Source organism: Desulfofarcimen acetoxidans DSM 771 (assembly GCF_000024205.1).
Classification (GTDB): domain Bacteria; phylum Bacillota; class Desulfotomaculia; order Desulfotomaculales; family Desulfofarciminaceae; genus Desulfofarcimen; species Desulfofarcimen acetoxidans.
Genome location: NC_013216.1, coordinates 3,344,398 through 3,402,068, shown reverse-complemented (window position 1 = coordinate 3,402,068; position 57,671 = coordinate 3,344,398). Strand labels below are relative to the sequence as shown.

The following is a 57,671-nucleotide window of genomic DNA, read 5'->3' as shown; positions in this document are numbered from 1 at the left end:
GGGTTGTTACGGTATCGGTGTGAGCCGCACAATGGCTGCCGCTATCGAGCAGCATAACGACCTAAACGGTATTACCTGGCCGGCAGCCATTGCCCCCTTCCATCTGGTCATAGTGCCGGTAAACGTAAAGGATCAGGCACTGATGGATATATCGGAAGTATTGTACCGCAGCTTCCTTGAGTCCGGTGTGGAGGTCGTTCTGGATGACCGCCCCGAGCGTCCTGGTGTAAAGTTCAAAGACGCCGATTTGGTAGGCTACCCGCTGCGCCTGACTGTAGGCAAAAAGTTTTTAGAAGAAGGTTTGTTGGAGCTTCGGGAGAGAAGGTCAGGCAAAACTCATTTTCTGAAAGAAGAAGAGATTCTGTCTTTCATCAAGGATTTCATTAAAAGTGGAATGGCTTTATAGTGATTGTAATTATAAGTTTTTCTAAGAAATAAAAGCCATTAAATTATTATCACAATTATAGTTTTTATAGAACTTATACTATATCTATCAGAAACGGTATTGGCTCTTTTTATCAAGTGCTATAAAGGTTGTGAGTATCTGAATAGTCTTAGCCGAAGTTTTGCTTTTCTAGCTCAAAAATACAAAAAGACAAAACGATGCCTGTATTTACCATTCTCAAAGGTTTAAAAATAGACTAAAATGCAAAAGTAGTAACCTAAAAAACACGAAGAATCCAGCTATAGCTGGATTCTTCGTGTTTTCAATCAAAACTTGGGTTAGTGAAAATGGTATTGAAAGGATAATTCAATTTGGTGACCTTGTTTTATTAATAAACAGTAAATCTTTTATTGCGCTGGCCTTGGATTTTGTCATCAAAACCGTTTCCGTAGTGTTTCTCATAAATACCTTGAATGTTTTTTTACCACAGGGCTGAATCTCTTTTATCATATTTAAATTTATAATATAACCTCTATGGCAACGGAAAAAGGAATCTCCATTTAATTTGTTATTCAGCAATTCTAATGTTTCTGAGGTTTTAATAATACCGCCTATGAAGTGTATGGTTGTAAAACGTGCATCTCTTGTTATAAATATAATGTCCTTTAAATTTATAAATATATTCTTTCCGTATTCCTTTACCACTATTATTGATTCACGGATTTCAGACCTTGCTTTATCGCTGAATATATCATTAGGCTTATTTTCTGTACCAAACCAAAATTTAATGCGCTCAATGGTTTTGTATATTCGATTAATTCTATAAGGTTTTATTAAGTAATCAAAAGCATATACTTCAAATGCTTCGTGAGTGTAGTTTTCATATGCGGTTGCAAATATGATAATAGTCATGGGCATAATAATACGAATTTCCTGAGCTATCTCCAGGCCATCCTTTTGAGGCATAGCAATATCCAGAAAAACGATCTGGGGTTCCAGTTTTTTTACTAAACGGAGTGTTTCTAGACCGTTATGTGCTTCGCCAACAACTTTTACATCAGGTAATTCTAACAGGATAGATCTAAGAATTTTGCACATAACCGGATCATCATCTGCCAATAAAACCGTAATTTCCATTAACTAGCTTCCTTATATCTACGAGTTTTGGGGTGGTTTTGGCTGATACCAGAATACTGAGCTAGCTGGTTTAATACCAATACCAGCTACAAACAAAGCACTAAAAACGATTGGGGATAAAAGTATATTTTTAAATTTGAGCATCTCTTAGACACCTCCTTTCATAACAGTAATTTTTACTTTTGATAGCATTGCGTCAATTTTTTGAATTGCTTTGTAGCCAAGAGGAGTATAGCTGAAAGTCTGAATTAGTAATCCCAGCAAACCTGCAATTATTATGGATAGTTGTAAGTGCAAGCTATAACAAAATACAATAGCCAACCAGCTAATCAGCAATAAAACGGTAAGTATTTTAAAAATAAGTGATTCGTTAGAATTGATTATTCTGAATGGCACTTTTCCAGGTGCCCATAGAAAAGCACTGGTAAGCATCAGAAAAAAACAGGGCAATAATATTAATATAAATTGAAGTTCGTCTAAAGCCTTATCCAAAAATATAGCTACCTTGCCAGCAGAAAGGTAGATAATTGTACTACAAAACAGGCATCTTAAATAAGTGTTACAGTGTGCACCGCCGCTCACCAGTCGCAACGAAATGCTGCAAATGAGAACTGCAGAAACCTCATGAAGTATACCCCAATAGTAAGCTATCGAAAAAAGGGTTATTCCTTTTATCATTGCGCCCAGAATAATTTCCAAACCATACCGTACGGTATCAGTCTCATTTGGATTACATGCTGTAATTTCGGTTAAATATCTGGCTATTTTATCTGACAGGTTATAGAGACTCAGCAAATATATCACCTCTTTGGTATAAAAATGGATAAGGTTGTATTTTTGTTATTTGAAAACGCTGTTATAGTTCCATTGTATTGTTTTACTATTTCCTCAACGATAGACAACCCTAAACCGGGTCGCCCCTCCTTTGTTGAAAATTGAGGTTTGAATATTTCATTGATAATTTCTGGTTTAATTAATTTACCTTGGTTAGTTACTTCAAAACAGAATCCCTCAGAGTTACGGGTTAGCTCAATAGTTATATTGCGTTTCTCAACATTGATAATATTGGTTGCCTCCATAGCGTTATCGATAAGGTTACCAAGTATGGAGTTAGTTTCCTCGAAACTAAGTGGTAAATCCTTTAAACTATTCTCAATTATTATTTCGAGATTAATGTTATTTTTCTTTGCCAAGCCGATTTTTGTATATAGCATAGCACTTACCTCAGGGGTATCTGTCTTAATAAGTTCTTCATGTGTACTTATATGGGAAAATATTTTTCTGATGTAATCCCTGGCCTCCAGTTGAAAACCAGTTTCGAGGAGACCGTATACCGCCTGAAGATGGTGATTGAAGTCATGGCGTTTTTTGCGGATGGTGTAGACCAATTCTTCTATAAGGGATAGTGTTTTTTTTGTTTTTTTTGCTTTATGCTGTATATCGATCATTCCTGCAATATTTTTCAATATTATTACCAATAAGCATATTAATACAGTAATTCCAAGAACAATGAAAGTTGAGAATATATTTATAAATGAGTCCTTGAGTAAAACTGATCGAAAAAAAACAAAAGTATTACTTAACATCGCTAATAAGCAAATTGATAAAAGAATTAAAGTAATCGGTAAGAAGTATTCCTTATTAAAATTATTATTACCGAAATTATTTTTCTTCATTAATGCAACTGATACCTGTGTCTTTTTTCTCTCCAAGTATGACATAATATTGATGTTAAAGTGTCGACACAATAATATAATCATTAAAAGTAATCCTGTTTCTGGGATAAAAAAATAAATTCTCATAATGGGGTGATTGAGAATTTCTGCAATCGTGTAACCGGTTATCTTTAATAACTGCGGAACATATAATGCCTCTATTAGAGCTATAGTAGTAAACCCTAGTAAGCCTACCAGCGATGAAACAAAAACTTTCAAATGGGTCACTAAATGAATTATTAGAATAAAGACTAAAAGTAGTAATATAGTGTGCAGGCCGAAAGATAATTTAGATGCCCTTACAATATAGGAAGCAAATGTCTGGAATATGCCTATTAGTAATAATTGCCGCAGGTGTGGCTGGAAGTTTATTAAGGTAAAGCCTAACGCCGCCAATAAAACGGCTTCCGGCAGGGAGACAAGTAAGAGTTGCAAAATGCTCATATGATCCAGCATAAATATTATTCTCCTTACGTTTTTTAAATAAAATACCTGCTTATTATGTCCAATAGGGTCATTGGGAGTCTAAAAAGGTCATGTTTGCCATCCTACACTAGTCTAATGAATATAACCTTGTTTATTGCGTAATAAGAATAGTCTCTTTAGGAGAACGGAAACCGCATTTGTATTCATCTACTATTCTTCATACATATTTTCTACAATAATAAAATAAATCCTTCCATATATGGTCGGATTATTGAATTATTTCTTGAAGATGCTTATAAATAATAGACAGTAGGGATTTCCTCCCTGCTCCTCCTAAGGGTTTGTATTTCATTTAGCTTCTTTGCACTGCGAAGCTGATTTTCTGAAAAATGGAATCACGATAACATAGATAATAAAAAAAATAGACGGTAGTATTAAATAAATTCCAAACTTTTGTAAAAAAAATAATATTGAAACAGCAGTAAACAATCCAATAATTTTGGAATATATTGTATCGCTTTCTTTAATATAAGCTACGACTGTTAATAAATACAAAATTAGAAATACGCAGTTTACCTGTTTAATTGATAGGGTTATAAATTCCTGTCCAATAAAAAAAATTAACACAAGTGCAAGAGTATATAAAAATAATAACCCATGAAGTGCATAATAAGGCGTAAAATTATTGTTTAACTTGGCAAAAATACTGGGGAGAATATTTTTTCGTCCCGCATCAAAAACTAATCTTGAAGGTCCCCATACCCAGGCGTTAATATTTATAAGCATTATAAGAACAGCAATAATTGCTACAGCAATACCAGAATAAGAACCCATTGCAACATGAGCTGCTTCAGCCAAAGGCGCGCTAATTGTTGTAGGATTATTTGTATCTAAAGATATAATTACACCTGCGCTCAAACCCAGGTAAAGAAACATCATAATAAGATAACTGAAAATAATTACATAATTAAAATCGCATTTTATATTTTTGTACTCTTCAGTAGTAAAAGATAAATTTTCCCAACCAAGAAAAGCCCAAAATACAAGTGTCATTCCAGACCATATCTTTTTAATATCATCCTCTGAGAAATTTATTATTACTTTTTGAAAAAATTTTTCACTAGAACCAGATAGTGTTGCTAAAATTATTATAAAAAGCAGAAATAATAAAAGTATAGAAGTTACACCTTGAATTTTTAATGATATTTTTGTGTCAAAAGTATTTATTACTGTAAAAATAAAAAGAAGAATCCACGCTATAAAAATATTATAATTAGCATTGAAGTTGCCAATATAACAAACATAATTCGCACCGATTACGGCAACAATAGGTACCAACATAATTAAGGACAAGATTATTGCGTAAGTAATAGCTAAACCAATTTTATCACCTAGTATAAGATAAACTAAATTAACCAGTCCACCCGCAGAAGGATATTTAATCATTATTCTTGAGAATACGAAAAGGAATGGGATTATGAGTAATCCCATTCCCAACCAGCAATAAAATGAATGTACACCTACTTGATAATAAGTAATTCCGGGAAGTATCATAAGTCCTGAACCAAGTACGGAACCAACAACCAGTCCCACGGATTTTCCGACATTTAACGTTTTACGTAAAGTATTAGGGCACTGTTCTTGTAGATTTAACATAGTATGCTTTCCACCACTTCCAAATTTAGTAGTTTAAACATTACCTTTAATGATATCCGTAGCATTCTTGCCTACACGAGTTAGACATTTCTTAACACTGCTATGAAATTTATCTTTATCATGCGGGGTATGAGTACCCATAACCAGTTTGATGTCAGGGTAAACTGCTGATATAACATCAACATATTTATTTATAAACGGACATAAGTTTACCATGCAATAGCTAAAGTGAATAGCGTCAACACGAAAACTTGCAATGGCATCGACTTTTCGTAATATTTTTTCGGGAAAGATTGCAGTTGGGCAACCGGCACAAGAAATAATACCTATCAGTTCCAGGGATTCTTCTTTACTATAGCTATTAAAAAAACCTTTTCTCTTTCTCATGTCTCCCAAGCAAACTACAGCTGCACAATCCAACTCTCCAGCTATATTTGAGCAATTTATAATACCGATACGTGACAAAGATAAAACCTCCTTTGTTATAAGAAACTAATTATAGCCGTGGATTATACTAATCCGCCACCATAGATTAAAGCCCCCCTGTTAAAAGTATCATTTCCGGCCATAATATCAGGTATTAATTCGATTAGTTCCAGTTCCATTGCTTTGGATAAACATTCCTCTATGTGGTTTTTAGCTTGCGCCTGAGAGATATTCTCCAATTTCTGAATAAGGCTTGAAATCTCGTCTACAGTATGGTAGCCATCAAGATGATACAAGATTTGATAATTAACTGGTGTTAATTTTATGCAGTTTAGATACATGTCTGTTTTTCTTTTCTCAGGTGGTAGGTAAGGATTATATAAAATGCCCCCTTCCCCAGTTTTAAAAACTTGTACACCACGACGTCGCCTGTATTTATCTCCTATAGAAAAGGTACCACCTGTTCTGAATATATAATTGCATACTACCATACACTCAATAATTTCTTCTCTTGTTAAATGTTTCGTTTCATGTGTAGGTTCGTCAAGCTGTGACCAGCGACTCAGATTTCTGTCGGTAATATTTAAACCGTATTTTTCTGGATCAAAGTAGTATACTGTTCCGGGATATGGTTTAAAGCTAAAAACACCTATTGCATCAGGTTGTAATCTCGAAAGGAAGTTTATTGTGAGCAATTCATCCCTTAACGTGCTTAAGGGCATTCCAAACATTACAAAAGCAAGTGCCCTTATTCCATGTTTTTTAACTGTAGCAAAAGTATTTTGAATTTTATCGGATAAGTCTGATTTTCCAATTTGCTCTAAGGTATTTTGAGAAACAGTCTCTATTCCAAAGGCGATAATCTCACACCCCGCAAGTTTCATCCAGTAAAGAGTCTCTTCGTCTATATGATCAATTCGAGACATGCAAGGCCAAGTTATATCAAATTTATTATTAACAATTTCCCGACAGACCTCTATAACTAAAGGTTTATTGTTAAGAAAAACATCATCAACAAAATAAAATTTTCTGAAACCTGCTTTATATGCTTGTTCAATCTCACTAATTATCTGAACACAATCACGATAGCGAACATGCTTTTTTATGAAAGAAGAAGTGCAATAAGGACAGGCGTTTGTGCAGCCACGGCTTAGTTCAAGTATATATCTTTCTCTTCTGGCAACATAAAGAGGAGTAGGGATTAAGTCTATAGCTGGTAATGGTACTGTACTTAGGTCTACCGGAATAGGACCCCCAATTTTAATTACATCGTTATTCTTACGGTAAGCTAATCCTTCTATGTTTTCGTACTCTTGATTTAATAAAACGTTACTCACTAATTTTAATAAAGGAACTTCCCCTTCACCCATAACTACTATATCAATATCGTGACAGGTGTTAAGAGCTTCTTCAGGCATATATGATACATATGTGCCTCCAACTGTTACTATAATGTTATTGGAAAACTCCTTTACTATTTTAGCAACTTTACAGACTATGGGAAAACTATAGCTGGATCTGTTTAATATACCAACTATTCTCGGTTCTAGTTTCTGTAAGGTGGGGGCTATTGATTCGAAATCAAGTTCTTCAATAGGCATATCTAGTATTCTAACACTGTAGTTATTTTCTCTGAGAACGGCAGCTAGTAAAGCTAGATTTCGAGGAGGATCAATTAATTTATATTTGAAAGGTGGCAATAGTCTAAAGGGAGGGTTTATCAAAAGAACATCCAAGCTCAAAATAATCACCTCTGTTTGGTAAATTAGTGTACATTCGAAAAGTCTTGAAGCCTTAAAACTAAAGGCTTTATTTTTTGCCTTTTTAGCTTCACCTCAAAAAACCATAAGTTTTGGATTGTGGCTAAATATTATATATTAGCTATTATAGGCGATATTTATCATCCTATTTTAGCCATATAACGGCTTATACGTGTTTTTTGTCACTTGACAAATTCGAAATCGCCCCATAATGGACATTAGAAGATATTTCCTATAAATAGTCCTTTGGGAGTAGTTTTATGTTAGTTGTCAAGTATGTTCATGAGCAGTATCAAGATTTTGTTCAGACTTTCTAACCCGTTATTATATTTCGACCGGTCAGTATATTACTCTCTTAACCAGGTCTTCTCTAATTACTAAACTGTGGACTGCTGATCTTACCGGCATTGTTATGCTTATTAAAAGCCAGTATTCAAGCTCTAATCGGGGAGCTCCCCCCAAAGATCCGGTTGCCATGTTTCGCTCGCTTATCCTTATGACACTTACGGGTGAAACCAGCATTGCCAAGTGGGTGGATACTTTAAAGTCCGATCCCGTTTATGCTATTTTGTCTGGTTTTTTGCCTGCTTGCTTTTCTTCCGGCAAAGTTAGCGATATTCCGGCGGATCCTATTCCGGGTGTTGGTACTTTTTATGATTTTATGGATAGGCTGATCCGTAAAGACCGCATTCTTTACAAATCCAAACTGCGTAAGTCTAAGCGCAAGCCTAAAGAGAAGCAAAAGAAAAATAAGAAAATGGATTCTTCAAAGCCCGGCGTGGTTAATCGCTTGGTGGATAGAGTCTTAAAGTATAAATAACTCCAAACTTCCTGATAATCTGGAAACTACTTTAAATCATATCCTAAAGGAGGTTTTTGTTATGCCCTCCTTGTCTATGGGTATCCTTGGAGACATCAATAAATTTAATACCGCCGGTGATGGCACCTGTATGCCTACTAATGCTTCCCCCTATGGTAAAAAAGTTTGCAACTGCAAGCTAAAACCAGGTGAACATTGCGACTGCCCTCGCTTATTCTCTGACCCCACTGCCTCATGGGGGTGGGACAGCTATAATGAGCAATACTATTATGGCCATACATTCCATGGCTTTACGGCTTGTGACTCGTTCTACAGCTTACCTATCCATATTAAATGTGTTACTGGTGAGCGTCATGATTCTGTAACCGGTGTTTATGCACTTAAAGAGCTTGTTGACTTGTATCCGAAAATAAATTTTTATTCTGCTGCTTTTGATTCTGCTTATGATGCCAACGCGTTTTATCTTTTGAATATGCATTATGGTATCAAACCTGTTATTGACCTTAATTCCCGTTCTTCTAAGCCCGAAGTGGTCAATGAACTTGTGGAACTTGATAAGAACGGGGTCCCCCACTGTAAATGTTTAGGACACCAACTACGCAACTGGGGCCTTATGTCTAAATCCTACAGAAGAAAGTGGCTTTTCCCTGTGCAGTGTGACGCCTGTATCAAGTGTCCTGCACACAGCAATAAAACATTTTATACTAAAACAATGGACAACCCCAGATTCTTTACTCCTATCGTAAGAGGTTCGGATGAGTGGAAACAGATTTACAAAAGGCGCTCTACCACTGAAAGAGTCTGGGACAGAATTAATATTGATTTTAACTCTGAATCTGCTGTCGTCTATTCAAAAGAACGCAGAATAGTTAGGGTGTTTCTTGGTTCATTCTGTTCTTTTATTGATGCATGGGCTAAGGAAAAAGCCTTGTCTATCACTGACATTTTTCCCGCTCTTGCAAGATTTGCCGCATAAATGATATTTTATGGGTTAATTTACATATTCAGTTCCTTTGGACCTTTTTAAAAATGCCGTAATAAAGGTTTCTTTGATATGCACTTTTTGTATCTATCTAATTTTTCTTGATCATTGCACTTACATATTCTTGTAGTCTATCTTGTAACTTGCATATGGCAATTAATGTTTATTGAATATACTCGTAAATATGGTTTTTTATATGGAATCATGTTATGGTTTGTATATCGCAAATTTTGTAGACTTACTAATGAGAGTTCGGAGGAATTCCCCGAACTCTCATACTCTAAGAGAAAATTAGTAACCTACTCCAACGGGCAGAGCATTTTCATTGCGAATCTCTTCCATCAAGATCACCACCTTTCTCAACTATTAAACTTAGTAACAATGACTAAGTTTCTGAAATATTATCATAATAATATGTAAGTGTCTACCTGTTATGTTTAATAGGGCTATAATTGTGTATGAATGGGTATTATTAATTAATTTCTATAAGATTTCAAAGTTATTATGGTAAATAAAAAGTTATTTTAAGGAGATACTACTTATACTAAGAAGATAAGTCTGCAAAATGCAGCTGTTACTTGTCACAGTAAGTTTTGTATGTTATACTATTATTGGTGTGGTTTCAAGGTCAATCTCTGATTCGGTTAGAGGAGAGTGGGTCAATGCCCACTCTTTCGTATTATTTTGCCGGTATTTTTAGTAGTAACAAAGGAGGGCCCGAGTTGGCTAAAAACAAACTGGCTGATATTGTCGAAGGTTTAGTTGCGCCGGTTGTTGAAGAAATGGCTATGGAACTTGTCGATGTTGAATATGTCAAGGAAGGGAGCCAATGGTACCTGCGCATATTTATCGATAAGACGGGTGGTATTTTTGTGGATGATTGCCAGGCAGTGTCTCAGAAAGTTAGCCGGTTGATGGATGAGAAGGACCCGATTCCTCATGCTTATATTTTAGAAGTATCTTCCCCTGGTTTAGACAGACCGTTAAAAAAGGCCGCTGATTATGAGCGTTTTTGTGGGTATGAGGTTGTTGTGACTACCTATGCTCCTTTTAATGGGAAGAAAAGTTTTTCAGGCCGATTGGATGGCCTGTCGGAACAAGGCGTCATTATAAACGTTGACGGTACGGAATACGTAATACCGGTTGATCAGGTAGCTTCGGCCCGGCTGGCGGTGGACATTTGATGTTTTCAGGAGGGAAGTAATAAGCATGAACACGGAGTTTTTGGATGCTTTGAGGGAATTGGAAAGGGAGAAAGGGATTGCTGTTGATGTGCTGATTGATGCTATCGAAGCAGCCCTGTTGTCTGCCTATAAAAGGAATTTCGGTTCCTTACAAAACGCCAGAGTACATATAGACCGGGAAACGGGTGATTTTAAGGTTTATTCCCAGAGAACCGTTACTGAAGAAGTTCAGGATGATCGGCTGGAAATTACTTTAGCGGATGCCCAAAAAATTGATCCCAGATTTGAACTGGGAGATGTGGTGGAGAATGAAGTTACGCCCAGGAATTTTGGCCGTATTGCCGCCCAGACTGCCAAACAGGTAGTGGTGCAGCGTATACGCGAGGCAGAACGAAATATTATTTATGAAACCTTTTCCAGTCGCGAGTCGGATATAATTACCGGTGTTGTGCAGCGTATTGAGCAAAAGAACATATATATTGAACTAGGCAAAACAGAGGCTATATTGACTCCTTCCGAGCAGATGCCGAATGAAACATATAAGCATGGAGACCGTATTAAGGCATATATTGTGGAAGTTCGCAAAACTACCAAGGGACCGCAGATTTATGTGTCCCGAACCCATCCCGGTCTTTTAAAGAGACTTTTTGAATTGGAAGTTCCTGAACTTGAGGAAGGTATTGTGGAACTTAAATCAGTGGCCAGAGAGGCCGGAGCCAGATCCAAAATTGCTGTTTACTCCAAGGATGAAAATGTTGACCCGGTAGGCGCCTGTGTAGGTCCCAAGGGTGCCAGGGTGCAAAATATTGTCAATGAACTTAATGGGGAAAAGATTGATATAATAAAATGGGATCCTGACGCATCCAAATATGTGGCCAGCTCGCTTAGCCCCGCTAAAGTGGTAGCCGTGGAAATCTGGGAGGATGAGAAAGTTGCCAGGGTAGTGGTGCCTGACTACCAGTTGTCTCTGGCTATCGGCAAGGAAGGCCAGAATGCCCGTCTGGCAGCCAAGTTGACTGGATGCAAAATAGATATTAAAAGTGAATCCCAGATGGCGGCTCTTTATCCCGAGGGATACGGAGAGGCTTATGATGAGGAATCCCATGCGCACAATGATTTGGAAGATTCAGGTATGTCAGAACTTGACCTGTATCAGGCAGAAGACTTTTAAGCGAGGTGTTTTATGGTGCCTAAAGTAAGAAAAATACCTCAGCGTATGTGTGTTGGTTGTCAGGAGATGAAGCCGAAAAAGGAAATGATCAGGGTAGTGAAAACTCCCGAAAATTCTATAGAAATAGATCCGACGGGTAAACGTGCCGGCAGGGGTGCTTACGTTTGTCCCAGTCTGGAATGCCTGCAAAAAGCTATTAAAGCAAGGCGTTTGGAAAAAGCCTTGCATCATTCAGTTTCTCCTGAGATAATTGATGTTTTGAAGCAGGGGTTGGTGAAATAATGCTGCAGCCAATGTACCAGTTGCTTGGGCTGGCCTGTCGGGCAGGTAAGCTTGTGTCCGGAGATTTAGCCGTCAAAGATGCTGTTGCCGGTGGGAAAGGCAAGTTATTATTAATAGCCGGTGACTGCTCAGAAAGAACAAGCAACAACTTTAAACAACTTGCCCTAAAATATAAGATACCGCTGCTCGAATGTTCGACAAAAGCAGATTTGGGTGGCTCAATAGGCAAAACACCTCGTTCAGTAGCGGTTGTTATAGGTGATGATTTTGCTCAAGGCGTGCTGAAAGCGGCTGAGAATGGAGGGGTGTCAGTTGTAAAGTTATAATTTTTCGGAGGTGATTCTATGGTAAAAAAACGAATTCATGAAGTAGCTAAAGAGCTTAATATAGAAAGCAAAAAAGTAATTGAGTTTTTAGATGCCATGGGTGTATCGGGTAAATCGCACATGAGTATGCTGGAAACCGACCAGGTGGAGAAATTGCGTCAAAAATTTGATAATAAGGGAGGGGTAGAAACGATAAACCAGTCTACTAATAACACCAGAACTGAGGTTGAAACTAAAAAGAGAACGGATGCGGGGCAGGAAGGACGTCAGAATTCAAGCCAGGAAACCCGTAAAACATTCCAGGATCAGGGTCCCGGTTTGGTTGATCGTGTGCCCCAGCGCCCTCCTGACAAGAGATTTTTAGACCGGCCCAAGCAGGAAGCCGGTGCCGGGCAGACCGGAAAAAGTCAGGGTGCGGGAGCAGCTTCGGGAGCTAATCGCTCGGGCCAGTCTAACCGTTCTAACCAGGGCGGTCGGCCTTACCAGGGTAACAGGCCTGCTCAAGGGCAGGGGCAACCCAGAGATAACGCCAATACTGACGGGGGCAGCTCTCAAGGTAGAGCTAGCGCCGGTTCCGCAGGCAGGGCTTCCGGCGGCAGTTACAACAGCGGTCAGCAAGGTGCGGGTAAACCTGCTTCAGGCAGACCCTACAATGCTCATAACAATCAGCAGGGCGGAGGAAGAACTTCCGGCGGTTACAGCAGCGGCCAGCAGGGCGCGAGCAGGTCCGGTAGTCAGCAAGGAGCAGGCAGACCTGCCGGCGGTTATAACAGCGGCCAACAGGGTACCGCGGGCAGGTCCGGCGGTGGCTATAACAGCGGCCAGCAGGGTGCCGCGAGGCCCGGCGGTGGCTATAACAGCGGTCAGCAGGGTGCCGCAGGCAGGCCCAGCGGCGGTTATAACAGCGGCCAGCAGGGTTCGGGCAGACCCAGCGGTGGTTATAGCGGAGGTCAACAGGGTTCAGGCAGGCCGCCCGGTGGTGGGTATAATAAGAGCGGGCAGTCAGCCGGAGGCCGGCCGGCCGGCGGGTATAAGAGCGGGCAACAGGCCGGGGGCAGGCCTCAAGGGGGATATAAGGGCAAGTCAGCCCAAGCGGATAAAAATGCCGCTGTGCGCATGCCTAAACCGGATCCGGCTGCTTTGATCGATAGCCGCAATAAGGCCGAGGAAAAGGCCAAAAGTTTTGAGCGTCAGAAAGCTCAGGAGAAATTTGCCGGTAAAGATCAGCGGGATAAGAGTAAGTTCAGCGAGCGGAAAATTGTTTCTCCCAGTGATCGGAGAAGAACTACCAAGAAAAATAAATATGGCGGGCCTAAACAGGATAAAGTCATATCTACTATACAGCAGAAAAAGCCCATTAGTATACCGGAAGTGGTTTCTGTGCAAGACTTTGCTTCCAGGATAGGCAAAACTGCTGCGGAAGTGATTAAGAAATTAATGGGCCTTGGTATAATGGCCACTATTAACCAGGAAATTGACGCGGAGACGGTTCAGATTATAGCTGATGATTTCGGTTTTGAGATTAATATCAAGCCGGAAGAAAATGAAGAAACCATGCTTTTGGCAGCCGAGACTGAGGATAAACCGGAAGATTTGTTGCCCAGGCCCTGTGTTGTTACAGTTATGGGACACGTAGATCACGGTAAAACCTCCTTGCTGGATGCCATCCGGGAGACTAATGTAACCTCTACCGAAGCAGGCGGTATTACCCAGCATATCGGTGCTTATCAGGTGGAGCGCAATAACAAGAAGATTACTTTTGTGGATACACCGGGCCATGAAGCTTTTACGGCCATGCGGGCGCGTGGAGCCAAGGTTACCGATATTGCCATTTTGGTAGTGGCGGCTGACGACGGTGTTATGCCTCAGACTATAGAAGCGATTAACCACGCTAAAGCAGCAGGTGTCCCAATTATAGTGGCAGTCAACAAAATCGATAAAGACAATGCTGTGCCGGAAAAAGTCAAGCAGGAATTAACCAAGCACGAACTGGTGGTTGAAGAGTGGGGCGGGGATACTATCAGTGTTAACGTTTCCGCTTTGAAAAGAGAAGGCATTGATGAGCTTTTGGAAATGATTCTGCTGGTTTCTGAAATGGCGGAGCTCAAGGCCAATCCGAACCGCCCGGCTAAGGGTACTATTATTGAGGCTGAGCTGGATAAGGCACGTGGTCCGGTGGCTACCCTGCTGGTGCAAAACGGGACTCTGCGTGTAGGAGATTCCATTGTTTCCGGTGCTGCCTTTGGTAAGGTACGGGCTATGATGGATGAGAGAGGCCGTAAGGTGGAAAAAGCTGAGCCGTCTCAACCGGTAGTGGTTCTGGGTTTTCATGATGTACCGCAAGCCGGGGATATTTTCCAGGCTCTGGATGATGAAAAATTGGCCAGGTATGTGGCCGAGAAACGCTTGAGCAAGAAGCGTGAGGAAGAACTGAAAGTAGCGCCTAGAGTATCTCTCGATGACCTGTTTAAGCAAATTCAGGCCGGTAACGTTAAAGAATTAACAATTATTGTTAAGGCGGACGTTCAGGGCTCGGTTGAGGCATTAAAGCAGTCCCTGGATCGCCTTAGTACTGACGAGGTTAAGATTAATTTGATACACGGTGGGGTAGGTGCCGTAACGGAAACAGATATTATGCTGGCTTCGGCGTCTAACGCTATTGTTATTGGTTTTAACGTGCGCCCTGATAGCAACGTTCGCAAGGCCGCGGAAGCTGAACAGGTGGATATCAGGTTGTATCGGGTTATTTATGATGCCATTGATGATATTAAGGCTGCTATGAGCGGCCTCTTAGATCCCGAGTTTAAAGAGGTTGTACTGGGCCGTGTGGAAGTGCGGCAGCTGTTTAAGGTATCTAAAGTCGGTACTATTGCCGGTTGTTATGTTACTGAGGGTAAGATCACCCGTGATGCGGGCATCAGGGTAATTAGGGACGGCATTGTTATTCATGAAGGTAAAATGGATTCCTTAAAACGGTTTAAGGATGATGTAAAAGAAGTGAGTCAAGGCTATGAGTGCGGTATTATGCTGGAAAAATTTAATGACTTGAGAGAGCACGACTTTATCGAAGCGTTTACTTCAGAGGCTGTTAAAAGGGAACTGGCTTAGGAGGATTTTAAATATGGCACATCGACCGGAACGCTTGGCTGAGTCAATAAAAAAAGAAGTATCGGATATGATTATCAATGAATTAAAGGATCCCCGTATAGGTTTTACCTCCATAACTTCTGTGGAGGTATCGCGAGACTTAAGTTTTGCAAAGATTTTTGTCAGTGTGCTGGGTACGGAGGAGGAACAGAAAGCTACTGTGGAGGCGCTGTCTCGGGCTAACGGTTTTATCCGGGCTGAAATAGGACGTAGAATTAGACTGCGTCATGTGCCGGAGTTAGCTTTTATCTCTGACCAATCTATCGCGCATGGGACGAAGATCATGAAATTGCTGCAAGATGTGCAGGTTCAAGGGGAAGGGATGCATGAATAGTTTAGCGGAGATTGCCGAGGTAATTCACCGTACCCGGCGGTTTTTCCTCTGCGGTCACGTCAATCCTGACGGAGATTCTATCGGTTCGGTACTGGCCTTAGGGCTGGGTTTGCAAAGGCTGGGCAAGGATGTAATTATGGCCAGTCCTAATCCGGTACCGGAAAACCTGTTTTTCCTGCCTGCTGCAGACAGGATTATTACTGTCGGCAGCTCTATGCCTGAGACTGAGATTTTTATTATGTTGGATTGTTCAGAGCAGGAGCGTCTGGGACCGGCCATGGGGGAATTGTCAAAAACAGCAGATCAGATTATTGTACTTGATCATCATCCTTTTGTCCGGTGTGCGGCGGATTATTATTATATTGATCCGGCTGCGGCAGCAACGGGTGAAATTGTCTACGATTTGCTGGAATTAATGGAGATATATTTTGACCCTGAAATTGCTGTTTGTCTATACACGGCTATTATCACTGATACGGGTTCCTTTCAGTACAGCAACACAACTGCGGATACTCATCTCCGGGCAGCGCGCCTGCTGGCATCGGGTGTTGATGTCCCGGCTGTCGGTATTAGTTTGTACGGGGAGAGATCTCTGACTCATTTGAAGACGCTGGGCGCTGCGCTGAATAATCTTAGGATGGATGCCGGAGGCAGGCTGGCCTGGATTATTCTGACCAGAGAGATGCTGGATGAAATATCTGCGGCGGATGAGGATTGTGAGAACTTAATCAACTACCCGCGGATGATTAAGGGTGTGGAAGTAGCTCTGTTCTTTCAGGAAATAGATGAGGAACTTTTTAAAATAAGTTTTCGTTCTAAAGGAAGTATTGATGTCAATAAGATTGCCGGTGCCTTTGGCGGCGGGGGGCATGTTCTGGCTTCCGGGTGCAGGCTTTCAGGAAAACTTTCCGAGGTAGAGGAAACGGTAATATTTATGGTCAAGCAGGCGCTTTTAAGGAATGTGGTTGAATGAACGGGATAATTAATGTTTTAAAACCACCCGGAATGACTTCGCATGATATAGTTAATTATATTCGTCGTTTAACAGGGATTAAGAAAGTCGGGCATACGGGAACCCTGGATCCGGGTGCGGCAGGGGTACTGCCGGTGTGTGTGGGTAAGGCCACGCGGGTTGCCGAATACCTGATTTCTTATGATAAGTGTTACCGTGCCGAATGCACTTTGGGAGCCAGTACCGATACACAGGACAGTTTTGGCCGGGTTCTGGAGGTACGGGATGCTTCCTGTCTTGCCGTCGGTGATATTGAAGCCATGCTAATGACTTTTGTCGGCAGTCAGGAGCAAATCGTACCTATGTTTTCGGCTGTTAAAGTTCAGGGGAAAAAACTTTATGAGCTGGCCCGAGCCGGGCAGCGGCTGGAACGTGAAGCGCGCAGGATAAATGTATATTCAATTAAATTGCTTGACTACGAGGACCTGGGAACACCTGCCCCCAGGGTTTTATTTGAAGTAACCTGCTCAAAAGGCACTTATGTCAGAACCATTTGCCATGATCTGGGGCAAAGGCTTGGTTATGGCGGGTACATGTCTTTTTTGATCAGAACCAGGGTAGGAGTATTTGACCTTTCGAAATCCGTGACGCTGGAGGAATTAAAGGAATACGCGGACAAGGGCCTGCTTAACCGGGCAATGCTGCCTATTGACCTGGTTTTGAGTGATATGGTGGCAGTGCAGGTCCGGGAAAGCGCGGTTGCAGCAGTGAAGGCGGGAAACAGGTTATACCTTCCCGGAATAAAGGAAATGCCCGGCTGCCTGGCAGAAGATCAAATTGTGCGTTTGCGCTCGGGAGATAAGTTATTGGCTTTAGCCAGAGTAATGTCAGAAGAAAAAGAAGGTATCACCAAATACATATTTCAACCGTTTAAGGTATTAGTTTAATTACTGCGCGGGAGGGTTATTGACAGTGGATGTGTATTATAGCCGGCAGGGGCTATTGAAAGAGAAATACAATCAGATATATCTTGGCCTGGGTAATTTTGATGGTATTCATATCGGTCACCAGAAATTAATCAGTGACTTGGTTGATGTGGCCAGGCAAAGAGGCGGGGTACCGGCAGTGATGACTTTTTACCCGCATCCTCTGGCTGTTTTGCAGCCGGCAGAAGCTCCGTTAATGCTTTTAAGTCAGACAAACAAACAGGAATTTATGGAAGGATTGGGCGTTGAGGTTTTGTTGGTAATGCCTTTTGATCGTGATTTTGCCTGTTTGGCACCTGATACCTTTATCAAGGATATTTTATATGGTGAGCTGGGTGTGAAGGGCGTTTTTGTTGGTTATAATTATACTTTTGGTTGCCGTGGTTTAGGAACTCCTGATTTGCTGAAGTCTTATGGCGGTACTTACGGCTTTGATGTTCATGTAGTTCCGCCGGTTTGTGTGGGTGAGCAGGTGGTCAACAGTACACTTATCCGGGGTCTAATAGAAAAAGGTGAAGTAGGAAATGCCGCAAAGTTCTTGGGTTACGTCCCTTTTATTCAGGGTGAAGTTGTTTATGGAGAGAGGCGCGGCAATACTCTGGGCTTTCCCACAGCTAACCTGGAACTTGACAGCGATCTGGTGGTGCCTGACAACGGTGTTTATGCTGTTCATGTTGAGTTGGGCGGCTGCAAGTACCCGGCAGTGGCCAACATTGGCACCAAGCCGACCTTTCACGGGTTTGCCGGTGCTCGCTGTTTGGAAGTTCACCTGCTGGACTTTTCAGCGGATTTGTATGGACAAACTATTAAGGTTTCCTTTATTCGCCGCTTGAGAGGCGAGAAGAGATTTAATTCTGTGGGGGAACTGGTGGCGCAGATTAAAACAGATATTGGTGAAGCGAGAATTTGTGTTGTGGATTAAAAAGAATAGCATAATATATAAAAGTATCAAATATAATTTTGATATAACAAGGCGTTTACTTCGGTAGCAAAATGTGCTAAAATAAACGCGTTAAGCGTCCCGGTTATTGGAAAGGAGACGTTTATCAATGGGAGTTCCAAACCTTGATTCGCCCGAAGAAGAAATCAAAAAATGGCTTAATCATATAGCTGTGATTTGCCTTAGCGAAGAATTTCAAAACTTAAAGAAAGAGCTGGAAAGTATATACCTTAAATCTGATATGGATAATGTGCGTCTAGTCGCTTTTCAAGATGCTTTATATGCTTTTTTGGCACAGGAAGAAGATGATGATAAAGCGTACAGATCCAGGGCTTAGTCGAATGAAGGTTATTATAACCGAGCATGCCCGTAAGCGTCTTAAAGATATGAGGCAGGAGAAAATTACAGCTGGTGATATATTTGACGCCGCTGTGGGAATTCCGGGAAAAGTACCTACAGCTACCAGATTCAGAGGTTTTATTGCTAAATCCGGCCGTATTTTTGATATTGTTGCTAAAGATATTCCTGATGGGCGACTAGTGATTACAATAATCGGGAAATAATAATTATATGAACTGCTAGCTAGGGAATGCGTTATCTCCGGCGATTATCTTGGCTAACAGCGATTTAAGAAATTAGGAGGAGGTGAACATTATGGCACTAAACGTAGAACAAAAACGCAATATCATAGACAAATTTAAGGTGCATGAAAATGATACCGGTTCACCGGAAGTGCAAATTGCAATTCTGACTGAAAAGATCAATTATTTAACTGAGCATCTTAAGATCCACAAGAAGGATCACCATTCCCGCCGTGGTCTTTTAATGATGGTAGGACAAAGAAGAGCCCTGCTCAATTATCTGCGGGATCGTAACTTTGAAAGGTATCGTGCTATAATCGGTAAGCTTGGTTTGCGTAAGTAGTATTTATGTTACAAGAAAGTAGCTTTAAGCGGCTTTCGAGCAGCCACAGGCACTTGTACTCGTCGGAAATTATGCAGTACTAATCTTGCTTATCCAATATAAATATGTGCTTATATTAAACAATGATTTATCAACAGATTCATCATAAGCATAATTTTCTAGAGCATGAAAGAAGCGGGGTGCTACCCGCTTCTTGCCATATCTATGGTGTGAAGGGACAAGCAAGGATTGTATTGAAGGTTATTATTTTAAATAATACAGGTAATACTATAGATAATTACTCGTAGGATTTTTAGTTTTTGGGAGGTACATATGTCAATTTTAAAGAAAGAATTAAACATAGGCGGCCGGGTGTTAACTATTGAAACCGGTAGAGTAGCCAAGCAGGCGGGTGGCGCGGTTCTGGTTGCCTATGGTGATACAGTAGTATTATCTACGGCTACCATGTCCAGGACTCTGAGAGAGGGTATTGATTTTTTCCCCTTGACGGTGGAGTATGAGGAAAGACTTTATGCCGTAGGAAGAATCCCCGGGGGTTTTATTAAGAGGGAAGCCCGTCCCAGCGAAAATGCCATATTGTCTTGCCGTTTGATCGACAGATCTATACGACCTTTATTCCCCAAGGGTTTTCGCAATGAGACGCAGATTATCAATACCATTATGTCGGTCGATCAGGACCACGCGCCGGAAATGGCGGCAATGATCGGAACCTCGGCAGCCTTGACCATATCTGATGCTCCTTTTAACGGTCCTATTGGCGGGGTTATTGTCGGCAGGGTAGACGGTGAATTAATTATCAACCCCAATGCAGCCCAGTCGGCAAAGAGTGATCTGCACCTGGTGGTGGCAGGTACCAAGGACGCGGTGATGATGGTGGAAGCAGGGGCTAATGAAGTAACTGAGGAAGTAATGCTGGATGCTATCGCCTACGGTCACGATGTCATTCGTCAAATCGTTGATTTTATAGATGAGTTCAGGCAGGAAGCGATTGAGCAGCAGTTGGCCAAGCCCAAGCTGGAATTTGCAGCTCCCGAAGAGAATCAGGAACTTATCGAGGCTATCGGCGAAACTATGGAAGCGGAAATAAAAATGGCTGTGCGCAAATGTGTTGAAGAACGTATGGATAAGAAAACACGGGAAGCTTTTTTTGATGAGTTGAAGGACAGGCTGGTTCTGGAATTTGCTGAGCAGTATCCTGAGCAGGTGTCAGATATAAAAGACTTGTTTAGGAAAATTGAGAAAAAGCTGGTGCGGCAGTTAATCGTTAAGGATCGCATCAGAATGGATGGTCGGGCGCTGGATGAGGTTAGGCCTATTTCTGTGGAGGCCGGTGTTTTGCCTCGTACGCATGGTTCAGGTTTATTTACCAGGGGTCAGACACAGATTTTGTCTGTGGTTACGCTGGGTGCCATATCTGAGGAGCAGATTCTGGACGGTTTGGGAACAGAAGAATCTAAGCGCTACATGCACCACTACAATTTTCCTCCTTTTAGTACCGGTGAAACCAAGATGATGCGTTCGCCGGGCCGCAGGGAAATCGGTCATGGTGCTCTGGCCGGACGTGCTCTGGAACCTATGATTCCCGGTGAGGAAGAGTTTCCTTATACTATTCGCGTGGTTTCTGAAGCTCTGGAATCTAACGGTTCGACTTCCATGGGCAGTGTCTGCGGCAGCACGCTTGCTTTAATGGATGCAGGTGTTCCGATTAAAGCTCCCGTGTCCGGTGTAGCCATGGGTTTAATCAAAGAGGACGATGAGATTGTCGTGCTCACTGACATTCAAGGCCTGGAAGACGCTCTGGGCGATATGGACTTTAAAGTTGCCGGTACGGCGAAAGGCATCAATGCGCTGCAGATGGATATTAAAGTGGCAGGGGTTACCCAGGAAATTCTGGAAAAGGCTTTGCAGCAGGCTTATACCGGCAGGATGCACATCATGGGTAAAATGATGGAAGTTATCTCTGCCCCGCGCCAGGAATTGTCCAAATACGCGCCCATGATTATTCATACTACGATTAATCCTGACAAGATCAGGGATGTAATTGGTCCCGGCGGCAAGACAATAAAGAAAATTGTTGAGGAAACCGGTGCCAATATAGATATAGAAGATGACGGCAGGGTATTTGTAGCAGCTGTAGATCGTGAAGCAGGGCAGAAAGCTCTGAGTATTATTGAAAAGTTGACACAGGAAGTTGTCATCGGTCAGATTTATCTGGGCCGGGTAGTCAAAATAATGGATTTCGGCTGTTTTGTGGAAATTATTCCTGGAGTGCTGGGCCTGCCGGGTAAGGAAGGTCTGGTGCATATATCTCAACTGGCGCACCAGAGGGTAAATAAAGTTGAGGATGTAGTAGCTGAAGGTGATATGATTCTGGTTAAGGCTATTGGCAATGATAATATGGGACGTCTCAAGCTTTCTAAAAAAGAAGCGATGCCCCAGGAAGGCAAGGAAGCGGAAGCCCAGAGCAGTGAGAACGGCAGTAAAGAGGAAAACGGCAGCAGGGAAAGCCGTCACAGGAGAGGCGGAGCCCGTCCTCCTCGTAAAACAGTATAAAAAGTCAGCGTGTGTCCAGTACTTGGCCACGCTTTTTTAATTTCCGGTAATAAAATGAAAATCGCCACAGCGCGGCACTAGTACAAGTGCCCATGGCTGTCTCGAAAGTCGCTTAACGCGACTTTCTTGTTCTTTTTGCTTGGATTCTTGCATAAGGTTGGTTAATAAAATAAAAGGAAAGGAGTTGTGCCATGCGTGTTCTTTATTTAAAAAGGCGTTATGTCAGCCAGCTATTAATCGTGGTAATTTTTGCTGCGGTTTTTACGACAGGTTATTTTTGGGCTAATTTTAACAAGGCTGTTTTGCTGCCTGTGGTGGCTGAGCCTATATACCAGGGCAGTGACAGTGAGAAAAAAATAGCCCTAACAGTTAATGTTTTCTGGGGTGAGGAATACCTGCCTAAGATGCTGGAGATAATGGACGAGAACAAGGTTAAGGCCAGCTTTTTTATGGGTGGCCAATGGGTGGAAAAATTTCCTGACTTAACGAAAAAAATAGCTGCCGGCGGGCATGAGTTGGGCAATCATGGTTATTCTCATCCTCATGTGGATCAGATATCCAAGCAAAATAATATAACTGAGATAAAGAAAGCTGAGGAAGAGGTTTTTAAGGTTACCGGAAAGAAAACTGTTTTTTTTGCCCCTCCTTATGGGGAAAGGGGTCAAAATGTGCTGGCGGCAGCTTCTGAATCCGGTTACAAGACAATTTTATGGAGTATCGATACTGTTGATTGGCAGCGTCCTGCTGCTAAAACTATCGAAGACAGGGTTCTTGCGAAGGCGCATAACGGGGCTATTGTTTTGATGCACCCGACTGAACCGACAATAAAAGCTTTACCTAATATAATTAAAGATTTAAAAGATCGCGGTTATGAGCTTGTCACTGTTTCTCAGCTGCTCAAGGGCGGTATTGCCGGTGACAAAGAAAATAAGACCGGTGAAGAGACTAAAGACAGTGGAAAAAATAAAGAAATAAAAGCGGGTAAAGAAAGTAAAGATGCTGAGGGTGCCAAAAAAGCTGAGGATGCGGAAGATTCCGGTGGGGCAGGTGATGCTGAGGATAAAGAGCAGGATAACTAAGATTAGTTGAGCGCAAGTTTCTCCCCTCTTTATTGCTGTAATAAAAATTTTTAATTCAGGGCAAGCTTATACGGCAATATAAAATTATTTTACTATAGGAAATTATGCTTATGATAAATTCGAAGGCCTCTTTAAGCGGCTTTTTTGAGGTATTGATGATTATATAAAATATGGTAAAATGTAGTAGCATGATTTTTTCGAGTGGGGGAGAAGATTTTTAGCTATGAAGATAAATATGCTGAGAGTGCTGCCGTTTTTTTTGTTATTATTGAATGTTTATTGTCTACCGGTACAGGCGGCTTATAGTCCGCCAGTTGCCGCAGAGTCTGCTGTTTTAATGGATGTTGGCAGCGGCCAGGTATTATACCAGAAAAATGCTTTTCAAAGACGTCCTCCGGCCAGTACAACTAAGATTTTAACCGCTCTTCTGGCCTTAGAGGGGGGAGATTTGGGTCAAGTTGTAACGATTAGTAAAACGGCTGCCTCTACGGGTGAATCCAGCATATACCTGCAGGCGGGAGAAAATTTAACTTTAGAGGAACTTATATACGGCGCGCTGTTGAAGTCCGGCAATGATTCTTGCGTGGCTATCGCCGAACAAATAGCCGGAACCGAGGCAAATTTCGTACAACTCATGAACGAAAAGGCTAAGCAAATGGGTGCAATGGATTCTCATTTTGTCAATTGTAACGGCTTGCCGGCTGAGGGGCATTATTCAACTGCCTACGACCTGGCTAAATTGACTTGTTATGCTCTGCAAAATCCTGTGTTTAATACTGTTGTCAGTACCAGGGAGAAGGTAATCAGAGGTCCCGGCTGGCAGAGGCACTTGCAGAATACTAATCAGCTATTGGATACTTATACCTTTGCGGACGGGGTTAAAACCGGTACAACCAATGCTGCCGGTCCCTGTTTGGTAGCCTCGGCTACGCGGGATAACCGGAGATTGGTCAGTGTGGTTTTACACAGTGCTAACCGGTATGGTGACAGTAAATCTCTTCTGGAGTACGGTTTTAATAATTTTTCCAATAATAAAGTTTTAACCGCAGGACAAGTTATCGGCGACATACCTGTCTGTGACGGGTTTTCCCCGGCGGTTCAAGCAGTGTCAAAAGGAGATTTGACAGTTGTTATTCCCAATGGCCGCACTGATTTAATTGAAAAAAAGATTTACCTGGTTGACGGTTTAACCGCGCCGGTTAAAAAGGAGCAAAAAATCGGCCGGGTAGATTTGTATATGGATAAGGTATATATAGCCAGTACTGATTTAATTGCCTCGGGGAGTATTGAAAGGCTTCCTGCCTACCGGATTCTTTGGCGTAAATTTTACCAAAATATCGGGTAGAGACCAAAAAGTTATTTTTTAAAAGGAATTATAAAATTTTTAGCGAATAACATGTAATAAGGTTGAAGTCAGAGAGGTGTATATATGTACCAAAAGGTTATTCTGGATAACGGGGCAAAGATTCTAACTGAGGAAGTGCCTTATGTGCGATCTGTGGCTATAGGTATTTTTGTTGACGTGGGATCCAGAGACGAATTAAAAGAAAATAATGGTATATCTCATTTTATAGAGCATCTGATGTTTAAAGGCACAAAACGCAGAACGGCCAAACAGATTGCTGAGACACTGGACGCGGTGGGAGGACAGTTAAACGCTTTCACAACTAAAGAATATACCTGCTATTACGCTAAAGTTATTGACGAACATCTGGGATTAGCCATTGATTTGTTAACAGATATGGTGTTTAATTCTAATTTTGCTGCTGCTGATATTGACAGAGAGAGAAATGTTATTCTGGAAGAGATTAAGATGTATGAAGATGCGCCGGATGAACAGGTGCATGATGTTTTTGTGCGCAGTTTATGGCAGGATCACGTGTTAGGCAGGCCTATTATCGGTGATGCCGATATTATTCAAAATATGACATCGGATCAAATAATGGATTTTTATAAGAAGTACTATGTGCCGGGGAACTTGGTTATTTCTGTAGTAGGCAATATTAAGCATGATCAGGTTGTCAATGCCTTAAACGGACTAATGGCGGGACTCACAGGAGAACGACCGGATAAAGTGCTGTCTTTGCCCAAGCCTTTTCAAGAGATAATTTGCCGTGAAAAAGATACCGAGCAGGTTCACCTTTGTTTTGGTACCCAGGGTCTGAAATTAACTCATGATGATATCTATATTATGCAGGTACTTAATACTGTTCTGGGTGGAGGCATAAGCTCGCGTTTATTTCAGGAGGTTAGGGAGCAAAGAGGCCTGGTTTACTCTATATATTCGTACCACAGTTCTTACCATGACTCAGGCATATTTTGCATCTATGCGGGGCTGAGTAAATTAAATGTGGAACAGGTGCTGGAATTAGTTGTCAAGGAATTGAGGGATATTCAGAAGAGCGGTTTAACTGAGGATGAGTTAAGGCGTACAAAGGATCAATTAAAGGGCAATTTGTTGCTGAGCCTGGAAAGTATTAATGTCAGAATGAGCCGGTTGGGCAAATCTGAGTTTTACCTGGGCAGGTTAACCACACCGGAAGAAATAGTGGAAAAAGTTAATTTGGTGACCAATGAAGATATTCAAAGAATAGCCAGAGATATTTTAGAGCCAAAAAACTTTTCTCTGGCCACTATAGGCCCGTGGCAAGAGGCCGGATACTTGCGGACACTCTTTGATAAATCTGATAATCTTTAAAGGAAAATAATATGCAAAAGTTAAAAGTAAGGGTAACCAGGCTGCGGAATGCACAGGGTCTGTCTTTACCCGAGTATATGAGTAAAGGCGCTTCCGGCATGGATATTTACGCTGCCGTAAATGAACCGGTTGTTTTTTTACCAGGTGAAATAAAATTAATTCCCACCGGCCTGGCAATTGCAGTGCCGGAAGGTTGGGAAGCTCAAATACGTCCTCGCAGTGGGTTGGCACTAAAACACGGAATAACTGTGGTTAATTCACCCGGCACAATTGATGCGGACTACAGGGGAGAAATCAAGGTTATTCTGGCTAACACAGGCCAGTCCACGTTTACGGTCAACCGTGGCGATAGGATTGCTCAGATGGTATTTCAGGCAGTATGTATGGCCCAGTGGGAAGTGGTTGATTCACTGGATGAAACAGAAAGAGGGGCAGGAGGCTTTGGCCATACAGGCTAAAGCTTTTTTCTTGTTCCGGGAAATTATTCTTATGAGATTCCCATGCTGCGGCGCAGCGCCACGGAGAATGAAAAATGATACTTCTGAGTTTATTTTCAAGGTAGCATGGGTGCCTGGAGCTGCAAGAAAGTCGCTTAAGCGACTTTCTTGCGTTTAGGAAGTCTTTGGTGGAAAAACTGTCATACGTCTCGTCCCTGCTCAATATAATCTATTGGGAGGTGGTATTAATTGTTAAGCGGTCTAATAATAACTGTGCTCATAATTATTCTGGCGGTTTTTTCACTGCGGGAACGGGTCAGGCTGCGGCAAATGAGGAATAAGAATTGGGATGCTGTTGGCGAGAGCAAGACCTCTGTGCTTTCACAATCCATAGCCGCTCTGGTAGGTACGGCGGGTGGCATCTATCTGTCAGTTGTAGTTTTGTGTTCCTTCCTGGAGCTTGAAATGCCGTCTAAAGTCAACATGGTTGGCATGAGTTTTGAACCGGTAGCGGCTGTGTCCTTTGCTCTGGCATTAATACAACCTTTTGTTTTACGCGCAATAAAGTATCATAAACGGGTTTAATATAGGAGTGATTTACTTGAGAATGGCTGATCTGGTAGGCAAAGAAATAGTCAATTATTATGACGGGGCTCGTTTAGGGGTAATCGGTGAGTCAGATGTGACCATAGATCCAAAGACCGGTCAGATTCAATCTATTATATTGCCGCGCCGCAATAATCTCATGAACTTTTGGGTGGAAAAACAGCATTTAGTAGTACCATGGGAATCCATAAAAAAAATAGGAGCGGAAATAATTATAGTTGATTTAGATCAGACTAATCTAAATTTCAATAAATATTCTGTATGAAAGAATTAAAAGATAAAACCCCGCCGTCCGGTGGGGCTTTATCTTCTATGGACAGTTGCAGCTGTTACTGAGCCACGTTTATTTTAAGTCTCCTGCGTGAGGTGATGTCTGACTTGGGAGCGCGGATTTCCAGAATGCCGTTGGAGTAGGTTGCTTCTACTAACTCAGCCTTAATGTCGGTAGGCAGCGCTACAGTGCGGAATAGGCTTGTAACTTGACCGCCTGCCAGGGCAGTGGCTGAGATTGACATTGAGTCGTCGGTAACTGTAAGGTTAAGATCGTTCAGGCTAACATTGGGCAGCTCAGCTGCTACAACAACGTCACTGTTAGTTTCATGAAGATCTAATCTCATTTGGGCCATGCCTTGTGAAGATTGAATGGTATTTAAACCGGTAGCAAAGACTTGCCCGCCGATTTGATTACCGAATGAGCTTGCAAAGGCTTGTTGAGCAATGGCTTGCTGCTGCGCAATGTAAGGGTTGTAAGCCATGCTGTTCCAGATAGCCGGATTGTTGAAGCTGCTTACACCGCTGTTAGGAATAAAGCCTTGAGCCCAGGCCTGCTGTCCCACAACAGGATTGATTAAGCCCCAAGCTGAAGCCTGGTTGAGCATGGGATTAAAGGAATAACTTACACAGTTGCCCGATAAGGTGTTTCTTGCTGAAACAGGGAAAGCTGTAACACCTGACTGGCATAAGTTTGAGTTTGTTGCAAAAACCTGATTAGGGTTCATGGAAGAGATATACATTCAACGACCTCCTAAAGTGTTTTGGTTGGGTACCCATGACATATATTGTGCAGTTAAAAAAAATATATTCGTTCTGTATACTGGAAAAATAAACATATTAAATATTTTATCCAGCTTAAATTATGACATATTATGTTGGCTATAATAAGGGTCAAAGCAATGATTAATGTAATATGGGGAGGCCTAAGATGTCCAGGTCAGAAAGATTGAGCTTAATAAACGCTATAGAAAACAAGAGGTGTTCCAAATTAATTTGCTATATTACCGGTGACAGGGAAAACGTCAATACCCGCATAGCTCCTGATGTAACTACTATTTTATACCGTCACCTGGAAATGTTGAAAAACCAGCCTAAAATAGATCTTTTCCTTTATACAAGAGGCGGGGATGTTCTAACTCCCTGGCGGCTGGTAAATTTGATTAGGGAATATACAGAGCATTTTTCGGTAATCGTGCCTTTTCGCTCTTATAGCGCCGGTACTTTGATTTGTCTGGGTTCTGATGAAATAATTATGGGAAAAATGGGTGAGCTGGGGCCTATTGATCCCAGTGTGGTAAATGCTTTTAATCCACAGGATCCGAACAACCCACAGGCCAGAGTGCCGGTGAGCATTGAGGATGTTTATTCTTACCTGGCTTTGGCCCGTGAAAAGTCAGGAAGCCACCTGGACGAACTGATGGACAAGTCCTTTTTGCTTTTAGCTGAAAAAATTCATCCTTTGGCCCTGGGCAATGTGCACCGGAACTATATGTTGATAAGGTCACTGGCTACCAAATTATTGCGCCTGCAGATGAACCCGCCTTCGGATGATAAGATAATAAGTATTGTTGATAATTTGACTGAAAAATTATACGCTCATAATCATATGATTTCAAGGCGTGAAGCGGATAAGGAAATACAATTGCCGGTACTCTATCCTGACCCTTATTTGGAAGACTTGATTTGGAAGCTATATGCTGATTTTGCTCAGGAGATGGCTTTAAACGAGCCGTTTAATCCTGCCGATATGTTAAATGGGCCTCGTATTGAATTCGAGGTTGTCAGTGGTCTTGTAGAGTCTTCTATGGGGCAGGACGCGTTCGTATTTAGCGGTGTGGTAGAAAGAAAAGAGTTTCCTGATAAAGGGCAGGTTAATGTAAATATTGTAAAGCAAGGATGGAGATCTTTAGCTTAAATAAGAGGTGGTGTATTAAATGGATAGAGTTATGGAGTATGAGCAATATGCAGATGAAAAAGTTCAGTTTAATTACCCGGCACAGGCTACCAAGTACTACTATTTAACAGACAGCTCCGGTTACCCGTCTGCAGACTACCGGTTTTTTTATGTGCCAAAAGACAGCAGCGGCTTAGTGGTGCCGGAAAACAGATTGGATAGCGCCAAGTCGGGAAAGAATGTCGAGTAGATGCCTGGCAGGTAAAAAGTGTTTATACTAAGTATACATTTTATTACTAAGAAGAATTTTATAAGGCAACAACCGGAAGATGATGAGAATTTGTTAAGAATAATAAATAACATCCTGCTAAACGCAATTAAAAAACCCGTATACATGGTGATACGGGTTTTTTTATATTCTAAGAAATTATGCTTATGATGGATCTGTGGATAAGTAATTGTATAGTGAAGTGCAAATTTATATTGCACAAGCAATGTTAGTACTGCATAATTTCCGACGAGCACGAGTGCCTATAACTGCTCGAAAGTCGCCTTAGGCGACTTTTTTGTTATTTACTTTTATTGTTTATGTACTCTGTTCTTTTTTATAGTGCAGTTATAGGAATGCCTGGTATTATCTTTGGCAAAGGAAATTTCCAGAATACCGTTTTTGTAAATTGTACTGGCCTGATCTGTGTTGATATTTATTGGTAGGTTTACCACCCTGACGTATTTGCCCGGGAAGGTTTCCCGGTGCAAGTAAGCGAAATTGCCCTGATCTCTAACTGGAGTGACTTGACTGTTAATAAAGAGCTGTTTATGTTCTATGTCAACTTCTATGTTATCCGGGTCAGCACCTGGCAGTTCAACTACATAAATAATGTCTGTTTCTGTTTCCAGTATATCAACACGTGGTACGATGTTTTCAGTTGATATGCCTGGCATGTATTGTTGGTTAGGCTGCCCGCTGCTGCTCTGTTGATTGCCCGCTAAAGGGAAGAGCTGTGGCGGGTAGCCTTGTTGCACATGATTTTGCTGTTCTTTCACTTACACCACTTCCTTATGCATTTTTTTTAATCCAGGAGATCATGCTTATGATAGATTTGTAAATAAATTAAGGTTAGTATTGCATAATTTCCAACGAACACGAGTGCCTGTGGCTGCTCGAAAGCCGCTTAAGGTGACTTTCCTGTTATTATGGCTGAGAATAGAAATAATATGCAAGAAAGGTGCTCATGTGTTTTATTCGATTTTTACTTTACTTGACATATAAGCTGAGATGTAAGAAAATTAAGTTTAATATTCATTTGACAAAATGAGATGCTTGTGGTAAAGGCTATTTTGGGAGGTGCGGAGATGATAAAGGTTGTTGTAGCCGGTGCGGCGGGTAGAATGGGGCAAGAGGTTTTGCGGGCCGTGCATAAGTCTGAAGGGATGGAACTGGTAGGTGCAGTGGATAAGTTTCAGGAAGGTGTGGATGTTGGTACTTTAATAGGTACCGGTGAATTAAAGGTGCTCATAACAACTAATTTGGAAGAAACTCTGGTTACTCTGAAACCGGATGTGCTGGTTGATTTCACAACACCGGAAATTGTATTTAATGATGTGAAAATAGCTCTTAAATGTGGAGTTCGTCCTGTGGTAGGCACTACCGGCATGGGCAGCGCCGAGTTGGCCGAGATAAAAGAGCTGTGCGTCAAAGCAGGTGTCGGTTGTATAGTGGCGCCTAACTTTGCTATTGGAGCTTTATTGATGATAAAATTTGCTGCGGAAGCTGTTAAATACATGCCTCATGTGGAAATTATCGAGCTGCACCATGACAAAAAGCTTGATGCCCCTTCCGGCACTGCGATCAAGACAGCTGAGCTGATTTCACAGGTTCGCGGTGATTTTCAGCAGGGACTGGCTGCTGAGATTGAAAAGATACCCGGTGCCAGGGGCGGTGAGTTTGACGGCGGGATACGTATTCACAGTATCAGGTTGCCTGGTTATGTGGCTCACCAGGAAGTAATTTTCGGTGGTGTTGGCCAGACTTTGACTATTCGCCACGATTCAATCTCCAGAGAATCTTTTATGCCTGGCGTGGTTTTAGCTGTGCAAAAAGTTATGCATATCAACAGTCTGGTTTATGGTTTGGAAAATATTCTTTTTGAATAACAGCCTTAACTTAATATTTGTATACAAGCACCTCTCAATTACGCTGCTCATACTATGATGTAAGTATGAGACGATGGTTTAATTAGGAGGGTGTCGACATGCAACCTGATCTAAAAGGGATTAAAATAGCGGTTTTGGGTGGAGATGCCAGGGAGAGATTTGTTGTGGAACGCCTGGCCGCACTTGGAGCACAATTGCAAATTGTGGGCCTGCCTGTGGCGGAAAACGCCGGTGTAAAGCTTTTTCAGCATATTGAAGAGGCTTTAAAAGATGTAGATGCCATAGTTTTGTCCGTGCAGGGCATCAACAATGAAGGCTGCCTGTACTGCCCGCTGGCACAGGAGGCGCCGGAACTCACAGAACAACACTTGTCCATGGTTGCTAAAGACGTTCCGGTATTTGTTGGAGTGGCCAAACCCAGGTTGAAAGCTATGACTGCCAGTGTTGGTTTAAAACTGATAGAGGTTATGGAAATCGATGAAGTAGCAATTTTAAATGCTATTCCTTCTGCGGAAGGGGCTTTGCAAATAGCTATGGAGAAAATGCCTATTACTCTGCATGGTTCATCAGCTTTTGTCATAGGCTTTGGTCGCGTGGGAGTTACTTTAGCCCGTATGCTGGGTGCTTTGGGCGCCAGAACTACTGTTGTGGCAAGAAGCCCGGCGCAGCTGGCCAGGGTTTATGAAATGGGCCTTAGACCTTTGCCCTTCAGCGGTCTGAGTGACTTAATCAATGAAGCGGATGTAGTATTTAACACTGTTCCTTCTCTTGTTCTGGATAATTATATACTTGGAATTGTCAAAAAGTCGGCACTCATTATTGACCTCGCCTCTGCTCCTGGAGGAACTGATTTTGCAGCGGCTAAAATAAGGGGTATTGAAGCGATGCTGGCCCCTGGTCTGCCGGGAAAAGTAGCCCCGCAGACAGCGGGTGAGATATTGGCCCGCGTTTTGCCCCGTCTGCTGGCTCAGGAACTGTCCTTAGAGTCGAGTATCGGAGGTGCTTATTGAGTAATGAGGCTAAAAGATATTAAAGTGGGGGTTGCTCTGACCGGTTCTCACTGTTGCCTGTCAGAGGTAATGCCTTATATTAAGGCTTTGGTGAACGAAGGAGCGCAAGTTATACCGATTATCAGCAGTGTTGTGGCCGAAACAGACAGCAGGTTTGGTTTGGCTGAGAGTTGGAAAAAACAATTAACGGAAATTACCGGTTCCGGCATTATTCAAACGATTACCGCTGCAGAGCCTGTTGGCCCGCAGAAGCTCTTGGATATTTTAGTGGTGGCGCCCTGTACTGGCAATACTCTGGCTAAACTGGCCAACGCTATCACTGACGGGCCGGTTTTGATGGCGGTTAAGGCTCACCTGCGCAATCAAAGGCCGGTAGTGCTAGGTATATCTACTAATGATGGTTTAAGTATGAATGCCAAGAACTGGGGTTTACTGTTAAATACTAAGAATATTTATGTGATTCCTTTTGGCCAGGATGATCCGGTTAATAAGCCGAATTCCTTGAAAGCCAGGTGGGAGTTGATTGTTGATACTGTAGCCATGGCTCTAAACGGAAAACAAATACAGCCCATGCTGGTGGTGTACGGGTAAAAAATTTATAGTGTAATCCCCCCAACCGCGATATTTTTTTGGTAAAATAGATGGAGTATGTATTTAGGAGGGATAGTATTGGAGAAGATTAATCTTGTAATTGTCGGAGCAACCGGCGCGGTGGGGCAGGAGATTTTGAAAGTTCTGGATGAAAGAAATTTTCCGGTTGACAGGTTGAAGCTGTGTGCTACCTCCAGGTCTGCCGGTAAACAAATAAATTTTCGCGGTAATGATTACACTGTGGAAGAAACAACTCTGGCTTCTTTTGATGGAATGGACATCGCGCTTTTTGCGGGCGGAGCCGCCAGCAAGCAGTATGGACCGGCGGCAGCGGAAAAGGGTGTAGTGGTTATTGACAACAGCAGCAATTTTCGCATGGACCCTCAGGTACCTTTGGTGGTGCCGGAAGTTAACCCGGAGGACGTACGGGAGCATAAAGGTATAATTGCTAATCCCAACTGTTCTACCATTCAAATGGTGGTAGCTTTAAAACCGATACATGACGAGGCTAAGATTAAACGTGTGGTAGTTTCTACTTACCAGGCTGTCTCCGGTGCGGGTATGGAAGCTATTGAGGAATTGTCGGCGCAGACTGCCGCAGTACTGCAGGGAAGCGATGCAGTTGCCGGTGTCTTTCCTTACCAGATAGCTTTTAACCTGATTCCTCATATTGATGTATTTATGGATATGGATTATACCAAAGAGGAATGGAAAATGGTTAAGGAGACACAAAAAATCTTGCATGACCAGTCTATAGCTATTACGGCCACAACTGTGCGAGTGCCGGTGTACCGCAGTCATTCCGAGGCTTTGAATATTGAGACTGAGAAGAAACTCACGGCTGTTAGGGCCAAAGAAATACTGGCCGCAGCTCCTGGTATAATAATTATGGATAATCCGGCTGAAAAAGTTTACCCGATGCCTCTTTTTGCTTCAGATAAAGATGATGTTTTTGTAGGACGTATTCGTGAGGATAATACTATTGACAACGGTTTGAATCTCTGGGTGGTTGCCGATCAACTGCGTAAAGGTGCCGCAACCAATGCTGTGCAGATTGCCGAATTGGTAGTTGAATACGGTTGTTTGATGAAAAAGCAATAACAAGTTAATAATAAAATATATTTAGTTTATCTTTAAAGATTTGTTTAAAATAATCCCAGCTTAATCTGGCCAATATGACAAAATGAGGTAGGCAAAAATTGAAATATATTGTCCAAAAGTTTGGCGGAACATCGTTAAATACTGCAGAATTGCGGGAACAGGTTGCAGCAAAGATTATTCATGCTGTTAAGGAAGGCTATCATCCTGTAGTTGTGGTATCTGCAATGGGACGCGGTGGGGAGTCATATTCAACGGACAGCTTGCTTTCTCTGGCCTATGAGGTTAGCAGAGAGATACCTGGACGGGAATCTGATTTATTGATGTCTTGTGGTGAAGTTATATCCGGGGTAGTTTTGGCTGCTACAATCAGGGGAAAGGGTTTTCCTGCGGTATTTCTAACAGGATCTCAGGCGGGTATTATTACGGACGATAATTTTAATGATGCCAGAATACGCAGGGTAGATCCACAAATAATATTGGAGCATTCCCGGTTGGGGAAAATAGTTGTTGTTGCCGGTTTTCAGGGAGTTACTGAGAAAGGTGAGATTACAACATTAGGCAGGGGCGGCAGTGATACTACCGCTGCTGCACTGGGCGTGGCACTTGAGGCAGTATGTGTGGATATATACACAGATGTTGAAGGCATTATGACGGCTGATCCGGGAATTGTCAATAATGCCAGGCTTTTAGAGACAATTACCTATAATGAAATTTGTCAATTAGCCCATGAGGGTGTCAAAGTAATACATCCCAGGTCTGTGGAGATTGCTATGCAGAAAAATATACCCCTGCGGGTTAGATCTACCTCAAGTGATGCTCCGGGTACTCTGGTTACTAATGACAGTCAGGTCTATAAAGGTGCTATTGATATAACACGTGACAGAATTGTTACCGGGATAACACAAAAAACCGGCATCACCCAATTGAAGATCAACATGCCGGAAACCAATGCCTCTGCCTGGCAGGTGCGAATATTTAAGGGTTTGGCTCTGGCCGGTATTAGTGTTGATTTTATCAATGCCAGCCCGGAAGCGGTTGTTTTTACCGTGAAAGATGAAATGGCGCAAAAAGCTGTGGAAATACTGGAAAATCTCGGTATGCAGCCCGTTAAGCGTCCCGGTTGTGTTAAGGTAGCTGCGATAGGTGCGGGTATGACAGGTGTGCCTGGAGTTATGGCAGGTATTGTTGATGCTTTGACACGAGAAAACGTTGCGGTTTTACAGTCGGCAGATTCTTATACTACAATTTGGGTCTTAGTGCAGCAGGAAGATATGGTAAAAGCAATCAGTGCCCTGCATCAGCAGTTTTTAGATTAGGGCGGGTAAAACAATTTACCCGGGAAAAGAGAGAGGAAGGTGAATGTTTTGGCTGTTGACTTCGGGCGTATTTTGACAGCAATGGTTACTCCTTTTGATCAGAATTTAAATGTGGATCTGGGATTGTCAAAAAAATTAGCCAGGCATTTGGTTAATCTGGGTAACGACGGGTTAGTCGTATCCGGAACTACAGGCGAATCGCCGACTATCGGCAAGCAGGAGAAACTGGATTTATTTAAGGCAGTGGTTGAAGAAGTAGGCGGTCAAGCTACTGTCATAGCAGGCACAGGGAGTTACAACACCGCTGAAAGCATAATTCTCACCAGAGAAGCCGAGAAATCTGGTGTTGACGGTGTAATGCTGGTTGTACCTTATTATAATAAGCCTTCCCAGGAAGGCTTGTACAGGCATTTTAAGGTTATCGCGGAAAGTACCAGCCTGCCTGTTATGCTCTATAATATTCCGGGACGTTCAGCCATTAATATGACTCCTGAGACAGTAGCCAGGTTGGCGGAAGTTGAAAATATTGTAGCTATCAAAGAAGCTGCGGGAAGTATGGATCAGGTTGCGGAATTAAAGAAAATCTTACCTGCTGATTTTGCTGTTTACAGTGGTGATGATTCCATGACTTTGCCCATGTTGAGTGTGGGATGCAAAGGTATTGTCAGTGTGGCCGGCCATATTATCGCAGACAAGATTAAAGAAATGGTTAATGCTTATGTATCCGGCAATATTACCCTGGCTGCTCAATTGCATATTAAGCTTTTCCCCATTTTTAAGGGTATGTTTATTACCAGCAACCCGACTCCGGTTAAGACTGCTTTGAATATGATGGGTGTAAAAGTGGGCGGTGTACGCTTGCCTCTGGTAGATGCTACTGAGCAGGAAAAAGAAACTATCAAGAAATTATTGAAAGAGCATGGATTGATATAAGATAAAGACACTGGTTAAGGATTAATCAGAAAGTAATTTCTTTTGGCCAGTAGCTGTCTGTATTCATTTTTGGGTAGAGATCCTGAAGCCATGAGAGTTAGTAAGAAAATAGTTTGAAATCTGTCTACACTTATTTGTTAGCATTTGTGGTTGAGATATTTAAATAATTAAGATTAGTTAAGCAGAAACAAAGAGGGTGACTTAGGTTTAAATATAACCGTAAGTCACCCCTATTTTTTGTACTTCAGAAAATTGTGCTTATGATAGATCTATGGATAAGTTATTGTATAATGTAAGCGCATATTTATATTGGATAAGCAAGGTTAGTACTGCATAATTTCCGACGAGTACGAGTACCTGTGACTTCTCGAAAGTCGCTTAAAGCGACTTTCTTGTACTCTAGGAAATTATGCTCATGATGAATCTGCGGATAAATCATTGTTTAATGTAAGCGCATATTTATATTGGATAAGCAAGGTTAGTACTGCATAATTTCCGACGAGTACGAGTGCCTATGGCTTCTCGAAAGTCGCTTAAAGCGACTTTCTTGCATGATACCCTGTTTCTTCTGGAATAATATTAGCGATTTCCTATGTGATTTAAATATCTTTGCTTATAGATCTATGACTCTTGTTTATCATAATAAGATCAAGTATAATAGGCTTTAAGGTTTTAAGGGGCGGCTTTCCTGATCTGGGTTAATTAAATACCGGGTTTTCCCACCTTCTCCTAAATACTCACCTATTTTTTGTTTAATCTTTTAAGTACTATTTATTGCATAATATTTTAGGAGGTGTGGATTTGGCACGTGATCCCAAGTTATCTCTTATTCCTCTTGGTGGATTAGGGGAGATCGGTAAAAACATGATGGTGGTGAGATACGGGGAAAACCTGTTAATAATTGATTCCGGGTTGATGTTTCCTGAAGAGGAAATGTTGGGCATTGATATTGTTATTCCTGATATTACCTATTTGCTTGAAAACAAAGATATGGTACGTGGCATTGTTCTAACGCACGGTCATGAAGATCATATCGGAGCATTGCCTTATGTCCTGCGCCAGTTAAATGTTCCTGTATACGGCACAAAGTTGACTCTTGGTTTACTGCAGGGTAAATTAAGAGAACAGAACTTGATTAATGATGTTGTGCTGAATATGGTGAAAGTTCGTGAAACTATAAGTATTGGCCCGTTTAAAGTTGAGTTTATTCGTGTTTCTCACAGTATTCCTGATGCTGTGGCCATTGCTATTCATACACCTATCGGCACAGTTGTGCATACAGGTGATTTTAAGATTGACCAGACTCCGGTTGACGGTGAGATAACAGACTTTTACCGTTTTGCTCAACTAGGTGAAAAAGGAGTGCTGGTGCTATTATCGGATAGTACTAATGTAGAACGTCCGGGCTATACTGAATCCGAGCGCAGGGTAGGATTTGCTTTTGATGAGACATTTAGAACGGTAACCGGTAGAATCATAGTAGCGAGTTTTGCTTCAAACGTACACAGACTTCAACAAGTAATAAGTAATGCCTATAAGTATGGTAGAAAAGTAGCCGTGGTTGGCAGGAGTATGGTAAATGTTGTTAATGTAGCCAGTGAGCTGGGTTATTTGCATATACCCGAGGGAACCCTCATTGAGCTTGATGAGGCTAAAACCCTGGCCCCTGAACAGGTAGCAATTTTGACTACGGGCAGCCAGGGTGAGCCTATGTCAGCTTTAACCAGAATGGCTTCTTCTGATCACAGGCAGGTAGAAATTTTGCCGGGGGATACGATTGTTATTTCTGCCACGCCTATTCCGGGCAACGAAAAATTAGTGTCCCGCATAATTGACCAGCTTTTCAAAAAGGGTGCTCATGTAATTTATGAGACATTTTCCGGTATTCATGCTTCCGGGCATCCCAGCCAAGAAGAATTGAAATTGATGATTAATCTAATCAGACCGAAGTTTTTTGTACCGGTACACGGTGAGTACCGTATGCTGATTAAGCATGCTGAACTGGCTCGTGATATGGGTATACCGTCTGATAGGATTTTTGTGGCCGAAAACGGGCAGGTACTGGACTTTACCAGAAAGAGCGGTAGAGTGGCAGGGCGTGTAACTGCGGGAAAAGTACTGGTTGACGGTTTGGGTGTCGGTGATGTGGGTAATATTGTTTTGCGTGACCGCAAGCAGTTGTCGCAAGACGGGATACTTATTGTTGTTGTTACGATCAACCGGGAAAACGGGTTGGTGGTAGCCGGTCCGGATATTGTTTCCAGGGGTTTTGTGTATGTAAGAGAGTCTGAAGCTTTAATGGATGACGCCAAGTACCGGGTTAAGTGTGCTTTGGATAAATGTTTTGAGCGAAATATAACAGAATGGGCTGCCATTAAATCTCATGTTCGTGATGCTCTAGTCAAGTTTTTGTATGAGAGAACTAGGAGAAGGCCAATGATTTTACCTATTATTATGGAAGTTTAGCCAGTTGAAACAAGCCGCTGTGATGCGGCTTGTTTAATTTTAGTCTAAGAAATTATGTTTTGATGGATTTGTTGATAAATCATTGTTTCATGAAGTACAAATATCTGACTATATTTTTATTCAATTAATTAACTCTTTATATACCTTTGGAGAACTATTATAATATATATGTATATATAGATAAATTTCTGTCTTTGAGACTCATTATTAACCGAGGAGAGATAGAGTTGAAGAAAATTAGTGTAAAAATAAGCGGTAATCATTATGAATACAATAGCGGCACTTCACTTGAGGAAATTAGCAGAAATTTCGGAAACTCGCCCATTGGGACAATTGTTTTGGGAACGGTAAACAGTGAATTGAAAGATTTAACTTATAAAGTTGAAGAGGACGCTGAGATAAGCTTTTTGGATTTAACTACCACTAACGGTCAAAAGGCATACAAACGTTCACTATCCTTTCTTTTTATCAAAGCTACCAATGATATTTTTGAAGAAGCCCGTGTAGAGCTGTGCCATACTTTAAGCAGGGGCCAGTATTGCAAAATTATCAACTACCCTGCTATAAATGAACAATTCGTTGCAAAAATCAAAGCCAGAATGCATGAGCTTGTTCAACAAGATATTCCTTTTGTTAAGGAAAAATTACCGCTTGAGTACGCGATTAAGTTATTTCAAGAAGAGACTAATCGCCAGGAAAAGATAACTTTGTTTAAAAATATTAATAAAAGAAATATAAGTCTTTATTCATTGGATGATTATAAAGATTATTTTCATGGCTTTTTAGTGCCGTCAACAGGATATCTGCGTCTCTTTGATTTGGTTTTGGAAGACCAGGGAGTGGTTATATTATGTCCCAGAAAAGATAATCCTAATAAGTTGACACAACACGTACCACAGCCCAAATTGTTAAAAATTTTTAGGGAGACTAAAGAATGGGCCATGGTCATGGGTGTTAATTATGTGGGGGAACTTAATCAGATCATTGCTAATAAAGAATACCCTGAGTTGATTAGAACAGTGGAAGCATTGCATGAGAATAAGATAATTAAAATTGCGGATGCCATAGTATCGAATCCGTCCAAGGGAAGGATTATTTTGATAGCCGGTCCGTCTTCTTCAGGGAAAACAAGTTTTTCTAAAAGATTAGCTATTCAATTGAAAGTGAATGGATTTAAACCGGTTTCTATTTCACTGGATGATTATTTTGTTTCCCGAGAAATGACCCCTCTGGATGAAAACGGGCAATACGATTTTGAATCTATTTACGCTTTGGACCTGGAACTCTTTAATTATCATTTGAAGAAACTTTTAGAAGGGAAAGCAGTTGATCTGCCCAGTTTTAATTTTAAATTGGGTAAAAGAGAATATAATGGAAATAGGCTTAAAATCGATGCCAACCAGCCTCTGATTATAGAAGGCATTCATGGCTTAAATAGTTTATTGACTTCTTCAATTCCGGAAGATCAAAAGTTTAAAATTTATATTTGCCCGCTTACTCAACCTAACTTGGATTATCATAACAGAATATCCATTACTGATGCCAGGCTGATCAGAAGGATTGTCAGGGATAACCAGTTCAGGGGGCATGATGCTCAGTCTACAATTAAGATGTGGAATTCAGTACGCAGGGGCGAGGAAAGATACATCTTCCCCTATCAGGAAAAAGCCGATGCCATGTTTAATTCAACCTTAATGTATGAACTGGCGGTATTGAAAAAGTATGTGGTTCCCCTATTGGAGAAAATTGGCAAGACTGAGGAAGGCTACATTGAGGCCACCAGGCTTTTGAAATTTATCAGGTATTTTCAAGATATTGAGGAAGAAGTGGATATCCCTCCGACATCTATACTTAAAGAGTTTATTGGGGGAAGCAGGATAGTGTGATGGGATATGTTTATAGAGATATCATTTTTGACCCTTGAAATTGTTGTTTCAACAGTTTCAGGGGTTTTTTACTTATATTCCATAAAATTATGCTTATTTATAGTGTAACAATAAATCGTTTAAGTAACTTTCTTGTAATTTTAAGTTTATTGAAAAGTAAATTATGGGTATTGACATACGAGCAACTTTGAGGCAAAATAACAATAAAATATTACACACTGTATACTGATATCAAATGTATAATAATATAATTTATTCTTTGATATTGCATATTCATCATGAGGAAGTATACCAATGGATCTGAAAGGTTACTCGTAGACCAAAACTTTTAAAGGCCGGGTGAGTTGGATATGCATGATACTTTTGCCAGAGTTGCGGAATTTAAAATTCGGGAGGCTATTAAAAAAGGGGAGTTAAAAGATTTACCGGGGGCCGGTAAGCCAATTGTTATTGAAAACATGGCCTTTGTTCCAAAAGAAGAGCGGTTAGCCTATATCATAATGAAAAATTCAGGATTAGTTCCCAATGAGGTCGCACTCTTGAAAGAAATAGAATCTTTGGGGAAATTAATGGATGAATGTCAGAACATAGAAAAGAAAAATTCGCTCAAAAAGAAATTAGACGAAACCAGCATCAGGTATAGTATTATAATGGAAAAAAGAACGAGAAGATAAACGCAAGAGTGGTTTTAATAAGGGTTAATGCACCTGATTATAGAGATACAGAATATACTGCTCAGTATCTAAAGGGAAGATCATCAAAATTGCTTCATGAAGAATTTCCTGAGCTGAAAAAAGATATTGGGGACAGCATCTTTGTGCACGAGGTTGTGACTTTCAGCCATCAATAAACGACTATCGGCTAAACCGGTAGTCGTTTATTTTGCATGATCTGCACTCCCTATAATTATGTTGCAACGTGTCGTGTTGCAGCATAATTATCTTTTCTTTACAAGGGTACAAACGATAAAAAAACCGGAACGGACTACCAACTAACATAAGCTCCGCCCACTGGACAAGGGGCGGCGCTTTGTTTGTGGGGCCGTTGCTTCGGGCTAATTTGGCCCGAAGTAGAAAGGGGGGATTGAGCATATCCCGTAGGGTCTGATTGAAAAATCAGGCCCTTTTTTCATGCCATAAAACAGAAGGAGGTAAAGTGCATGGCAAAAAATGAGCCAAACAAGCCGGATGATGTGAAAACCATGCCATAAAATGAAGCACCGGCAGAGGAATCAAGTGCTCCCGCTATTGAGCCGACAGAGATTGCCGGTGATGCTCCGGCCCCGGAAATGACCGCTGAGGAAGCGGCAACACTAGCCCATGACTGTTTTGCGGGAACGGCTGGACAAGGCAAAGCAGAACATCATAGACGGCTGTAAAAATGCCGTTGCCGCTTTTAAGGAAAAGGGAATTGTTGCGTTTGACAATACCGCCCGTTTTTTCAAAATCAGGCCCGTGTTGGAAGCTATGCGTGATGATTTGGGCAAAAGCATCCGGTTTAACGAAGAGACAATTTTAAATATTGAACTTGTGAGTATCGAGTATCACGAGGCCGGGCGGCATATTAAAAATATGGTTCGTGCTATGGTGGGAAAAGAAGCTATATAGAACGCTAAATCTGTGGGAAAATTGGCAAAAGCGTTGCAGGCTCCGTTTCATACCAACCGCGCTTGTCTTTCCGCTATGAAAAAGAGTTTGGAAACCGCCCTTTCCCAACTGGACACCTTGGAACAGGCTGTGGAACGAAAGCCCTCTATTCAGAAAACCATGCAAACGCTCAATGAGCAGATCGCGCAAGGGAAAAAGGATGCGCCTACAGCAGAGCGGCCCCGCCCTTCTCACGTCGAACGGTAGATCACTTCGGGCCAACTTGGTCTGAAGTACTCCCCATGCGCCCCTGCGTATGCCGCCGCAGTATGGAAAATAGCGGTTTGAAAGGAGGTTTTTATGCAGGAAGATATAGAACGCCGGATAGTTGCCGTTTCAGTAAATGTGGCCAAACTCTCCGTAAAGACGCTGGCAAATGCGCTGGAGGCGGCTTTGCAGAAAATCCAAAAGGAGTATCACAAAGCGCAGACCCCACAGGGCAAACAGAGCGTGAAAAAGCTGATGAACCACCGCGTTTCCACCAGCGCCCTGCCGCTGGATGGAGAAACGAAGTTCTTTGACCGCGTGGCCCGGAAATGGAATATAGATTACGCTTTTCATAAAACTGGGCCAAGGAAATACCTGCTGTTCTTCAAAGCGGGACAGGCCAACGCGATTACGACGGCTTTCTCCGAATATACCAAGCTGGTGATGGGCCGGAGGAAGAACGCAACATGAATACCCTGATGGACATGATAACAGCATGGAAGTCCGGGAAGATGATGAAAATTTCCGCAATGCTGTGGACTATATGTTTGCCGGGCTAGAAAAACGGAAACAGAATCATTTTGCGGTCAGACAATATAAAAAGTATAAGCTGGCAAGCGGAAAAACGGCGAAAAGCATTTTGATTTCCTGCAGAGTGCGGCTGGCTCCCTTCGACATTCCGCAGCTTCGGGAAATCATGAGCTACGACGAGCTGGAGCTTGTCCGCATGGGTGACCGGAAAACAGGGACGTTTTTTGTCATTTCTGACACATATAACACCTACAACTTTATTGTCGCGTTGGCTTTTTCTCAGATGTTCAATCTTTTGTGTGAGAGGGCTGACAACAAGTGCGGCGGGCGCTTGCCCCATCATGTGCGCGTCCTGTGGGATGAGGCCGCCAATACGGGACAAGTGTTGCAGTTGGAAAGAATCTGTGCAGTCATTCGTTCGCGTGAGTGCAGTATATGCCTGTTTTTGCAGGCACAGAGCCAGTTGAAGGCCCTTTACAAAGACCATGCTGAAACCATCATGGGCAACATGGATTCGGTCATTTTCTTAGGAGGTCGGGAGCATACTACCATCAAGGAGCTTTCGGAGGCTTTGGGGAAAGAAACCATTTCCATGTATACCGAAAGCATCACGCGGGGGATGCAACAAAGCCACGGTCAAAACCTGCAACAGCTCGGCAAAGAACTTATGACCATCGATGAACTGATCACAATGGACGGTTCAAAGTGCATTTTGCAACTTCGCGGCCTCCGTCCCTTCATGTCACCCAAGTATGACCTGAAAAAGCATCCCAACTACAAGTACACCGTCGAAGCTGACAAACGCAACAGCTTCGACATTTCTTCCCTTATCAACCGGCGCATGGAGGTAAAGCCGGACGAACAGTACACTGTCTATGAGGTAGACGCGCTCGGAGAGGACACCGCCACAGATGAGGAGATTCTCAACTATGACGATTTGGACGATCTGGAAGCGTTTGCATAACTTCGGGCCAACTTGGCCCGAAGTGGAATTCTCCCTACAACTCTATCTAGGTTGGAGGGAGAATGTATGTACAATGAAATTTTATACAAACCAACTGTTCCTAATTATCCATTGTTTCGATTCTAAACAACTTATCTTTTTGGGACAATTCTACGGCAATATGAGCCGTATTTAACGCTTGTTCAGGGAGTTTATCCTTTAGAATCGATAATACCAACTGGGTATTATTATCTCGAACGAACTCTGCAACCTTTATTAATTGGTTGTCGTGCATTAATTCTTTCTTATCATTAAGTAAAAAATGGAGACAGGGAATGTTTTCTTCGTCAGCAAACATAGTGTATGCCAAATCAAAACACAATATTTCACCCTGTTTCTTTCCGGAACTCATGTTTGCATTAAATGCGTTAAACTTGTATACCTGCTGTCCTTTTTTGTTAATATCTTTTTTATAAGTTAACGCGTATTTCTCGCCATATAATTCTTGGGATATTTTTGAAAAAAATTTATTGAACTTCTTAATTTGCTCTTTTAAGAGGTCTTCAAAGTCATTTGAAAACAAGTATTTGTCAATTTTTTCTATTTTTTCATTTAGTTTTGCAATATTATTTTCGACTTCATTTACCTGTGAGATAATACTTTCATATTCCCCTTTTGTCCGATACTTTTCATTTAAGGATATAATTATTTCCTCTAATTCCTCAAATGAATCGCTTTTGGAAATTTTGCTCGAAAGTTCTTTTTCTTGCTGTAACAACAATGCCAATTCTTGTTGGGCATGCTTTAGATTGTCAGTTAATTCTGGTAGTTCTTTTGAAATAAACCGTGACTTTTCAACCAGCATTTTGTTGTGGTACGTTACTAAATCTTCAAAAGTCTTTTGAATACCTGAAATATTCATATTAACTTCGTTATACAGAATTTTTAGTTGTAATAGGTCAATAGATGACTGGCTTTGCTTCAATTCTTGAACAGATTCCTCAATTAAATTTTTCCTGATTTCTATCTTGCTGATCAAGGAACTGTTTTTATTTATTTTATACTTGATTGAGTTTAACTGCTCCATATCTTGTTCAAAGTTTTCATTGAGATTGAACAAAGCCTTTTTCTCATTCAACATAGCAATATCATCATCAATCATTGACAGGGCTATTTCATAAGTCGTTTTGTCTCGATTTTGTTCTAATCTTTCTCTAAAAGCATTTTCTTGGTTAATCATTGTTATAAGAGCCTGTTTCCAAGCACCATCTCCAAACGAACAACCCAATAAGTATAAATATAAAGTTTCATATTCGACATCTGTCGTATATTTGTCAAGAGTTTTTAAAGTATTGTTTATATTATCATCTTTATACCTAATATTATGCGAGATAACTTGTCTAAAAGTGGGTTTTTCCACTTCTTTATCAGGCATAATATGTCTTTCTAATTCATCTTCAAAATCCTTGTCTAATACAGGCCCACCATTAATTTCTCTGACAGCATTTTTTCTTGACAAGAAATTTCTTCTAATCTCTACTTCTCTTCCACATGATGTACTTAAACTATCTGTCAAAGTAAGTGTTATTTCAATTTTTTCATCAATTACAAAATTCTTTACAACGTCATAAACTTCTTTCCTGTTTTCAGTGTCGGTATAAATAATGTTTGGTTTTGCCCCTAAACAGAAGTCCACAAGTTTTAGAACAGTGGTTTTACCAACATTGTTGCCGGTTGATTTAATATCATCAACCGGTGTGTCATCAACAATCAAATTCATACCCAACTTGAATTCAATATTACGAATTAGTTTTGTTGGGCTTGATATCACTAATCTCTTTAGATACATAACTCAACACGCCCGCTTTCATTCACCTCAGCTACATTAATCAAAAACAGCCAGTCAAGGCATAAGATAAATGTTGGAAAGGACATATCCGTTGTGGTTTTAATATTTTCGTACAGACTAAGAATGTATTGACCATTCTGTTCTTTAAGTTTTTTAATTACTAATGCCCCATTGTAATAAATACTTAATTCCGGATGGATATTATCAGGAAGCAACATGATTATATCCCTCCGGATTCTTAAATATTTTGCATCGAACAAATGCGTCTACAGTGAGAATGGATGCACACATTTCTAGTTCTTCATATGGAATCGCTGTATAATTTTTACTTTCCATTATTATCTTTATTACACTATCAATGATTGAAAAAAACAAATCATGAGAACTCGAGGCATTTTTTGACAGCTTAACATACTGTTGCTTAATTATCAAAAAAACAGACAAGCTCTTGTTTACACCTTGTCTATCAAATTCTTTATATTTCTCATCTAACTTTCCATAATATATTTTGTACTCATCGATTGTCAAACGTACAGAAGTTAGATCGTTAAACTCAATTTTCCTATCTATTTCATATATATTAATTTCAGGGTATTCATTTACTCTAGTTAAATCTTCCTTTGATAGAATATGAATTATTGTGGTCAAATTACTGTCAAATTTCACTGCATCAAATTCATTCCCTAACTCTTTTTTAATAAAAACATAAAAATCGCGTTGCTCATCAATATTCATATTTAGAACAGTATTCAAAATTGACTTAATATCAAAAATGTCATTCTGCGGAGAAAAAACAACTTTGTGTGGATTCGAAAAAGCCAAACTTCTAAGTTTGTTGGCATTACCTGCAATTGCTACAAACTTATACCGAAAGTCAGGATATTTTTTAAATATTTCCTTCTTGAGTGAATCCTCTATCTTTTGCTTTGTGCAGGTTGAAGAAACTTGTGCAATTAATCCGTTACTCTCATCAATCAAATCAATTCCTTCCATATTTTGCTGAAACGCATTAATGTTTTTTAGCTTCCACTTAAAAAGAATACTAATCATATCAGCAAAAAAGGTTTCGGAATATATATTTAAATCTAATAAGTTTATTTTGCCTCGCTTATTAATGCGAAGCGACAACAATTCAATCTTTTCTTCAATATAATTAAAATAAGTGCTTCGATTCATAGTTGATTCCTCCGGTCGGCTTTTGTCACAAGCCCAAACGAGCATCGTATCCAATTGTAATTTGATTATATCATATTTTTACCATAATCCAACAACGAAAAAGGAGCTAATTCTTATGGTTTATGCCCACACTAGTAAATGGAATTAACCACAAAATACCCTATTGCCGAAACAGGCGGCTTTTTCATTTCAAAACAAAACTATATGGGAGGTAAATCGTATGCAATTCTTTTCTTCTGTTGTTGACACTCTGCAAACCCTTGTCGTGGCCCTTGCCGTGTGGGGCGTGATTAACCTGCTGGAAGGGTACGGTTCCGACAACCCCGCGGCCAAAAGTCAGGGGATCAAGCAGCTTATGGCCGGGGGCGGCGTTATCCTCTTGGGAACAACGCTTGTTCCCCTGCTTTCGGGCCTGTTTTAAGGTAAGACGATATGGATTTTTTCACCGACTGGATAAACGATTGGATAAAAGGCGTGCTGATCGACGGCATCCTGGGAAACCTGAACGGCCTTTTTGCCAACGTAAACAACCAGGTCGGAGAGATTGCAACTCAAGTGGGAACCACCCTGGCGGCAATGGACATAGGCCCACTGCTCGGCTTATGGCTCCAATCTTTCCTGATACAAGTAATCGTGCTGGCCCTGAATATCGCGGTTTTCGGAAGGATGATTGAGATATATTTGCTCACCAGTTTGGCTCCCATCCCCTTTGCCACAGTGGTAAACCGGGAGATCGGCCACATGGGACACAACTATTTCAAATCCCTGTTGGCTGTGGCTTTTCAGGGAATTCTCATGCTGGTGTGCGTGGCGATTTATGCCGTGCTTGTCCAGAATATCGCCATAGGCGGCGACCCCATTGGTGCAATTTGGAGTTACATCGGGTACACGGTGCTTTTGTGTTTCACTTTGTTCAAAACCGGTAGCTTGGCAAAAAGCATCTTCGGGGCGCATTATTTAGCCAAACCTTTTCGTTGGACATACGAAGGAAAGTTACTTAAAGCTTAAATTACTGGTTGCATAATTCAGCCACGGTGCACTAGTCTGATTATCCTTTGTCGAGCAGATTTCATCCTGTGTATTTTTTATTTCGTTTAGGAAAATATATTTGTAATTAACATAGTTGCTTATTTCATTTAAGGAGCGGATGAAATGTCTTATAAAAAAATTATAGCCCAAAATCCAGGACTGTTTCCTTATACTCCTGGTCAACCAGGGATTGAACCAGTTCCTCCGGGGGAAGACCCGGATCAAAACCCGGGAGAGCAGGAACCGGGTAAAAAGGGTAAGAGGGTGCAGGGCAGATCCAAGGATACAGTCAATAATGTCAAAGAATTAGGCGCTACTGATGTGCCGGAAGTTAAGTCCAATATTCACTGTTTGACAATTGTCGGTCAGGTAGAAGGCCAACTATCTTTGGGTAAAATAAGAAAAACCCCAGTTTGCTTTTATTGACCAAAATAAATAAGATGTAGATGTGAAAAGGGTTCCCAGACAGATTTTTCGCAGACAGAAAGAGGGGAATTGTATTATGAGAGATTGGGCGAGCCTGAGCAGGGTGTCTACTGATGAGCAGTTTGAAGAAGGTGAAAGTTACGAAACACAACGTAGTCTTAACCTTGAATTAATTGAAAAGAATGAAGGCAAACTCTATAAAGAATACTTGGAAGACGGTGTGTCAGCATACAAAAAACGGATAGTGCAACGTCCGGTTATGGTGGAATTATTAGAAGATGTCGCGAAAGGAAAGGTTAAAAATATTGTAGCCTTTAAACGTGACCGAATTATACGTGATCCTGAAGATTACTATTTTATTAGGAAAATATTTGATAAAGCTGGTGTAAAGGTATATTTTACTTGTCAAGGGGAGTTGCCTTGGGAGCATGCCTCACCTTCTGAAGAGCTAATGAACGGCTTGATGCCGTTGCTGGCGAAGTTTGAGAGTATGACAACTGCTCAACGGGTGAGGGCTAACGTTTTAGAATCTGTTAAAAAAGGTGAATGGCGATGTGGCAGACCACCATATGGATATATGTATAACCCTAACACTAAGAGAGTTGAGCAGATACCGGAGCAAGCAGAGGTGTGTCGAAAGATTCGGGAAATGTATATCAGCGGTTTAGGTGCCGGTAAAATATCACATATATTAAATAACGAATTGAAAATTCCTTATGTTAGTCCGGCAGTATGGCACAAAAGTACTACGAAAAAGAAGCCAAGGGATTTTTGGTATGAAGGTGTGGTAACTTCCATAGTTACTAAACCCGTTTATATGGGAATTCAGGATTGGGGTGGTCAGTGGTACGAGTGCCCGTCTATAGATGCTATATTTACGAAGGAAGAATGGGACGAGGCTAACAATATATATCAAAATAAGTTAAATCGCAAATTGCCTCATAAATATTTTAATACAACATTTTTATTTAAGGATATTCTTTTTTGTGCGCACTGTGGCGAGAGAATGATTCCTACATATAAGACATCTAGATATATTAAAGAAGACGGTTCGGAGAGTATTTATGAATACTATCACTATAAATGTGAAGGACGATGGGAAAAGCATAATAGCTGTAAGCAGAAAAAACACAATAGGAAATATGTGGAGAAAGCTATAATATGGCATGTGGCAGATGATATAAATGGAATGAATGTTGAGGAGCTTTATCTGGAGGCGTTAAAATCAGCGAAGGAAGCTGCTAGGGATTATTTGGTTGAAATAAAAAATTTAGAAAATCGTATAAAAGAATTATCCGATAAAATAGAGCAAAACGTGGATGACTATCAGGCAACAAAGAGTGAGGTAATCAGACGACGCTTAGAGAAAAGGGTAGAGGAATATGAACAGGAATTGATTCAGAGTGAGCAGCAATTAAAACAATTACACAATAACCCGCCAAAGACAGACCTAGAAAAAGATGATGTCGTGCAGGTATATAAGTTTATGCAAGGATGGAGAGGAATTATGGCTAATCCTAATGTGACTAACGAGGAGAAGCGGTATTTGGCCTTAAGTGTATTAGATAAAATTCTGCTAACTTCAAGCGGAGGATTGCAAATTAAGTATAAAGTACAAAAAGATTTTGGAATGTTAGTCCAATCACCTGATTATGGAGCCACCATAAGTGGATAATTTATTGATATAGATTTAACGTTAGCGAAGGCCATAGGTAATTTGGGGCTTTGGTTTTTTGAATATTAGATATTAGTATCGGCTATAATGATATTATGGTTAAATTAGGTAATATGTCTTTACTGCATACTTGATGTATACATAATTACATATGTATACATCAATAAAATCAAGGGGTGTTTGTTTACATGGCTGACCAGCCTTTTTCTGTTAGATTAGAAACTGAGGTTAAGGATAAACTGACCGCTCTAATAGAGCAGTCCAATACTACTGCAAAGGAATTTGTAGGTCGCTTAATATCGACATATGAAGCGGCTAAGATGCACGAGAGTACCGTACAGGTTAGAGAGCTGAAGCAACTCCGACATTTCCTTAGCCGTATTGAGGAAATGTATATAGCTATGTACAGGGCTGGTCAAGACCGCCAGGAAATTGATACCCTAAAAATTACTCAGGCTCAAGATGAAGCTACACAGGCCAAAGCAGCGGTTCACGAAGCTCAGGAACGGGCGGCCAGGGCGATAGAGGAGGCCAACGCCAGAGCAGAAGCTGCTGTCAACGAGTCGGCAGCCTATAAAACGCAAATATCGGATGAAATGCACGAGTTAAAGCAGGCCGTATTAAAAGCTATAGATGATCGCGACCAAGCTAACCGGCTGGCATCACTGGCTGAAAAAACCGCTGCTGACGCCGAAGCTAAGGCAAGTGAGTTAAAAGACTCGGCTGAGCATGCCACCGAATATAAGCGCGAGCTTGAGCAGGCCGTTCAACAGCGTGAGCAGTTGATTGCCCAACACCAGCTTGAGGTAAACGCTTTACAGCAACATGTTAACCAACTACAGGCCGAAATAGAACGCAAGGATTCACAGATGCCGGAGGCTTTAAGCCGGGCTGCTGAGAGGGCCGAGATAGATAAGGAGAAGGCAGTTTTGGCGGCACAGCGTGAGGCGATGGATGAGATAGGTCGGCTTCGTGAGGCACTGGCTTTGGCTAGGGAAGAAAGGGCCGTACTGGAAGTGGAATTAAGCAAAGCTAAAAATATATCAGCCAAGTCTAAGTCTCAGCGGCAGCAAAATACTGTTAAGAAGCAATCCGATAACACAGCATAGTATAAGGTCAACATAGACTACTGAGGAGCACAATATCACTGTCTATATGATTTGCCAGCAAAGCATATAATATAATTAAGTATGAGAAAAGTCGGAGGAGATATTTTCCTCGGCTTTTACTATATGTATTAGAGACATCTATTTTATGACAAATAAATAGGTTTTGTAGACAATATCTCCTAGTATCTCCTATTGCAAAATGAAACAAATTATGATAAATTTTTACTTGGGTCAACGTCCAAATATTTACAACTCAAAATAAATATTAAATAATTAAACTAACGGCTTATAAATATATATAAATAGTGGTTAGTTAGTTTAATGCTTTGTTTGTGATGCTGTGCCAAACGCACTTGCAGTTACAAGAAAGGTATTAAGTGTTACTGTCCAGAAAAGTTTCGGGAAATTATTTCTTGTATAAGTGATAAGGCATAATTTTAATATAATGATTCATCTTATCATATGTTAACGTGGATGTATTCTGTTAATAGTCTTTTAATTAATATATTGGTTGAATAGGGTTATTTTAGAAATTTTACATGGTTTATATCCTATTATATTAAGTTAAGGAGGTGATAGTAATACCGGTGGCACAAATACTTTCAATATCGCAGCTGGTATGCAATCCTTTGCCCTTTCACGTGGTGTTAGCACCGCAGGGGGTTTTACACTCGATTCTTCATGGAGTGGATACAAAACAGGAATAAATAATTACGGCCCCAATATTATTTATTTAAGAGGACAAACGTATTATTGTGATGGGGATCCAAATAAAGCTCACGTTGTTACAGGTGTAGGTTGGAGAGAGTTTTCCTACAACGGTTCATCTGTTGGTCACCAGTATATGGAGATTCATGATAAGTGGTGGAATACGGCAATGACCGTGTACGTAGCCTATGGACGCAATTATGATTATATACTGTTTGCACAATTTTCGCCAAGGTAACCCATCTAAAATATGTAAAATAATAGATTTATTTGGATATGTCTTAGGTCTGCGGTGATTCTTAATTGGGTGGGCTATTAACTTGGTAATTTAGTTACTATATATAGTCCTCCCAATTAGGACAAGCTCCACGGTGGACCTCTTTGTCAAGACAATAGTTTTTCAATAGTTGGATTTTTTAGATATTTGGTTTCTAATTTTAATTTACCAAATACCATTATTGATGTACTAACAAAACCATAGGTTTGTCAGGTAACAAGTACAGCTTGAAAACAAAGAAAATAGTAAAAAATCCTGTACCTGTAAGAAAAAACTCCTTAGATATTCTTTCTCAAATCTCTAAGGAGTTTTTCAAATATAGGATAAGGATATCACGAAATGAATAACCACTCAGCTTTACATAACAAAAAAGAAAGGAAGTTATGACGTGAAAAGGTTCTTGATTACTGTTTCTTTGTTATCAATTATTGTATTATCCTCAACGATGGTTTCAGCCTATACGGACTCTACAGATAACCTGAATTGTAGCCCTACGGATGTTAGAGTTCTTATAAATGGTAAGCAATTGACCTTCGATCAAGAACCACTTTTAGTTAAAGACAGAATTTTAGTTCCTTTGCGTAAAATAACCGAATCGCTTGGCGCTATCGTTAAATGGGATCAGGGAATTCAAATGGTGACAGTGCAAAAAGGAAATATAGTAATTGGTTTAAATATTGATTCAGATGTGGGTTTCAAAGAACCCGACATAATATTTACTCTGGAACAACCACCTATCCTTGTCAATGGTCGAACGATGGTATCCTTACGTTTTCTCGCAGAAGGCCTGGGCACACAAGTTTCTTGGGATGAAAAGAGCCGGACCGTTTATATTTCTGAAGGGGATTTTATGAAATTAGATCAACCTGTAGAGACAGATAATGAGCAAAATCAATCAGGGAATACGGATAACAACAACTACTATAAATTTTATCATGAAGTGGCTGGGGAACAAGGAATATGCCCTCCAGAGGAAGCAAAAACATATGTTTTAAAGCAGAACCTTTTAAAGACTATAAAAGATGTGCAATTTACACCTACTCGTTTTGTTGAATATGGACCCACTGACACGATGGTTGTTGGAAATGATGATTCGGGCCGGGAAAAAGCCGTATGGTTGACAAAGAGTCCGTATGGTGGAAGAATATCTCTTACTGGCTATGTTCTCACAGATGATGGAGTCTCTAAAGAAATGGTATATTCTAAACTAGCGGAAAAAGGCATTAATCATGAAAATGTTCAAAAAATTTACATTGCTCCTTATAGCATAAATCATATAGATTGGTTTGTGATAGCAGAGCAAGACGGTAAAAAATATTGTTACTGTTTTGATTACAAGACTGGAGATATATTTATTGAAAACATTCTCATGAACATTAATTAAAACTTCCTCAACATATCCCCGAATGTCAGGGGATGGTTGTATGTCCAGCGAAGAGGCTGGGGTGTTCAGCAGGAGACAGACTTGCCAGAGTAAAACCAGAGCCTTGTGGCTAGATTTGCAGGAGGGATGGAAACTGAACTTCTGGAGCCTACCTATGGACGATATTTATCCGGGGAGGATAGAAAGGGTGATGCCTTGTATTTACAGTATTGGCTCCGATAACAATTTTAACTAAGACTAGATTCGATGGCTTTATAACCGAAACACCCGAAGATACTTGTTGAGCCGAGTCATGCGGCTTATCTACAGGAACTTGTGAAGCTACGAATACATAAAGAAAAAGCCAAGCCGGGGGCGATTAACCCTCGGTTTTTTACGTTTCAAAATAACTTATAAATACACTGAACACCTAACCTTTAGAGTAGGGACAGTTTATCTGTCCTTATTATAATTTTAGGGAGGATTTATTAATTATGGCTTGCATTCACGTTTACACAACCCCAACCGCTGGCGGCACAGACGGCACTCAAGTGTCGGAAGGAACTGGACTACAACCTATTTTCGTTACCTTAAACGTGTGAGGTATGCTAATATTTTTTTCGTATAAAGACTTGTATCCTATGCTAACAGCCGCCTATAAGGGTATAAAGCATAAGTCCAGCCTATTATATCGGACAAATAAATTGAGGTTGACTTAGTGCTTGAGCTTGTGTGAGACCGACCAGTTAAAACGAGTTTTAAAATATATCAGCCAGGAATCGAAAATATCGCATAAAATAACTTGTATCTTACGCTAATAGTCAGCTTATATGGGTGAATAAGCATAAGTCCAGCTATTATAACGGGCAAATAAGAAATAGCTTTTCTAAAGTGAGTACTCAAAAAATCCAGGGTAATCGGGATAAATTATGGTATAATAATTGATGTTAATAAAACGTAATTGTTTGTTGGGGTGGACTTTATGATAAATATTTATTGTAGTGACAATAAGGGAACGCTACAAGAAATAAGTGCATTTAAAAAAGGTTGTTGGGTAAATCTCATAGAACCTACTCATCAGGAAATTGAACGGGTAGTAAAAGAGTTTAATGTTGATATTGAATATATTACTGATGCTTTAGATGCTGAAGAAAAGCCAAGGATTGAAAAGGAAGAAAACCATGTATTAATAATAATAGATATACCTATTATTTCCCAAGAATTAGAATCTATTATTTATCACACAATTCCTTTGGGGATTATTGCCTCGGATGATTACTTAATAACGGTTTGCTTAAAACAAAACGTTATAATAAATGATCTTATTCAAAAGAAAGTTAAAGGTTTGTATACGCATATGAGAACACGGTTTTCATTGCAAATATTGTATTTAATCTCCATATATTACTTGCGTTACTTAAAACAACTTAACAAAAAGACAAATGAGATTGAGAAGAAACTACATAAATCAATGAAAAATGAAGAATTATATTCCTTGTTAGGTATAGAGAAAAGCTTAGTGTACTTTACAACTTCACTTAAAGCAAATGAAGTTGTAATGGAGAAAATTGTTAGAGGTAATTACTTGAAGTTATATGAGGAAGATAAAGAACTTATAGAGGATGTAATCATAGAAAACAAGCAGGCAATAGAAATGACTCATATTTATAGTAGTATACTTAGTGGTATGATGGATGCCTTTGCTTCTATTATTTCTAACAACCTTAATGTGGTTATGAAATTTTTAACCTCAATTACAATAATTTTATCTATGCCTACAATGGTTGCAAGCTTTTATGGTATGAATGTTGGTTTGCCCTTTCAGAATTATAAACATGCTTTTCTATTTCCTATAGTTTTATCAATCATGTTATCGGGTACATTAGCTTATTTTTTTACTCGTAAAAAATATTTTTAAACCATATCAATAATTTAATTCAGGTAGTTGAATTAACGTATTAAATTAATCGAACCAACTAGAAGGAAAGGGTTAGCTGAAAACCTTTCCTTATTTTATTTTTTACTAAATATGCAAAAGGTTCTTATTCCAACGCGGACGTGACCACGACACTAATTGAAGGTAAAAGGAGGAAATATCGTATGCTATCAGTTATCAAGAGTTTTGAGTTTGAATTTGCCGAAGAAGTAGTGGGTGGACAAGACTAAAAATCGTCCGACGAGACGAAAAACACGGATAACAACAAGGATGGCCAGATAAAAACCCCACTGAACACATGATTCCTAAGAGCCGTTTTGACGAGGTGAACCAGAAATTTAAAGACCTGGAAGTCAAGCTTGAAAAAATATTAATGAGAGGGTTAATTATACTATTAATCTAGTTCTTGTTATATATGGGAGGGTTGTGTACCCATTTTTTTACTTTGCCGTATTTAATCAAGTTGTCATAAGCGTGCATCTCTTCATTAAGAAAATTCATAAATAAATTACGTAAAGAATCATTTGAACAAATGTTTATTGCTTTTGAGTGAAATAGCAAAGATGATTGACTGATGTCAAATATAATTCGGAAGATAATTTCATCTCTAAAAGTATTAACATCTTTAACTGGACGTGATGGAAATTCTATATGAAAATGCTTCATTAATTCCTCTAGTTTATTAATATTATTCTTAATTAATTTAACTACACCATGCTCAAAAAATAGTTTCAAATCTGTATCATTGATATAATTTATCATAATATTAATAAGTTCTAAGACATCATACCATGCTTGAATTTGCGTCCAAATAATATAAGCCTCACCAGCGTGTATATCGGATTCATACTTTTCCGGAAATATATTCTCTAATATCTTCATAATATCCTACCTCATATTCAATTTATGGTATATGTATTAATAACCATAAAATATGTTAACTATTCTCATGACAAAGAGATTTATATGGCAAGATTTCTGATTAAAACAAAGAGTAAGTTATACAATGGTGTGACAGAAGGTGTGCTGTTTAAAAATGGACAGGCTGTAGTCGAAGATGAATTTATCAAGAACCTATTGGTGGTTAACTACGGTTATACCATTGAGATTATAGAGGATGATAAGAAAAAGGCCAAGTAAGGGGTGGCTAAATAATGATCATAACGATAACAGATGCTGATACTTATTTTATCAGCTTTGTACTACATAATGCTGAATGGGTGGATGCAGACCAAGAATGGAAACAGCGAGCTTTAAATAATGCCACTAATCAGCTATATCGCATTTACACAGCTATGATGCGATAAACAAGCCGCTACCAGACGAGGCCACTGAAAAAGTTTCTTAAAAAAGGTAGAACCCTCAAAATAGTTACCCTAAGTGGAATCAGTTGGAAAGGGACGTCTATCAGTGCTTACTTGAAGAGTTAACAAAACTTGACGTACAGCTTAATTAAGAGAAAACCAAGATAGTAAGCCTAGACAACGAGGAAAGTTTTGGCTTCTTAGGCTTTGACTTTCGAAGGAGCCGAACTCGCAAAGGTAAATGGGGAGTACTATTTACACCAAAAATGAAAGCACGCATCAAAATATTGACCGAACTAAAAGAAACCTTTCGTCGCTTTCAATCGCAACCAGTGAGCAGAGTTATTGAACTTATTAACCCTGTTCTACGTGGCTGGGTGAATTACTATCGAGTTGGGAACTCCGGCCGGTGGTTTATCCCACTGCTCTACTCTGTAAAGGAAAAAGCCTTGTATTTAGCGGTCTGCAAGATTTACTGTATTTTTCTTAAAATGTTGATTAACCATAATTAAATATATGTAGGGAATAAAAAAAATATGAGATAATAATAATTAAACTAATGAGCAAAAATAGATTTTTTTAAATTTATTATTTGTATCACTCCCATCGAAAGAGTGTAATAAGAAATTGTTAGAAATTTTGTAGTGTACTCAGGAGGTCAATAAAATCTTGAGAAACAAGATAATTTTTACAGGTGGTGGATCGACTGGACACGTATCAGTTAATTTAGCACTTATTCCAGATTTTATAGAAGATGGATGGACTGTGGAATATATTGGGTCTAAAAATGGGATTGAAAAACAGTTAATTTCTAATATTAACGAAGTTAAGTATTTCTCAATCTCAACAGGGAAACTGAGAAGGTATTTTGATTGGAATAATATAACGGATATTGTCAAAGTTTTTACTGGTGTTTTTCAATCTTATTTAATAATTAGA

The 57,671-nt window shown here is 40.5% G+C and carries 60 protein-coding genes and 3 pseudogenes (2 of these 63 only partly in view); 50 read left to right on the top strand and 13 right to left on the bottom strand.

Going from position 1 to position 57,671, the window contains the following annotated elements; all coding sequences use genetic code 11:
- Positions 1-406: the 3' portion of a proline--tRNA ligase gene (locus tag DTOX_RS15530; protein ID WP_015758635.1), read on the top strand. The gene continues 1,313 nt to the left of window position 1, outside the view; the window shows 406 of its 1,719 coding nt (coding positions 1,314-1,719); its start codon lies off the left edge, out of view; its stop codon occupies positions 404-406.
- Positions 407-751: 345 nt separating this feature from the next.
- Here the strand turns inward: DTOX_RS15530 and DTOX_RS15525 are convergent, their stop codons facing one another.
- The 7 genes from DTOX_RS15525 to DTOX_RS15500 form a co-directional block, all read right to left on the bottom strand.
- Positions 752-1,522 (bottom strand): LytR/AlgR family response regulator transcription factor, encoded by a 771-nt coding sequence (locus tag DTOX_RS15525; protein WP_015758634.1) that lies wholly within the window; start codon positions 1,520-1,522, stop codon positions 752-754.
- An 18-nt stretch (positions 1,523-1,540) separates the two neighbouring features.
- Positions 1,541-1,666 carry a cyclic lactone autoinducer peptide gene (locus tag DTOX_RS22405; protein WP_083773468.1) on the bottom strand — a complete coding sequence of 42 codons (126 nt, stop codon included), beginning with the start codon at positions 1,664-1,666 and terminating at the stop codon, positions 1,541-1,543.
- A 3-nt stretch (positions 1,667-1,669) separates the two neighbouring features.
- Positions 1,670-2,326 carry an accessory gene regulator ArgB-like protein gene (locus tag DTOX_RS15520; protein ID WP_242652447.1) on the bottom strand — a complete coding sequence of 219 codons (657 nt, stop codon included), beginning with the start codon at positions 2,324-2,326 and terminating at the stop codon, positions 1,670-1,672.
- Entirely contained in the window at positions 2,323-3,693 is a 1,371-nt protein-coding gene (locus DTOX_RS15515) for an ATP-binding protein (RefSeq protein WP_015758632.1), read from the bottom strand. The genes DTOX_RS15520 and DTOX_RS15515 overlap by 4 nt, the downstream gene beginning before the upstream one ends.
- A gap of 318 nt (positions 3,694-4,011) precedes the next feature.
- Positions 4,012-5,319 (bottom strand): APC family permease, encoded by a 1,308-nt coding sequence (locus tag DTOX_RS15510; RefSeq protein WP_015758631.1) that lies wholly within the window; start codon positions 5,317-5,319, stop codon positions 4,012-4,014.
- A 33-nt stretch (positions 5,320-5,352) separates the two neighbouring features.
- Positions 5,353-5,784 carry a CGGC domain-containing protein gene (locus DTOX_RS15505; protein ID WP_015758630.1) on the bottom strand — a complete coding sequence of 144 codons (432 nt, stop codon included), beginning with the start codon at positions 5,782-5,784 and terminating at the stop codon, positions 5,353-5,355.
- Positions 5,785-5,828: 44 nt separating this feature from the next.
- Positions 5,829-7,487, bottom strand: a complete 1,659-nt coding sequence (locus DTOX_RS15500) for a B12-binding domain-containing radical SAM protein (RefSeq protein WP_015758629.1) — start codon at positions 7,485-7,487, stop codon at positions 5,829-5,831.
- Positions 7,488-7,917: 430 nt separating this feature from the next.
- On the opposite strand from DTOX_RS15500, the gene DTOX_RS24495 reads away from it, so the two are divergent.
- The 21 genes from DTOX_RS24495 to DTOX_RS15395 all read left to right on the top strand — a co-directional run bounded on the left by DTOX_RS24495 (position 7,918) and on the right by DTOX_RS15395 (position 27,191).
- A complete protein-coding gene (locus DTOX_RS24495) occupies positions 7,918-8,325 on the top strand; it encodes a transposase (RefSeq protein ID WP_015758628.1) in 408 nt (135 codons plus the stop codon).
- Between the two features lie 61 nt (positions 8,326-8,386).
- Entirely contained in the window at positions 8,387-9,301 is a 915-nt protein-coding gene (locus DTOX_RS24490) for a transposase (RefSeq protein WP_015758627.1), read from the top strand.
- A gap of 728 nt (positions 9,302-10,029) precedes the next feature.
- Positions 10,030-10,491: a ribosome maturation factor RimP gene (rimP, locus tag DTOX_RS15485; RefSeq protein WP_015758626.1), complete on the top strand. Its 462-nt coding sequence runs from the start codon at positions 10,030-10,032 to the stop codon at positions 10,489-10,491.
- 25 nt (positions 10,492-10,516) lie between these two features.
- The gene (nusA, locus tag DTOX_RS15480; protein WP_015758625.1) at positions 10,517-11,662 is read left to right on the top strand and encodes a transcription termination factor NusA; all 1,146 of its coding nucleotides are present in this window, start codon (positions 10,517-10,519) and stop codon (positions 11,660-11,662) included.
- A gap of 15 nt (positions 11,663-11,677) precedes the next feature.
- Positions 11,678-11,944 (top strand): RNase P modulator RnpM, encoded by a 267-nt coding sequence (gene rnpM, locus DTOX_RS15475; protein ID WP_042317338.1) that lies wholly within the window; start codon positions 11,678-11,680, stop codon positions 11,942-11,944.
- Complete coding sequence (locus DTOX_RS15470) at positions 11,944-12,270, top strand: L7Ae/L30e/S12e/Gadd45 family ribosomal protein (protein WP_015758623.1); 327 nt, start codon at positions 11,944-11,946, stop codon at positions 12,268-12,270. Before rnpM ends, DTOX_RS15470 begins: the two co-directional genes overlap by 1 nt.
- Positions 12,271-12,288: 18 nt before the next feature.
- Positions 12,289-15,378, top strand: coding sequence for a translation initiation factor IF-2 (gene infB / locus DTOX_RS15465; RefSeq protein WP_015758622.1), 3,090 nt, complete (start codon positions 12,289-12,291; stop codon positions 15,376-15,378).
- A 13-nt stretch (positions 15,379-15,391) separates the two neighbouring features.
- Entirely contained in the window at positions 15,392-15,751 is a 360-nt protein-coding gene (gene rbfA / locus DTOX_RS15460; protein ID WP_015758621.1) for a 30S ribosome-binding factor RbfA, read from the top strand.
- Positions 15,744-16,724: a DHH family phosphoesterase gene (locus DTOX_RS15455; protein WP_015758620.1), complete on the top strand. Its 981-nt coding sequence runs from the start codon at positions 15,744-15,746 to the stop codon at positions 16,722-16,724. The genes rbfA and DTOX_RS15455 overlap by 8 nt, the downstream gene beginning before the upstream one ends.
- Positions 16,721-17,650, top strand: coding sequence for a tRNA pseudouridine(55) synthase TruB (gene truB / locus DTOX_RS15450; protein ID WP_015758619.1), 930 nt, complete (start codon positions 16,721-16,723; stop codon positions 17,648-17,650). Before DTOX_RS15455 ends, truB begins: the two co-directional genes overlap by 4 nt.
- A 25-nt stretch (positions 17,651-17,675) precedes the next feature.
- Positions 17,676-18,611: a bifunctional riboflavin kinase/FAD synthetase gene (locus tag DTOX_RS15445; protein WP_015758618.1), complete on the top strand. Its 936-nt coding sequence runs from the start codon at positions 17,676-17,678 to the stop codon at positions 18,609-18,611.
- Between the two features lie 127 nt (positions 18,612-18,738).
- Positions 18,739-18,966 (top strand): hypothetical protein, encoded by a 228-nt coding sequence (locus DTOX_RS15440; protein ID WP_015758617.1) that lies wholly within the window; start codon positions 18,739-18,741, stop codon positions 18,964-18,966.
- Between the two features lie 4 nt (positions 18,967-18,970).
- Positions 18,971-19,192, top strand: coding sequence for a hypothetical protein (locus tag DTOX_RS15435; RefSeq protein WP_015758616.1), 222 nt, complete (start codon positions 18,971-18,973; stop codon positions 19,190-19,192).
- A gap of 91 nt (positions 19,193-19,283) precedes the next feature.
- On the top strand, positions 19,284-19,553 hold the full coding sequence (rpsO, locus tag DTOX_RS15430; protein WP_015758615.1) for a 30S ribosomal protein S15: 270 nt from the start codon (positions 19,284-19,286) through the stop codon (positions 19,551-19,553).
- A 312-nt stretch (positions 19,554-19,865) separates the two neighbouring features.
- A complete protein-coding gene (locus DTOX_RS15425) occupies positions 19,866-22,106 on the top strand; it encodes a polyribonucleotide nucleotidyltransferase (protein ID WP_015758614.1) in 2,241 nt (746 codons plus the stop codon).
- A gap of 191 nt (positions 22,107-22,297) precedes the next feature.
- Entirely contained in the window at positions 22,298-23,185 is an 888-nt protein-coding gene (locus tag DTOX_RS15420; protein ID WP_015758613.1) for a polysaccharide deacetylase family protein, read from the top strand.
- 223 nt (positions 23,186-23,408) lie between these two features.
- Complete coding sequence (locus DTOX_RS15415) at positions 23,409-24,530, top strand: D-alanyl-D-alanine carboxypeptidase family protein (RefSeq protein WP_015758612.1); 1,122 nt, start codon at positions 23,409-23,411, stop codon at positions 24,528-24,530.
- Positions 24,531-24,614: 84 nt separating this feature from the next.
- Complete coding sequence (locus tag DTOX_RS15410) at positions 24,615-25,883, top strand: M16 family metallopeptidase (protein ID WP_015758611.1); 1,269 nt, start codon at positions 24,615-24,617, stop codon at positions 25,881-25,883.
- Between the two features lie 11 nt (positions 25,884-25,894).
- Positions 25,895-26,341 (top strand): dUTP diphosphatase, encoded by a 447-nt coding sequence (dut, locus tag DTOX_RS15405; RefSeq protein WP_015758610.1) that lies wholly within the window; start codon positions 25,895-25,897, stop codon positions 26,339-26,341.
- Between the two features lie 228 nt (positions 26,342-26,569).
- A complete protein-coding gene (locus tag DTOX_RS15400) occupies positions 26,570-26,905 on the top strand; it encodes a hypothetical protein (protein WP_015758609.1) in 336 nt (111 codons plus the stop codon).
- A 16-nt stretch (positions 26,906-26,921) separates the two neighbouring features.
- Positions 26,922-27,191, top strand: a complete 270-nt coding sequence (locus DTOX_RS15395) for a YlmC/YmxH family sporulation protein (protein ID WP_015758608.1) — start codon at positions 26,922-26,924, stop codon at positions 27,189-27,191.
- A 64-nt stretch (positions 27,192-27,255) separates the two neighbouring features.
- Here DTOX_RS15395 and DTOX_RS21630 read toward each other — a convergent pair whose 3' ends face one another.
- Entirely contained in the window at positions 27,256-27,939 is a 684-nt protein-coding gene (locus DTOX_RS21630; RefSeq protein ID WP_015758607.1) for an Hsp20/alpha crystallin family protein, read from the bottom strand.
- Between the two features lie 188 nt (positions 27,940-28,127).
- Between DTOX_RS21630 and DTOX_RS15385 the strand changes: the two genes are divergently transcribed.
- Positions 28,128-29,114 (top strand): SDH family Clp fold serine proteinase, encoded by a 987-nt coding sequence (locus DTOX_RS15385; RefSeq protein WP_015758606.1) that lies wholly within the window; start codon positions 28,128-28,130, stop codon positions 29,112-29,114.
- 19 nt (positions 29,115-29,133) lie between these two features.
- On the top strand, positions 29,134-29,343 hold the full coding sequence (locus DTOX_RS15380; RefSeq protein WP_015758605.1) for a hypothetical protein: 210 nt from the start codon (positions 29,134-29,136) through the stop codon (positions 29,341-29,343).
- Between the two features lie 329 nt (positions 29,344-29,672).
- Here the strand turns inward: DTOX_RS15380 and DTOX_RS15375 are convergent, their stop codons facing one another.
- Positions 29,673-30,140: an Hsp20/alpha crystallin family protein gene (locus DTOX_RS15375; RefSeq protein WP_015758604.1), complete on the bottom strand. Its 468-nt coding sequence runs from the start codon at positions 30,138-30,140 to the stop codon at positions 29,673-29,675.
- Positions 30,141-30,449: 309 nt separating this feature from the next.
- Here DTOX_RS15375 and dapB point away from each other — a divergent pair, with 309 nt between their 5' ends.
- The 13 genes and pseudogenes from dapB to DTOX_RS15315 form a co-directional block, all read left to right on the top strand.
- On the top strand, positions 30,450-31,250 hold the full coding sequence (gene dapB, locus DTOX_RS15370; protein ID WP_015758603.1) for a 4-hydroxy-tetrahydrodipicolinate reductase: 801 nt from the start codon (positions 30,450-30,452) through the stop codon (positions 31,248-31,250).
- 98 nt (positions 31,251-31,348) lie between these two features.
- Positions 31,349-32,260: a dipicolinate synthase subunit DpsA gene (gene dpsA, locus DTOX_RS15365; protein ID WP_015758602.1), complete on the top strand. Its 912-nt coding sequence runs from the start codon at positions 31,349-31,351 to the stop codon at positions 32,258-32,260.
- 3 nt (positions 32,261-32,263) lie between these two features.
- A complete protein-coding gene (locus DTOX_RS15360) occupies positions 32,264-32,851 on the top strand; it encodes a dipicolinate synthase subunit B (RefSeq protein ID WP_015758601.1) in 588 nt (195 codons plus the stop codon).
- A gap of 78 nt (positions 32,852-32,929) precedes the next feature.
- Positions 32,930-33,952: an aspartate-semialdehyde dehydrogenase gene (locus DTOX_RS15355; protein WP_015758600.1), complete on the top strand. Its 1,023-nt coding sequence runs from the start codon at positions 32,930-32,932 to the stop codon at positions 33,950-33,952.
- Between the two features lie 98 nt (positions 33,953-34,050).
- Positions 34,051-35,268: an aspartate kinase gene (gene dapG / locus DTOX_RS15350; RefSeq protein WP_015758599.1), complete on the top strand. Its 1,218-nt coding sequence runs from the start codon at positions 34,051-34,053 to the stop codon at positions 35,266-35,268.
- A 48-nt stretch (positions 35,269-35,316) separates the two neighbouring features.
- Entirely contained in the window at positions 35,317-36,201 is an 885-nt protein-coding gene (dapA, locus tag DTOX_RS15345) for a 4-hydroxy-tetrahydrodipicolinate synthase (protein WP_169306035.1), read from the top strand.
- An 801-nt stretch (positions 36,202-37,002) separates the two neighbouring features.
- Positions 37,003-38,667 carry a ribonuclease J gene (locus DTOX_RS15340; RefSeq protein WP_015758597.1) on the top strand — a complete coding sequence of 555 codons (1,665 nt, stop codon included), beginning with the start codon at positions 37,003-37,005 and terminating at the stop codon, positions 38,665-38,667.
- A gap of 227 nt (positions 38,668-38,894) precedes the next feature.
- Positions 38,895-40,553, top strand: coding sequence for a nucleoside kinase (locus DTOX_RS15335; protein ID WP_015758596.1), 1,659 nt, complete (start codon positions 38,895-38,897; stop codon positions 40,551-40,553).
- A gap of 350 nt (positions 40,554-40,903) precedes the next feature.
- Positions 40,904-41,227 (top strand): DnaJ family domain-containing protein, encoded by a 324-nt coding sequence (locus tag DTOX_RS15330; RefSeq protein ID WP_015758595.1) that lies wholly within the window; start codon positions 40,904-40,906, stop codon positions 41,225-41,227.
- 56 nt (positions 41,228-41,283) lie between these two features.
- Positions 41,284-41,381, top strand: a pseudogene (locus DTOX_RS25420) (transposase); the annotation flags it as partial.
- A 491-nt stretch (positions 41,382-41,872) separates the two neighbouring features.
- Positions 41,873-42,406, top strand: a pseudogene (locus tag DTOX_RS25160) (DUF6674 family protein).
- 93 nt (positions 42,407-42,499) lie between these two features.
- On the top strand, positions 42,500-42,877 hold the full coding sequence (locus tag DTOX_RS15320; RefSeq protein ID WP_015758594.1) for a PcfB family protein: 378 nt from the start codon (positions 42,500-42,502) through the stop codon (positions 42,875-42,877).
- Positions 42,850-43,901 (top strand): annotated as a pseudogene (locus DTOX_RS15315) (VirD4-like conjugal transfer protein, CD1115 family); the annotation flags it as partial. The gene DTOX_RS15320 and the pseudogene DTOX_RS15315, both read left to right, overlap by 28 nt.
- Positions 43,902-44,001: 100 nt before the next feature.
- Here the strand turns inward: DTOX_RS15315 and DTOX_RS15310 are convergent.
- From DTOX_RS15310 to DTOX_RS15300, 3 genes are read right to left on the bottom strand one after another with little or no spacing between them, the layout of a single operon-like run.
- Positions 44,002-45,729, bottom strand: a complete 1,728-nt coding sequence (locus DTOX_RS15310) for a DUF2326 domain-containing protein (protein ID WP_015758592.1) — start codon at positions 45,727-45,729, stop codon at positions 44,002-44,004.
- On the bottom strand, positions 45,720-45,947 hold the full coding sequence (locus DTOX_RS15305; RefSeq protein WP_015758591.1) for an ABC-three component system middle component 6: 228 nt from the start codon (positions 45,945-45,947) through the stop codon (positions 45,720-45,722). Before DTOX_RS15305 ends, DTOX_RS15310 begins: the two co-directional genes overlap by 10 nt.
- Positions 45,934-46,905: an ABC-three component system protein gene (locus DTOX_RS15300; protein ID WP_015758590.1), complete on the bottom strand. Its 972-nt coding sequence runs from the start codon at positions 46,903-46,905 to the stop codon at positions 45,934-45,936. The genes DTOX_RS15305 and DTOX_RS15300 overlap by 14 nt, the downstream gene beginning before the upstream one ends.
- Before the next feature lie 220 nt (positions 46,906-47,125).
- Here DTOX_RS15300 and DTOX_RS15295 point away from each other — a divergent pair, with 220 nt between their 5' ends.
- The 9 genes from DTOX_RS15295 (at position 47,126) to DTOX_RS15250 (ending at position 55,410) form a co-directional block, all read left to right on the top strand.
- A complete protein-coding gene (locus DTOX_RS15295; protein WP_015758589.1) occupies positions 47,126-47,326 on the top strand; it encodes a Maff2 family mobile element protein in 201 nt (66 codons plus the stop codon).
- An 11-nt stretch (positions 47,327-47,337) separates the two neighbouring features.
- Complete coding sequence (locus DTOX_RS15290) at positions 47,338-47,913, top strand: VirB6/TrbL-like conjugal transfer protein, CD1112 family (protein ID WP_015758588.1); 576 nt, start codon at positions 47,338-47,340, stop codon at positions 47,911-47,913.
- Positions 47,914-48,057: 144 nt separating this feature from the next.
- Entirely contained in the window at positions 48,058-48,360 is a 303-nt protein-coding gene (locus DTOX_RS24915) for a hypothetical protein (protein ID WP_042315948.1), read from the top strand.
- Between the two features lie 76 nt (positions 48,361-48,436).
- Entirely contained in the window at positions 48,437-50,035 is a 1,599-nt protein-coding gene (locus DTOX_RS15275; protein WP_015758587.1) for a recombinase family protein, read from the top strand.
- A gap of 188 nt (positions 50,036-50,223) precedes the next feature.
- Complete coding sequence (locus DTOX_RS15270) at positions 50,224-51,144, top strand: coiled-coil domain-containing protein (protein ID WP_015758586.1); 921 nt, start codon at positions 50,224-50,226, stop codon at positions 51,142-51,144.
- Positions 51,145-51,763: 619 nt separating this feature from the next.
- On the top strand, positions 51,764-52,090 hold the full coding sequence (locus DTOX_RS15265) for a hypothetical protein (RefSeq protein WP_015758585.1): 327 nt from the start codon (positions 51,764-51,766) through the stop codon (positions 52,088-52,090).
- A gap of 427 nt (positions 52,091-52,517) precedes the next feature.
- The gene (locus DTOX_RS15260) at positions 52,518-53,513 is read left to right on the top strand and encodes a copper amine oxidase N-terminal domain-containing protein (protein WP_015758584.1); all 996 of its coding nucleotides are present in this window, start codon (positions 52,518-52,520) and stop codon (positions 53,511-53,513) included.
- Between the two features lie 40 nt (positions 53,514-53,553).
- Complete coding sequence (locus DTOX_RS15255) at positions 53,554-53,748, top strand: hypothetical protein (protein WP_042315945.1); 195 nt, start codon at positions 53,554-53,556, stop codon at positions 53,746-53,748.
- Between the two features lie 726 nt (positions 53,749-54,474).
- Positions 54,475-55,410, top strand: coding sequence for a magnesium transporter CorA family protein (locus tag DTOX_RS15250; RefSeq protein WP_015758583.1), 936 nt, complete (start codon positions 54,475-54,477; stop codon positions 55,408-55,410).
- A gap of 417 nt (positions 55,411-55,827) precedes the next feature.
- Here the strand turns inward: DTOX_RS15250 and DTOX_RS15245 are convergent, their stop codons facing one another.
- The gene (locus tag DTOX_RS15245) at positions 55,828-56,310 is read right to left on the bottom strand and encodes a DUF3231 family protein (protein WP_015758582.1); all 483 of its coding nucleotides are present in this window, start codon (positions 56,308-56,310) and stop codon (positions 55,828-55,830) included.
- Positions 56,311-56,394: 84 nt separating this feature from the next.
- On the opposite strand from DTOX_RS15245, the gene DTOX_RS23655 reads away from it, so the two are divergent.
- The 4 genes from DTOX_RS23655 to DTOX_RS15240 form a co-directional block, all read left to right on the top strand.
- The gene (locus DTOX_RS23655; protein WP_015758581.1) at positions 56,395-56,568 is read left to right on the top strand and encodes a hypothetical protein; all 174 of its coding nucleotides are present in this window, start codon (positions 56,395-56,397) and stop codon (positions 56,566-56,568) included.
- Between the two features lie 14 nt (positions 56,569-56,582).
- Complete coding sequence (locus tag DTOX_RS23135; RefSeq protein WP_157862979.1) at positions 56,583-56,735, top strand: hypothetical protein; 153 nt, start codon at positions 56,583-56,585, stop codon at positions 56,733-56,735.
- A 263-nt stretch (positions 56,736-56,998) separates the two neighbouring features.
- Positions 56,999-57,244 (top strand): group II intron maturase-specific domain-containing protein, encoded by a 246-nt coding sequence (locus tag DTOX_RS25415; protein ID WP_083773464.1) that lies wholly within the window; start codon positions 56,999-57,001, stop codon positions 57,242-57,244.
- Between the two features lie 157 nt (positions 57,245-57,401).
- Positions 57,402-57,671: the start of an undecaprenyldiphospho-muramoylpentapeptide beta-N-acetylglucosaminyltransferase gene (locus DTOX_RS15240; protein ID WP_015758580.1), read on the top strand. It continues 804 nt past the right edge of the window; the window shows 270 of its 1,074 coding nt (coding positions 1-270); it begins with the start codon at positions 57,402-57,404; its stop codon lies beyond the right edge, outside the window.

What these genes read in the sequence shown, in the direction of transcription:
- DTOX_RS15265 (WP_015758585.1), top strand. Translation starts at nt 51,764, where the DNA reads ATGCAATCCTTTGCCCTTTCACGTGGTGTTAGCACCGCAGGGGGTTTT.
- DTOX_RS15420 (WP_015758613.1), top strand. Translation starts at nt 22,298, where the DNA reads ATGCGTGTTCTTTATTTAAAAAGGCGTTATGTCAGCCAGCTATTAATC.
- DTOX_RS15330 (WP_015758595.1), top strand. Translation starts at nt 40,904, where the DNA reads ATGCATGATACTTTTGCCAGAGTTGCGGAATTTAAAATTCGGGAGGCT.
- infB (WP_015758622.1), top strand. Translation starts at nt 12,289, where the DNA reads ATGGTAAAAAAACGAATTCATGAAGTAGCTAAAGAGCTTAATATAGAA.
- DTOX_RS15410 (WP_015758611.1), top strand. Translation starts at nt 24,615, where the DNA reads ATGTACCAAAAGGTTATTCTGGATAACGGGGCAAAGATTCTAACTGAG.
- rpsO (WP_015758615.1), top strand. Translation starts at nt 19,284, where the DNA reads ATGGCACTAAACGTAGAACAAAAACGCAATATCATAGACAAATTTAAG.
- DTOX_RS24915 (WP_042315948.1), top strand. Translation starts at nt 48,058, where the DNA reads ATGTCTTATAAAAAAATTATAGCCCAAAATCCAGGACTGTTTCCTTAT.
- DTOX_RS15515 (WP_015758632.1), bottom strand. Translation starts at nt 3,693, where the DNA reads ATGCTGGATCATATGAGCATTTTGCAACTCTTACTTGTCTCCCTGCCG.
- DTOX_RS15415 (WP_015758612.1), top strand. Translation starts at nt 23,409, where the DNA reads ATGAAGATAAATATGCTGAGAGTGCTGCCGTTTTTTTTGTTATTATTG.
- DTOX_RS15310 (WP_015758592.1), bottom strand. Translation starts at nt 45,729, where the DNA reads ATGTATCTAAAGAGATTAGTGATATCAAGCCCAACAAAACTAATTCGT.
- DTOX_RS15295 (WP_015758589.1), top strand. Translation starts at nt 47,126, where the DNA reads ATGCAATTCTTTTCTTCTGTTGTTGACACTCTGCAAACCCTTGTCGTG.
- DTOX_RS15385 (WP_015758606.1), top strand. Translation starts at nt 28,128, where the DNA reads ATGTCCAGGTCAGAAAGATTGAGCTTAATAAACGCTATAGAAAACAAG.
- dpsA (WP_015758602.1), top strand. Translation starts at nt 31,349, where the DNA reads ATGCAACCTGATCTAAAAGGGATTAAAATAGCGGTTTTGGGTGGAGAT.
- DTOX_RS24495 (WP_015758628.1), top strand. Translation starts at nt 7,918, where the DNA reads ATGCTTATTAAAAGCCAGTATTCAAGCTCTAATCGGGGAGCTCCCCCC.
- dapB (WP_015758603.1), top strand. Translation starts at nt 30,450, where the DNA reads ATGATAAAGGTTGTTGTAGCCGGTGCGGCGGGTAGAATGGGGCAAGAG.
- DTOX_RS15305 (WP_015758591.1), bottom strand. Translation starts at nt 45,947, where the DNA reads ATGTTGCTTCCTGATAATATCCATCCGGAATTAAGTATTTATTACAAT.
- nusA (WP_015758625.1), top strand. Translation starts at nt 10,517, where the DNA reads ATGAACACGGAGTTTTTGGATGCTTTGAGGGAATTGGAAAGGGAGAAA.
- DTOX_RS23135 (WP_157862979.1), top strand. Translation starts at nt 56,583, where the DNA reads ATGATCATAACGATAACAGATGCTGATACTTATTTTATCAGCTTTGTA.
- DTOX_RS15255 (WP_042315945.1), top strand. Translation starts at nt 53,554, where the DNA reads ATGTCCAGCGAAGAGGCTGGGGTGTTCAGCAGGAGACAGACTTGCCAG.
- truB (WP_015758619.1), top strand. Translation starts at nt 16,721, where the DNA reads ATGAACGGGATAATTAATGTTTTAAAACCACCCGGAATGACTTCGCAT.
- DTOX_RS15300 (WP_015758590.1), bottom strand. Translation starts at nt 46,905, where the DNA reads ATGAATCGAAGCACTTATTTTAATTATATTGAAGAAAAGATTGAATTG.
- DTOX_RS15245 (WP_015758582.1), bottom strand. Translation starts at nt 56,310, where the DNA reads ATGAAGATATTAGAGAATATATTTCCGGAAAAGTATGAATCCGATATA.
- DTOX_RS15435 (WP_015758616.1), top strand. Translation starts at nt 18,971, where the DNA reads ATGAAGGTTATTATAACCGAGCATGCCCGTAAGCGTCTTAAAGATATG.
- DTOX_RS24490 (WP_015758627.1), top strand. Translation starts at nt 8,387, where the DNA reads ATGCCCTCCTTGTCTATGGGTATCCTTGGAGACATCAATAAATTTAAT.
- DTOX_RS15270 (WP_015758586.1), top strand. Translation starts at nt 50,224, where the DNA reads ATGGCTGACCAGCCTTTTTCTGTTAGATTAGAAACTGAGGTTAAGGAT.
- DTOX_RS15290 (WP_015758588.1), top strand. Translation starts at nt 47,338, where the DNA reads ATGGATTTTTTCACCGACTGGATAAACGATTGGATAAAAGGCGTGCTG.
- DTOX_RS15360 (WP_015758601.1), top strand. Translation starts at nt 32,264, where the DNA reads ATGAGGCTAAAAGATATTAAAGTGGGGGTTGCTCTGACCGGTTCTCAC.
- DTOX_RS22405 (WP_083773468.1), bottom strand. Translation starts at nt 1,666, where the DNA reads ATGCTCAAATTTAAAAATATACTTTTATCCCCAATCGTTTTTAGTGCT.
- DTOX_RS23655 (WP_015758581.1), top strand. Translation starts at nt 56,395, where the DNA reads ATGGCAAGATTTCTGATTAAAACAAAGAGTAAGTTATACAATGGTGTG.
- DTOX_RS15320 (WP_015758594.1), top strand. Translation starts at nt 42,500, where the DNA reads ATGCAGGAAGATATAGAACGCCGGATAGTTGCCGTTTCAGTAAATGTG.
- DTOX_RS15510 (WP_015758631.1), bottom strand. Translation starts at nt 5,319, where the DNA reads ATGTTAAATCTACAAGAACAGTGCCCTAATACTTTACGTAAAACGTTA.
- DTOX_RS21630 (WP_015758607.1), bottom strand. Translation starts at nt 27,939, where the DNA reads ATGTATATCTCTTCCATGAACCCTAATCAGGTTTTTGCAACAAACTCA.
- DTOX_RS15440 (WP_015758617.1), top strand. Translation starts at nt 18,739, where the DNA reads ATGGGAGTTCCAAACCTTGATTCGCCCGAAGAAGAAATCAAAAAATGG.
- rbfA (WP_015758621.1), top strand. Translation starts at nt 15,392, where the DNA reads ATGGCACATCGACCGGAACGCTTGGCTGAGTCAATAAAAAAAGAAGTA.
- DTOX_RS25415 (WP_083773464.1), top strand. Translation starts at nt 56,999, where the DNA reads ATGAAAGCACGCATCAAAATATTGACCGAACTAAAAGAAACCTTTCGT.
- DTOX_RS15470 (WP_015758623.1), top strand. Translation starts at nt 11,944, where the DNA reads ATGCTGCAGCCAATGTACCAGTTGCTTGGGCTGGCCTGTCGGGCAGGT.
- DTOX_RS15425 (WP_015758614.1), top strand. Translation starts at nt 19,866, where the DNA reads ATGTCAATTTTAAAGAAAGAATTAAACATAGGCGGCCGGGTGTTAACT.
- DTOX_RS15250 (WP_015758583.1), top strand. Translation starts at nt 54,475, where the DNA reads ATGATAAATATTTATTGTAGTGACAATAAGGGAACGCTACAAGAAATA.
- DTOX_RS15525 (WP_015758634.1), bottom strand. Translation starts at nt 1,522, where the DNA reads ATGGAAATTACGGTTTTATTGGCAGATGATGATCCGGTTATGTGCAAA.
- DTOX_RS15455 (WP_015758620.1), top strand. Translation starts at nt 15,744, where the DNA reads ATGAATAGTTTAGCGGAGATTGCCGAGGTAATTCACCGTACCCGGCGG.
- DTOX_RS15275 (WP_015758587.1), top strand. Translation starts at nt 48,437, where the DNA reads ATGAGAGATTGGGCGAGCCTGAGCAGGGTGTCTACTGATGAGCAGTTT.
- dut (WP_015758610.1), top strand. Translation starts at nt 25,895, where the DNA reads ATGCAAAAGTTAAAAGTAAGGGTAACCAGGCTGCGGAATGCACAGGGT.
- DTOX_RS15380 (WP_015758605.1), top strand. Translation starts at nt 29,134, where the DNA reads ATGGATAGAGTTATGGAGTATGAGCAATATGCAGATGAAAAAGTTCAG.